This window comes from Polaribacter sp. 20A6 (genome assembly GCF_011378915.1).
Lineage (GTDB): Bacteria > Bacteroidota > Bacteroidia > Flavobacteriales > Flavobacteriaceae > Polaribacter > Polaribacter sejongensis.
This window is the reverse complement of sequence record NZ_WTPZ01000005.1, coordinates 288,358-346,028: the sequence shown is the minus strand read 5'-3', so window position 1 is coordinate 346,028 and position 57,671 is coordinate 288,358. Positions and strand designations below refer to the sequence as shown.

Annotated in this window: 59 protein-coding genes (2 of these 59 only partly in view); 23 read left to right on the top strand and 36 right to left on the bottom strand. The window is 29.8% G+C overall.

The genetic code is table 11. The features are described from left to right. Both GQS57_RS14080 and GQS57_RS14075 read left to right on the top strand, forming a co-directional pair. Nucleotides 1-665 carry the 3' portion of a 3-oxoacyl-ACP synthase III family protein gene (locus GQS57_RS14080; protein WP_165733495.1) on the top strand. The gene continues 343 nt to the left of window position 1, outside the view, so 665 of the gene's 1,008 nt are visible here — the last part of the coding sequence; the start codon falls outside the window, past its left edge; the stop codon is at nt 663-665. Between the two features lie 627 nt (nt 666-1,292). After that, nucleotides 1,293-1,601 (top strand): GIY-YIG nuclease family protein, encoded by a 309-nt coding sequence (locus GQS57_RS14075; protein ID WP_165733494.1) that lies wholly within the window; start codon nt 1,293-1,295, stop codon nt 1,599-1,601. A 437-nt stretch (nt 1,602-2,038) separates the two neighbouring features. On the opposite strand, the gene GQS57_RS14070 is transcribed toward GQS57_RS14075, so the two are convergent. Together GQS57_RS14070 and GQS57_RS14065 are read right to left on the bottom strand one after the other, a co-directional pair. After that, nucleotides 2,039-3,133: an alkene reductase gene (locus tag GQS57_RS14070; protein ID WP_165733493.1), complete on the bottom strand. Its 1,095-nt coding sequence runs from the start codon at nt 3,131-3,133 to the stop codon at nt 2,039-2,041. Nucleotides 3,134-3,220: 87 nt separating this feature from the next. Further along, the gene (locus GQS57_RS14065; RefSeq protein WP_165733492.1) at nt 3,221-3,796 is read right to left on the bottom strand and encodes a Crp/Fnr family transcriptional regulator; all 576 of its coding nucleotides are present in this window, start codon (nt 3,794-3,796) and stop codon (nt 3,221-3,223) included. Between the two features lie 280 nt (nt 3,797-4,076). Here GQS57_RS14065 and GQS57_RS14060 point away from each other — a divergent pair, with 280 nt between their 5' ends. Further along, a complete protein-coding gene (locus GQS57_RS14060) occupies nt 4,077-4,439 on the top strand; it encodes a CoA-binding protein (RefSeq protein ID WP_165733491.1) in 363 nt (120 codons plus the stop codon). A 93-nt stretch (nt 4,440-4,532) separates the two neighbouring features. Here the strand turns inward: GQS57_RS14060 and GQS57_RS14055 are convergent, their stop codons facing one another. The 7 genes from GQS57_RS14055 to pyrR are packed head-to-tail and all read right to left on the bottom strand — an operon-like array spanning nt 4,533 to nt 8,109. Then, entirely contained in the window at nt 4,533-5,447 is a 915-nt protein-coding gene (locus tag GQS57_RS14055; RefSeq protein WP_165733490.1) for a ribonuclease Z, read from the bottom strand. Further along, entirely contained in the window at nt 5,444-5,764 is a 321-nt protein-coding gene (locus GQS57_RS14050; RefSeq protein ID WP_165733489.1) for a T9SS type A sorting domain-containing protein, read from the bottom strand. The genes GQS57_RS14055 and GQS57_RS14050 overlap by 4 nt, the downstream gene beginning before the upstream one ends. Nucleotides 5,765-5,775: 11 nt before the next feature. After that, on the bottom strand, nt 5,776-6,108 hold the full coding sequence (locus GQS57_RS14045) for a hypothetical protein (RefSeq protein WP_165733488.1): 333 nt from the start codon (nt 6,106-6,108) through the stop codon (nt 5,776-5,778). Between the two features lie 4 nt (nt 6,109-6,112). Continuing rightward, a complete protein-coding gene (locus tag GQS57_RS14040) occupies nt 6,113-6,391 on the bottom strand; it encodes a type II toxin-antitoxin system RelE/ParE family toxin (protein ID WP_165733487.1) in 279 nt (92 codons plus the stop codon). Beyond that, complete coding sequence (locus tag GQS57_RS14035; protein WP_165733486.1) at nt 6,384-6,617, bottom strand: hypothetical protein; 234 nt, start codon at nt 6,615-6,617, stop codon at nt 6,384-6,386. Before GQS57_RS14035 ends, GQS57_RS14040 begins: the two co-directional genes overlap by 8 nt. A 20-nt stretch (nt 6,618-6,637) precedes the next feature. Then, nucleotides 6,638-7,567, bottom strand: a complete 930-nt coding sequence (locus GQS57_RS14030) for an aspartate carbamoyltransferase catalytic subunit (protein WP_165733485.1) — start codon at nt 7,565-7,567, stop codon at nt 6,638-6,640. Nucleotides 7,568-7,569: 2 nt separating this feature from the next. Further along, complete coding sequence (gene pyrR, locus GQS57_RS14025; RefSeq protein ID WP_165733484.1) at nt 7,570-8,109, bottom strand: bifunctional pyr operon transcriptional regulator/uracil phosphoribosyltransferase PyrR; 540 nt, start codon at nt 8,107-8,109, stop codon at nt 7,570-7,572. A gap of 217 nt (nt 8,110-8,326) precedes the next feature. On the opposite strand from pyrR, the gene GQS57_RS14020 reads away from it, so the two are divergent. Further along, nucleotides 8,327-9,673, top strand: a complete 1,347-nt coding sequence (locus tag GQS57_RS14020; RefSeq protein ID WP_240915487.1) for a tetratricopeptide repeat protein — start codon at nt 8,327-8,329, stop codon at nt 9,671-9,673. Between the two features lie 65 nt (nt 9,674-9,738). Here GQS57_RS14020 and GQS57_RS14015 read toward each other — a convergent pair whose 3' ends face one another. The 5 genes from GQS57_RS14015 to rlmH all read right to left on the bottom strand — a co-directional run bounded on the left by GQS57_RS14015 (nt 9,739) and on the right by rlmH (nt 14,242). Beyond that, entirely contained in the window at nt 9,739-10,770 is a 1,032-nt protein-coding gene (locus GQS57_RS14015) for a M28 family metallopeptidase (RefSeq protein ID WP_165733482.1), read from the bottom strand. Between the two features lie 47 nt (nt 10,771-10,817). Next, the gene (locus GQS57_RS14010; protein ID WP_165733481.1) at nt 10,818-11,615 is read right to left on the bottom strand and encodes an ABC transporter ATP-binding protein; all 798 of its coding nucleotides are present in this window, start codon (nt 11,613-11,615) and stop codon (nt 10,818-10,820) included. 68 nt (nt 11,616-11,683) lie between these two features. After that, nucleotides 11,684-12,712 carry an iron ABC transporter permease gene (locus tag GQS57_RS14005; protein ID WP_165733480.1) on the bottom strand — a complete coding sequence of 343 codons (1,029 nt, stop codon included), beginning with the start codon at nt 12,710-12,712 and terminating at the stop codon, nt 11,684-11,686. A 114-nt stretch (nt 12,713-12,826) separates the two neighbouring features. Then, nucleotides 12,827-13,408 carry a non-canonical purine NTP diphosphatase gene (locus tag GQS57_RS14000; RefSeq protein WP_165733479.1) on the bottom strand — a complete coding sequence of 194 codons (582 nt, stop codon included), beginning with the start codon at nt 13,406-13,408 and terminating at the stop codon, nt 12,827-12,829. 360 nt (nt 13,409-13,768) lie between these two features. After that, the gene (gene rlmH / locus GQS57_RS13995) at nt 13,769-14,242 is read right to left on the bottom strand and encodes a 23S rRNA (pseudouridine(1915)-N(3))-methyltransferase RlmH (RefSeq protein ID WP_165733478.1); all 474 of its coding nucleotides are present in this window, start codon (nt 14,240-14,242) and stop codon (nt 13,769-13,771) included. Between the two features lie 190 nt (nt 14,243-14,432). Here rlmH and nadC point away from each other — a divergent pair, with 190 nt between their 5' ends. The 8 genes from nadC to folE all read left to right on the top strand — a co-directional run bounded on the left by nadC (nt 14,433) and on the right by folE (nt 22,127). Next, the gene (gene nadC, locus GQS57_RS13990) at nt 14,433-15,290 is read left to right on the top strand and encodes a carboxylating nicotinate-nucleotide diphosphorylase (RefSeq protein ID WP_165733477.1); all 858 of its coding nucleotides are present in this window, start codon (nt 14,433-14,435) and stop codon (nt 15,288-15,290) included. A 66-nt stretch (nt 15,291-15,356) separates the two neighbouring features. Further along, nucleotides 15,357-17,459 carry a M3 family metallopeptidase gene (locus GQS57_RS13985; protein ID WP_165733476.1) on the top strand — a complete coding sequence of 701 codons (2,103 nt, stop codon included), beginning with the start codon at nt 15,357-15,359 and terminating at the stop codon, nt 17,457-17,459. Between the two features lie 8 nt (nt 17,460-17,467). Next, entirely contained in the window at nt 17,468-17,836 is a 369-nt protein-coding gene (locus tag GQS57_RS13980; protein WP_165733475.1) for a copper resistance protein NlpE, read from the top strand. Between the two features lie 6 nt (nt 17,837-17,842). Beyond that, on the top strand, nt 17,843-18,415 hold the full coding sequence (locus tag GQS57_RS13975; protein ID WP_165733474.1) for a pentapeptide repeat-containing protein: 573 nt from the start codon (nt 17,843-17,845) through the stop codon (nt 18,413-18,415). 98 nt (nt 18,416-18,513) lie between these two features. After that, complete coding sequence (locus GQS57_RS13970; protein ID WP_165733473.1) at nt 18,514-18,876, top strand: four helix bundle protein; 363 nt, start codon at nt 18,514-18,516, stop codon at nt 18,874-18,876. A gap of 54 nt (nt 18,877-18,930) precedes the next feature. Then, nucleotides 18,931-19,869, top strand: coding sequence for a YihY/virulence factor BrkB family protein (locus tag GQS57_RS13965; RefSeq protein ID WP_165733472.1), 939 nt, complete (start codon nt 18,931-18,933; stop codon nt 19,867-19,869). Between the two features lie 117 nt (nt 19,870-19,986). Then, the gene (hisS, locus tag GQS57_RS13960; protein ID WP_165733471.1) at nt 19,987-21,354 is read left to right on the top strand and encodes a histidine--tRNA ligase; all 1,368 of its coding nucleotides are present in this window, start codon (nt 19,987-19,989) and stop codon (nt 21,352-21,354) included. A 104-nt stretch (nt 21,355-21,458) separates the two neighbouring features. Next, nucleotides 21,459-22,127 carry a GTP cyclohydrolase I FolE gene (gene folE, locus GQS57_RS13955; RefSeq protein WP_240915486.1) on the top strand — a complete coding sequence of 223 codons (669 nt, stop codon included), beginning with the start codon at nt 21,459-21,461 and terminating at the stop codon, nt 22,125-22,127. Between the two features lie 191 nt (nt 22,128-22,318). On the opposite strand, the gene secA is transcribed toward folE, so the two are convergent. From secA to GQS57_RS13935, 4 genes are all read right to left on the bottom strand, one after another. Next, nucleotides 22,319-25,660, bottom strand: coding sequence for a preprotein translocase subunit SecA (gene secA / locus GQS57_RS13950; protein WP_165733469.1), 3,342 nt, complete (start codon nt 25,658-25,660; stop codon nt 22,319-22,321). Nucleotides 25,661-25,803: 143 nt separating this feature from the next. Beyond that, entirely contained in the window at nt 25,804-26,025 is a 222-nt protein-coding gene (locus GQS57_RS13945) for a DUF2795 domain-containing protein (RefSeq protein WP_065318236.1), read from the bottom strand. 170 nt (nt 26,026-26,195) lie between these two features. Then, nucleotides 26,196-26,768 carry a cob(I)yrinic acid a,c-diamide adenosyltransferase gene (locus tag GQS57_RS13940; protein WP_165733468.1) on the bottom strand — a complete coding sequence of 191 codons (573 nt, stop codon included), beginning with the start codon at nt 26,766-26,768 and terminating at the stop codon, nt 26,196-26,198. Nucleotides 26,769-26,858: 90 nt separating this feature from the next. Then, nucleotides 26,859-27,461 carry an O-methyltransferase gene (locus GQS57_RS13935; RefSeq protein ID WP_306772119.1) on the bottom strand — a complete coding sequence of 201 codons (603 nt, stop codon included), beginning with the start codon at nt 27,459-27,461 and terminating at the stop codon, nt 26,859-26,861. A gap of 245 nt (nt 27,462-27,706) precedes the next feature. On the opposite strand from GQS57_RS13935, the gene GQS57_RS13930 reads away from it, so the two are divergent. Together GQS57_RS13930 and GQS57_RS13925 are read left to right on the top strand one after the other, a co-directional pair. After that, a complete protein-coding gene (locus GQS57_RS13930; protein WP_240915485.1) occupies nt 27,707-28,501 on the top strand; it encodes a polysaccharide biosynthesis/export family protein in 795 nt (264 codons plus the stop codon). A gap of 6 nt (nt 28,502-28,507) precedes the next feature. Then, the gene (locus GQS57_RS13925) at nt 28,508-30,976 is read left to right on the top strand and encodes an exopolysaccharide transport family protein (protein ID WP_165733466.1); all 2,469 of its coding nucleotides are present in this window, start codon (nt 28,508-28,510) and stop codon (nt 30,974-30,976) included. A 60-nt stretch (nt 30,977-31,036) separates the two neighbouring features. Here the strand turns inward: GQS57_RS13925 and GQS57_RS13920 are convergent, their stop codons facing one another. Next, on the bottom strand, nt 31,037-31,510 hold the full coding sequence (locus GQS57_RS13920; RefSeq protein ID WP_165733465.1) for a nucleoside deaminase: 474 nt from the start codon (nt 31,508-31,510) through the stop codon (nt 31,037-31,039). Nucleotides 31,511-31,598: 88 nt separating this feature from the next. Next, a complete protein-coding gene (fumC, locus tag GQS57_RS13915) occupies nt 31,599-32,996 on the bottom strand; it encodes a class II fumarate hydratase (RefSeq protein WP_165733464.1) in 1,398 nt (465 codons plus the stop codon). Nucleotides 32,997-33,155: 159 nt separating this feature from the next. Here fumC and GQS57_RS13910 point away from each other — a divergent pair, with 159 nt between their 5' ends. Continuing rightward, entirely contained in the window at nt 33,156-33,329 is a 174-nt protein-coding gene (locus tag GQS57_RS13910) for a hypothetical protein (protein WP_165733463.1), read from the top strand. Nucleotides 33,330-33,783: 454 nt separating this feature from the next. On the opposite strand, the gene GQS57_RS13905 is transcribed toward GQS57_RS13910, so the two are convergent. From GQS57_RS13905 to prfB, 3 genes are all read right to left on the bottom strand, one after another. Then, nucleotides 33,784-36,246 carry a TonB-dependent receptor gene (locus GQS57_RS13905; RefSeq protein ID WP_165733462.1) on the bottom strand — a complete coding sequence of 821 codons (2,463 nt, stop codon included), beginning with the start codon at nt 36,244-36,246 and terminating at the stop codon, nt 33,784-33,786. Between the two features lie 100 nt (nt 36,247-36,346). Further along, nucleotides 36,347-36,688 (bottom strand): arsenate reductase (glutaredoxin), encoded by a 342-nt coding sequence (arsC, locus tag GQS57_RS13900; RefSeq protein WP_165733461.1) that lies wholly within the window; start codon nt 36,686-36,688, stop codon nt 36,347-36,349. A gap of 177 nt (nt 36,689-36,865) precedes the next feature. Beyond that, a complete protein-coding gene (gene prfB, locus GQS57_RS13895) occupies nt 36,866-37,966 on the bottom strand; it encodes a peptide chain release factor 2 (protein ID WP_165733460.1) in 1,101 nt (366 codons plus the stop codon). A gap of 89 nt (nt 37,967-38,055) precedes the next feature. Here prfB and GQS57_RS13890 point away from each other — a divergent pair, with 89 nt between their 5' ends. Beyond that, nucleotides 38,056-39,075, top strand: coding sequence for a low specificity L-threonine aldolase (locus tag GQS57_RS13890; protein ID WP_165733459.1), 1,020 nt, complete (start codon nt 38,056-38,058; stop codon nt 39,073-39,075). On the opposite strand, the gene GQS57_RS13885 is transcribed toward GQS57_RS13890, so the two are convergent. From GQS57_RS13885 to GQS57_RS13875, 3 genes are read right to left on the bottom strand one after another with little or no spacing between them, the layout of a single operon-like run. Then, nucleotides 39,072-39,554, bottom strand: coding sequence for a hypothetical protein (locus GQS57_RS13885; RefSeq protein ID WP_165733458.1), 483 nt, complete (start codon nt 39,552-39,554; stop codon nt 39,072-39,074). The genes GQS57_RS13890 and GQS57_RS13885 overlap by 4 nt on opposite strands. A gap of 8 nt (nt 39,555-39,562) precedes the next feature. Continuing rightward, nucleotides 39,563-40,177: a hypothetical protein gene (locus GQS57_RS13880; RefSeq protein ID WP_165733457.1), complete on the bottom strand. Its 615-nt coding sequence runs from the start codon at nt 40,175-40,177 to the stop codon at nt 39,563-39,565. Between the two features lie 4 nt (nt 40,178-40,181). Next, nucleotides 40,182-40,676 carry an RNA polymerase sigma factor gene (locus GQS57_RS13875; RefSeq protein ID WP_165733456.1) on the bottom strand — a complete coding sequence of 165 codons (495 nt, stop codon included), beginning with the start codon at nt 40,674-40,676 and terminating at the stop codon, nt 40,182-40,184. Between the two features lie 119 nt (nt 40,677-40,795). Between GQS57_RS13875 and GQS57_RS13870 the strand changes: the two genes are divergently transcribed. Genes GQS57_RS13870 through GQS57_RS13850 form a run of 5 tightly spaced genes read left to right on the top strand, consistent with a single transcriptional unit; the run spans nt 40,796 to nt 45,703 of the window. Continuing rightward, on the top strand, nt 40,796-41,689 hold the full coding sequence (locus tag GQS57_RS13870; RefSeq protein WP_165733455.1) for a MerR family transcriptional regulator: 894 nt from the start codon (nt 40,796-40,798) through the stop codon (nt 41,687-41,689). Between the two features lie 58 nt (nt 41,690-41,747). Beyond that, nucleotides 41,748-43,214, top strand: a complete 1,467-nt coding sequence (locus GQS57_RS13865) for an NAD(P)/FAD-dependent oxidoreductase (protein WP_165733454.1) — start codon at nt 41,748-41,750, stop codon at nt 43,212-43,214. A 2-nt stretch (nt 43,215-43,216) separates the two neighbouring features. Continuing rightward, on the top strand, nt 43,217-44,059 hold the full coding sequence (locus GQS57_RS13860; RefSeq protein ID WP_165733453.1) for a phytoene/squalene synthase family protein: 843 nt from the start codon (nt 43,217-43,219) through the stop codon (nt 44,057-44,059). Next, nucleotides 44,059-44,508, top strand: coding sequence for a sterol desaturase family protein (locus GQS57_RS13855; RefSeq protein ID WP_165733452.1), 450 nt, complete (start codon nt 44,059-44,061; stop codon nt 44,506-44,508). The genes GQS57_RS13860 and GQS57_RS13855 overlap by 1 nt, the downstream gene beginning before the upstream one ends. A gap of 58 nt (nt 44,509-44,566) precedes the next feature. Continuing rightward, on the top strand, nt 44,567-45,703 hold the full coding sequence (locus tag GQS57_RS13850) for a lycopene cyclase family protein (RefSeq protein ID WP_165733451.1): 1,137 nt from the start codon (nt 44,567-44,569) through the stop codon (nt 45,701-45,703). A gap of 8 nt (nt 45,704-45,711) precedes the next feature. Here GQS57_RS13850 and mqo read toward each other — a convergent pair whose 3' ends face one another. The 4 genes from mqo to GQS57_RS13830 all read right to left on the bottom strand — a co-directional run bounded on the left by mqo (nt 45,712) and on the right by GQS57_RS13830 (nt 49,687). Then, nucleotides 45,712-47,070, bottom strand: a complete 1,359-nt coding sequence (gene mqo, locus GQS57_RS13845; RefSeq protein WP_165733450.1) for a malate dehydrogenase (quinone) — start codon at nt 47,068-47,070, stop codon at nt 45,712-45,714. A 315-nt stretch (nt 47,071-47,385) separates the two neighbouring features. Further along, on the bottom strand, nt 47,386-48,297 hold the full coding sequence (locus GQS57_RS13840) for an alpha/beta hydrolase (RefSeq protein WP_165733449.1): 912 nt from the start codon (nt 48,295-48,297) through the stop codon (nt 47,386-47,388). A 10-nt stretch (nt 48,298-48,307) separates the two neighbouring features. Next, the gene (locus tag GQS57_RS13835) at nt 48,308-49,036 is read right to left on the bottom strand and encodes an esterase family protein (protein WP_165733448.1); all 729 of its coding nucleotides are present in this window, start codon (nt 49,034-49,036) and stop codon (nt 48,308-48,310) included. 30 nt (nt 49,037-49,066) lie between these two features. Next, nucleotides 49,067-49,687 carry a GDSL-type esterase/lipase family protein gene (locus GQS57_RS13830; RefSeq protein WP_165733447.1) on the bottom strand — a complete coding sequence of 207 codons (621 nt, stop codon included), beginning with the start codon at nt 49,685-49,687 and terminating at the stop codon, nt 49,067-49,069. 390 nt (nt 49,688-50,077) lie between these two features. Here GQS57_RS13830 and GQS57_RS13825 point away from each other — a divergent pair, with 390 nt between their 5' ends. Continuing rightward, nucleotides 50,078-50,863: a metallophosphoesterase gene (locus tag GQS57_RS13825; protein ID WP_165733446.1), complete on the top strand. Its 786-nt coding sequence runs from the start codon at nt 50,078-50,080 to the stop codon at nt 50,861-50,863. Between the two features lie 5 nt (nt 50,864-50,868). After that, entirely contained in the window at nt 50,869-51,465 is a 597-nt protein-coding gene (locus tag GQS57_RS13820) for a hypothetical protein (protein WP_165733445.1), read from the top strand. 81 nt (nt 51,466-51,546) lie between these two features. On the opposite strand, the gene argH is transcribed toward GQS57_RS13820, so the two are convergent. The 6 genes from argH to GQS57_RS13790 form a co-directional block, all read right to left on the bottom strand. Further along, nucleotides 51,547-52,821: an argininosuccinate lyase gene (argH, locus tag GQS57_RS13815; protein ID WP_165733444.1), complete on the bottom strand. Its 1,275-nt coding sequence runs from the start codon at nt 52,819-52,821 to the stop codon at nt 51,547-51,549. 140 nt (nt 52,822-52,961) lie between these two features. Further along, nucleotides 52,962-54,029 (bottom strand): M20 family metallo-hydrolase, encoded by a 1,068-nt coding sequence (locus GQS57_RS13810; protein WP_165733443.1) that lies wholly within the window; start codon nt 54,027-54,029, stop codon nt 52,962-52,964. Nucleotides 54,030-54,031: 2 nt separating this feature from the next. Beyond that, on the bottom strand, nt 54,032-54,808 hold the full coding sequence (gene argB, locus GQS57_RS13805; RefSeq protein WP_165733442.1) for an acetylglutamate kinase: 777 nt from the start codon (nt 54,806-54,808) through the stop codon (nt 54,032-54,034). 73 nt (nt 54,809-54,881) lie between these two features. Next, a complete protein-coding gene (locus GQS57_RS13800; protein ID WP_165733441.1) occupies nt 54,882-55,820 on the bottom strand; it encodes an acetylornithine carbamoyltransferase in 939 nt (312 codons plus the stop codon). A 45-nt stretch (nt 55,821-55,865) separates the two neighbouring features. Next, nucleotides 55,866-56,630, bottom strand: a complete 765-nt coding sequence (gene proB, locus GQS57_RS13795) for a glutamate 5-kinase (RefSeq protein ID WP_165733440.1) — start codon at nt 56,628-56,630, stop codon at nt 55,866-55,868. A 101-nt stretch (nt 56,631-56,731) separates the two neighbouring features. Next, nucleotides 56,732-57,671: the 3' portion of a glutamate-5-semialdehyde dehydrogenase gene (locus tag GQS57_RS13790; protein ID WP_165733439.1), read on the bottom strand. Its footprint extends 257 nt past the window's final position; only the last 940 of its 1,197 coding nucleotides appear in the window; the start codon falls outside the window, past its right edge; the stop codon is at nt 56,732-56,734.

The following is a 57,671-nucleotide window of genomic DNA, read 5'->3' as shown; positions in this document are numbered from 1 at the left end:
GTTCAGGATTTATTTATGCAATGTCTGTTGCAGATCAATTTATTAAAACAGGAATGTATAAAAATGTTTTGGTAATTGGCGCTGAAAATCATTCTGGAGGATTAGACAAATCTACAAGAGGGAGAAATATTTCAGTGATTTTTGGTGATGGAGCAGGAGCCGCTGTACTTTCTAGAAGTGAAGAAGCAGGAAAAGGAATTTTATCTTCTCATTTACATTCGGAAGGTAAACATGCAAAAGAATTGGTTTTAGAAGGACCGTCTACTGGAAAATGGGTTCCAGGAATTATAGAAAGAAATGATCCGGATGATGTTTCTTATTTCCCGTATATGAATGGTCAGTTTGTTTTTAAACACGCCATAACACGTTTTTCTGAAGCAATTGTAGAAGGTTTAGCAACAAACAAATTAGAGAAAGAAGACATTGATATGTTAATTCCGCATCAAGCTAATTTACGTATCGCACAGTTTATACAAAAGAAGTTTAAATTATCTGATGACAGAGTTTTTAATAATATTCAAAAATACGGAAACACAACTGCTGCTTCTGTAATTATTGCTTTAACCGAAGCTTGGGAAGAAGGTAAAATAAAAGACAACGATTTAGTTGTTTTAGCTGCCTTTGGAAGTGGATTTACTTGGGGAAGTGTAATTATTAGATGGTAAAAGGAAAGGGTTGACATTCGTTTGTTAAATTGTTCTTTTGGAATGATTGGTTAAAAATTTAATTTTAAACTGAAATGTTTTTAATTTAAATATGAAAACTCAATTTAAATTCTAAATGTCACACAGAGCTTGTCGAAGTGTAAGTTAAAAGGTCTTCGACAAGCTCAGACTGACATTCGTTTTCTAAATTGTTATTTTAGAATGATAGGTTAAAAGTCTGATTTTAAACTAAGATATTGTCAAGTTAAATTTGGAAACCCAATTAAAACTCAAAATGTCACACTGAGCTTGTCGAAGTGTTGTTAAATGGTCTTCGACAGGCTCAGACTGACATTTGTTTTATAAATTGTTCTTTTAGATTGGCGAAAAAGGTGATTTTAAACTAAGATTTAGTCAAGTTAAAACGTAAACCCAATTAAACTCTAAATGTCACACAGAGCTTGTCGAAGTGCAGTCTAATGGTTTCCATAGACTCAGACTGACATTTGTTTGTTAAATTGTTCTTTTAGAATGATTGGTTAAAAATGTGATTTTAAACTAAAATATAGTCAAGTTAAAACATAAAACTAATTCAAACTCTAAATGTCACACTGAGCTTGTCGAAGTGTAATACCTAAAAACTAAATTATGAGAATTTATTATGTCTACATTTTACTATGTTCTGATAATTCTTATTACACAGGAATGACAAACAACTTAGAAAGAAGATTGTTTGAACATAAGTCAGGGAAAAGTAAAGACTCCTATACTTTTTCTAGGCTACCAATTGAATTAAAATGGTATTTAGAGTGTTCAGATTCGAGAGATGCAATTCAATATGAAAAGAAAATTAAAGGTTGGTCTCATAGAAAAAAGAAAGCTTTGATTGATGAAAATTGGAGTGATTTAGTAAAGTTTTCTAAAAACTATTCAGAAAACAAGGATTCTAAAATATAGTTAAGTTAAAACGTAAATCCAATTAAAATTCTAAATGTCACACTGAGCTTGTCGAAGTGTTGTTAAATAGTCTTCGACAGGCTCAGACTGACATTCGTTTTCTAAATTGTTCTTTTAGAATGATTGTCGAAAAAGGTGATTTTAAACTAAGATTTAGTCAAGTTAAAACGTAAACCCAATTAAAATTCTAAATGTCACACAGAGCTTGTCGAAGTGCAGCAAAATGGTCTTCGACAGGCTCAGACTGACATTCGTTTTCTAAATTGTTTTTTTAGAATGATTGGTTAAAAAGTTGATTTTAAATTAAAATATTGTCCAGTTAAAATGGAAACCCAATTCAAACTCTAATTGTCACACAGAGCTTGTCGAAGTGCAGCCTAATGGTCTTTATTAGACTAAGACTGCCATACACTTACAAAACACTATTTAAAAACTAATTATTTACTAGCTTTTGGGTAATCTGTATAACCTTTAGCGCCTTGAGTATAAAAAGTATCTTGATCCCACTCAGCTAATTCTAAGTTGTTTTCAAAACGTTCTACTAAATCTGGGTTAGAAATAAAAGGTTTACCATAAGCAACTAAATCTGCATCTCCATCTTCAAGTACTTTATTTCCTTTTTCTTTATCAAACGAAGTGTTAATCATTAGAGTTCCATTATATAACGGACGGAAATGTTTTGCAATTTCTGTTACTGCAAAAGGAACATCAGAAACATCTGTAAAAGGTTCTGAAAGATGAACGTATGCTAAATTGTAGTCGTTTAGTTTTTTAATAATATACTCAAATGTTGGTATGGTTTCTTCGTCTAAATTGATGCCAAACAAACCGTTTAGAGAAGGATTGAAACGTACACCTATTTTTTCTTGAGGAATTACTTCTTTCATTGCATCTAAAACTTCAAAAAAGAAACGCGTTTTGTTTTCAATGCTTCCACCATAATTATCTGTTCTTGTATTAGAACAGCTCGTAAAAAATTGATGAAATAAATAACCGTTAGAAGAGTGAATTTCTATGCCATCAAAACCTGCTTTTACTGCATTTGCAGCTGCATTTTTAAAGTCGTTAACCGTAGTTTTAATATCTTCAAGCGTCATTTCTTTTGGAGTAACCGTATCTTTAAAACCTTCTGGTGTAAAAGATTGTGCATTTGGGTTTATGGCTGATGCTGAAAGTGGTAATTCTCCATGATGAAAATCTGGATGTGATATTCTACCAACATGCCATAATTGAATAAAGATTTTTCCTCCTTTGTCATGTACACGTTTGGTTACTTTTTTCCAACCTTCAACCTGTTCATCAGAATATATTCCTGCAGTATGAATATAACCAACTGCATCTTTAGATACTTGTGCGCCTTCTGTTATAATTAAACCTGCAGATGCGCGTTGTTCGTAATACAAGCCATGTAATTCGTTAGTTGGCACATTACCTTCGTTATTTGCTCTACTACGTGTCATGGGAGCCATTACGACCCTGTTTTTTAAATTAATATTTTTATTATATGGAGTTAATAATTGTTGCTTGCTCATTTAATGTTGACTTTTATATTGTTAAATCTACACAAAATTACAGGAATAGAAAGCTAATATTATTGACTTAGATCAATTAAGAAAGATTTAACCTTTCAGTTGTCGCCTTACACGGCTTAAGTTTTCTGGAGAAACACCTAAATAATTTGCAATGTCGTAATTAGGTACTCTATCTTCTATATTTGGGTAAGAAGAGCAAAATTCTAGATAACGTTCTTGGGTGTTTTTTTCTAATGTAGATAAAATTCTTTTTCGCTGCGCGATGAATGCCTTTGTGGTTAAAATTCTAAAGTAACGTTCAAAAATAGGCGCTTCATCATAAATTTTTTGAAGATTGTCATAGCTTATAGATAATAATTTAGAGTCTTCTATAGCTTCTATATGTAATATGGAAGGTGTTTGATTGTAAAATGCATCAAAATCTCCTACCCACCAATTTTCTATAGCAAATTGTATGATATGTCTATTCCCCTTATCATCCATATAATAAGCTTTTAAACAGCCCTTTATTACAAAGTATTCGTGTTTTACAATGGCGCCTGGTAATAGTAAAAACTGACCTTTAGGTATAGAGGTTTCCGTTAAAATGGCATTAAACAATTGCAAATCAATAGTTGTTGGAGTAATATGATTATTGATATGATTTGTTATAGATTGATACATGTTACAAAGATGCTAAAAATGATTACTTAATTAAAGTGAAACTTTCTCTTTTTATTTTGATATGAAAGTATTTTTTAAGGTGAAATAAAAACCTCATTATAAGTAATGAGAACTCTAGTTATTTTATATTTCTTTTTAATTAAGATTTCATTTACTGTTTTTGTATTTTTAAAAAAATGAAATTAAATAGGTATATTGGATTTCTAATATTACTAGCTTTTATTAATCGATTGGTTTATATTTGTTATGATATTAAATTTGTTTAACGTAAATTAACAGAATGAAAAATGTAACATTAGTTCTTGGCGCATCAACAAATCCTAACAAATATTCTAATATTGCTATAAAAAGACTCGTAGATAAAAAAATACCAGTTGCTGCTTTAGGCATAAGAAAAGGAACCGTTTTAGGTGTTGTCATTGAAACCGAAAAAAAACAGTTTGAAAATATTGATACGGTTACTTTGTATCTAAATCCAAAAAATCAAGAGGAATACTATAACTATATAATTGGATTAAAACCTAGAAGGGTAATTTTTAATCCTGGGTCTGAAAATGGAGAATTTGTAAAACTTTTAGAAGAGAATTCTATAGAAATAGAAGTTGCTTGTACATTAGTAATGTTAAGCATGAATCAATATTAAAAAAGTAAATTGAATTGGTAAAGTTAAACTTCCCTTTTCAAAATATTTTATTTTCTAATAAATTTAGAAAAACCAATTCAATTTACTTATTAATTATACTTTAAATACTTTTCCTGGTTCTGCTAAGTTAGTGTTTTTAAATATTTCTTGTGCTTCCGCTTTAAAAACGTTAATATCTTTATATCTACCAGAATAATGCCCTATTATTAATTGTTTAGCGTTGGCTTGTTTTGCAATTTCAGCAGCCTGTTTTGTTGTTGCGTGTTTTGTCTTTTTTGCCAAATCTTCTCTATCTGCTAAAAAAGTAGCTTCGTGGTATAATAGATCTACATCTTTTATAATTGGCACAATGTCTGGTTTATAGCAAGTATCGCTACAAAAGGCAAAACTTAAAGGTTTGTCTGCCGGAATTGTTAATTCTAAATTAGAAACAACTTCTCCAGAAGGTAAAACAACATCTTTACCTGCTTTTATATTTAAATAATCAGCTTTATCAATATCTGGATATCCGCTAATATTTAACATGTTTAATTTTCTTGGTTTTTGCTTTTCTGTAAACAAATAACCATTTGTATAAACTCTGTGGTTTAAAGGAATTGTAGTTACAGAAACTTTATCATCTTCAAAAATAAGCTCACTTTCTTTTGAGGTTAATTCATGAAAAATCATTTTATATTTTGCGTGAGATTGAGAAACTCTCAATTGTAATAAAGTAACTTCTTTAATACCTTTTGGTCCATAAATATGGAGTTCTTTCTCTCTGTTTAAAATACCGAAAGTAGCTAATAAGCCAACCAAACCATAAAAATGATCGCCATGTAAATGCGTAATAAAAATATGATTGATTTTAGAGAAACCTACTTTATATTTTCTCATTTGACGCTGCGTACCTTCACCACAATCAATCAAAAAATGACTGTTGTTAATTTCTAAATATTGAGAAGTAGGAAAAGCGTTTTTTCTAGGAGTTGCAGAATGGCATCCTAAAATAGTTAGTGCTATACTCATCTAATCACAAATCGTTTAGAGATGGTTCTTTTATTGTCTTGAATACTATAAATGTACATACCTGTAGCTAAATTATCTTTATAAAAAGGAATGTTATTTTTACCAGATTTAATCTGAATACTTTTTCTAAATACTGTTTTTCCTAGAACATTTTTAACCGTAAAATAGATAGTCTTGTTAGCGTCTGAAGAAAAACTAATTTTGGTAGAATTGGTAAATGGATTTGGAGCAGCAGATAAACCATCAATAGAGTTTTCTTGAGAAAAACCAATTGAAGTGTAACATAAAAATAAAATAAAAAGTAGTTTTTTTACCATTTGCTTCTTGTTTAAAATCCTAGTTCTCTTTCCATAGCTTCCATTTCTATTACATCTATTGCTTCTTGTACAGTAGGAGTAATGTTAAAGTTTTCTGGAAAATCGTCTATATTAATACTAGAATTTACTAATACAAATGATGTGCCATTTTCCTTTTTTTGAGCTGCTATTCTCAAAAATAGTAAAAAATCTTTTATTGAAGCGTTAATGTTGTCTGAAATTTGTATAATAATATGCTCTTTAGATCTTTTTTCTTCTTCAATTAAGAAAGAATTGTAGAATTCAGAGAATGACTTTTCATCACTTGAAATAAGTGTATATGTATCTTTTTTTAATATTTTCATTATTTTAATTCGCTTTTGTACAAATAACATTTAAGATGTAAACTATTTCTTTTTCATAAGAATAGATTAGTTTATAATCTCTAACAATTATTCTTCGGTATTCTGATAAAATGTCATCTTTTTGAAATTGTTCAGCAAACTGAATTTCTTTTGAAGCCCTAATAATATCTTTTCTTACAATTTTTCTTGCTGATGGCGATTTAGTATACCTATATTCTAAGATTAAGAGTAAAGATTCTTGAGCTTTTCTTGTCCCAACAACTTTAGTAATCTTATCATTCATTTTCAAGTTCCTCAACAGAAATATAATCTCCCTCTTTTACTTGGTTATTTGCTGTTTCAATATCCGTAATATAATTATTTTTGGTCATTGGTTTTCCGTCAGGATAAAATGCAACGATTTCATCTTGATAATAATTTTCAAAAACGCCGTTAACAATTTTTAATACTTTGTCATCTGCGTTTTCTAAAAAATATTGAATTTTATTTTTTAATTCAGCTGTACTCATCTTTCCCAAATATAAGAAATTTATCGCTTAACTTGTTGTGCTAATAAATAAATAACTGCCATTCTTACGGCAACTCCGTTTTCTACTTGGTTTAGAATAATAGATTGATTAGAGTCGGCAACCTCACTTGTAATTTCTACACCACGATTTATAGGTCCTGGATGCATGATTACAATTTTCTTGTCGAGACTATCTAAAATCTCTTGATTAATCCCAAAAAGTTGCGTATATTCTCTAGTAGAAGGAAAGTACTTAAGATCCATTCTTTCATTTTGAACACGTAAAACATTGGCAACATCACACCATTCTAAAGCTTTTTTTAGATTAGTTTCTACTTCTACACCCAAACTAGAAATGTATTTAGGAATAAGAGTTGTAGGACCACAAACCTTTACTTTAGCACCTTGTAATTGCAGTGCAAAAATATTAGATAATGCAACTCTAGAGTGTAAGATATCTCCTACAATAACAATTTTTTTGCCTTTTACACTACCCAATTTTTCTCTAATAGAATAAGAATCTAATAGAGCCTGAGTCGGGTGTTCATGCGTTCCATCTCCAGCATTAATAATTTTAGCATCTACATGCTTAGATAGAAAAACTCCAGCTCCAACACTTGCATGTCGCATAACAACAATGTCAACTTTCATTGCCAATATATTGTTTACGGTATCAATTAAAGTTTCGCCTTTTTTTACAGATGATTGTCCTGCAGAAAAGTTAATTACATCTGCAGAAAGTCTTTTTTCTGCCAATTCGAAACTTAGTTTTGTACGCGTACTGTTTTCAAAAAACAAGTTAGCAATAGTAATATCTCTAAGAGAAGGAACTTTTTTAATAGGTCTGTTAATTACCTCTTTAAAATGATCTGCAGTTCTAAAAATAAGATCAATATCAGTTTCTTTTAGATACTTTATTCCTAATAAATGTTCTACACTTAATTCTGACATAATTATTTTGATTCTATGTAAACTGCGTCTTTTTTATGCGTTTCTTTCCAGGTAACCAATACCTTTTCATGGTTAATAGCATCTACTTGACGGCCTCTATAATTTGGCTGAATTGGTAAATGTCTACTAAAACGTCTGTCTATTAATACTAATAGCTCAATATTATCTGGTCTGCCGTAGGCTTGCATTGCAGTTAATGCAGCTCTAATGCTTCTACCAGAAAACAAAACATCGTCAATAATTACTACATTTTTACCTTCAATTATAAAGTCCATTTTAGTTGCTGTAGCTGCTAAAGGAGCATCTCTTCTTCTAAAATCATCTCTGTAAAAGGTAATATCTAATAATCCTAATTTTAAGTCTTTAACATTGTAAGTGTTTTTTAATAAATCGGCTAATCTATTAGCCAAAAAACTACCCCTTGGTTGCAAACCAATTAATACGGTATTAGAAAAATCGTTATGATTTTCGATTAACTGACAAGCCAATCGATGTAAAATTATTTCAATATCCTTTGAGTTAAGTAAGTTTTTTTTGCTCATAAGAAAGCTATCAATTTAGCTTGATAGTTATTGAAAATCAAAATTACTGTAAATAAATGTATGTGCAAAATTTATAGCAACTAAAAACGAAATCACTTTAATGTTAACTAAATTGTTAAAAAAAAAATAACCTAAATTAAATGGGAACTCGTAGTTATAGTACCTTTAATATACTAATTCAAAACTAATAGTTATGTCCCTCTTAAAGTTTGAATCCATGCTTAAAACCAACGCAGTTTATTTTTTTGATCTGGTTGAGTTTGAAGAAATAATTGTACATTATTTAGATGCTGGTAAACATGCTTTGGCTAAAAAAGCAGTAAAATTAGGGTTGCAACAACACCCTGCTTCTGTAGATTTAAAATTACTACAAGTAGAAATTTATGTTTTTGAAGATGAGTTAGATAAAGCATCCATCTTACTAAAAATAATTGAGCGTTTAGAGCCTAATAATGATGAAGTTTTTATACAAAAAGCAACCATCAGTTCTAAACAAGGAAACCATAAAGAAGCTATAGAATTATTAAAAAAAGCGTTGACTTTTACAGATGATAAAGTAGATGTTTGGTCTCTTTTAGGAATGGAATATTTGTATTTAGACGACTTTAATAATGCACGTTCTACGTTTGTAAAGTGTGTAGAAGTAGATTTTGAAGATTATTCTGCCTTGTATAATGTAGTGTATTGTTTCGATATGGAAGCTAAACATGAAGAAGCAATAACGTATTTAAATGCTTATGTAGAAAGAAATCCATATTGTGAGGTTGCTTGGCATCAATTAGGAAGGCAATATTTTATTTTAGAAATGTTTGAAAAGGCTTTAATGTCTTTTGAATATGCTGTTTTAATTGATGAATCTTTTATTGGAGGTTATTTAGAAAAAGCAAAAACCTTAGAGCAATTAGGGCGTTATAAAGAAGCGATCGATAATTATTTAATTACGTTAGAATTAGATGATGCAACTGCTTTTGTATGTCTTAGGGTAGGTGAGTGCTATGAAAAATTATTAAATTTAGATGAAGCTATTTCATTTTATAAAAAAGCGGTACATGAAGATCCTTTGTTAGATAAAGGTTGGGTGTCACTCGCTAATTTATATTTTTTAGATGAAAACTATCAGAAAGCTGCTTATTATATTTCTAAGGCGTTAAAAATTGAAGAGGATAATTTTTTGTATTGGAGACGATATGCTGAAATTAATTTAAGACTTAATTTCTATGAAGAAGCGGTGGTTGGTTATGTAAAATGTTTAAGTTTAAATGATACTGACTTAGAGGTTTTTATAGGTTTAACGGATGTATTATCTTTTTTAGGCGAATTTAACGATGCTATGAGTACTCTAGTTAAAGCACAAAAATTTTACAAAGATGCTGCTGAAATAGAATACCGATTAGCAGGCTTATTTTTTATTCTGAATAAAGAAAAATACGGATTTGATCACTTAATTACTGCTTTAAAAATAGATTACGATTATCATATTATTTTAAAAGAATTGTACCCAATTGTCTATGATGATAAAAAAGTGCAAAAGCTTTTAGTTGATTATAAAAAAGCAACGGAATAAGTTCTAAAATTAAAAACCTCACAATTTTGTGAGGTTTTTCTTAATTTTTTATTGACTAAAACGTATTACTTGCCAGCTTTATCAACAACTAACCTTGTTGCTCTATTGGCAACTTCCCATGCTGTATGAAAAACCAAACGAGTTCTTTTTTCTAGTAATTCATATTCAATTTTATCAGGAGTATCAGAAGGTTTATGGTAATCATCATGTGTTCCGTTAAAATAAAAGATTACAGGAATATTGTGTTTAGCAAAGTTATAATGATCAGATCTATAGTAAAAACGATTTGGGTCATTTTCATCATTATAAGTATAATCTAAATTAATATTGGTGTATTTAGTGTTAGCGTTTTCAGAAACTTGGTGAAGCTCTGTGCTCAATTTATCTGCTCCAATTAAATAGATGTAGTTCGTGTCTGTTTTGTGTGCGTCATCAATTCTGCCAATCATATCAATATTTAAATTACAAACAGTATTTGCTAATGGAAATATTGGGTTTTCAGTATAATATTTAGAACCTAATAATCCTTTTTCTTCACCGGTAACATGTAAAAATAATATCGATCTTTTAGGGCCTTTTCCTGCTTTTTCTGCTTCTTTAAAAGCTTTTGCAATTTCTAAAATAGCTACAGAACCAGAACCATCATCATCTGCACCGTTATAAATTTCACCATTTTTTACACCTTCGTGATCTAAATGAGCAGAAATAACTACAATTTCATCTGGTTTTTCTGATCCTTTTATAAATGCTAAAACATTTTCTGAATCTTTATATTTACCACGACGTGTATTTTTATTAATCCATTCAGCAGGTACTTCTTGATAATAATTATCGCCTCCTAAACCAGAAGAGATTCCTTTAGAAACATAGAAGTTTTTTAAAAATTCAATCGCTTTTTTCTGTCCAGGTTCTCCGGTATTTCTACCTTCAAATTCATCCGAAGCAAAAATATATAAATTAGTTTTTAAATCTTCAGCTGTAATTGATGCAGCATATTGAGCAGCATAATCGATGTTTGAATCTTCTTTTGTAGCATTTTTACTAGAGCTACATGCTATTAAAAAAAATAGTCCAAATGTATAAAGGATGTTTTTCATGAATTGTGTTGAATAAAATTATATTGAAAATAAAATAAAGCTCAAACTTAACTTTTGTTAATCACAAATTGTTGTAACGTTTTGTTAAAATTAACAAGTTCTTTAGGGAAAAGTGTGTCAAAAGCATTGATTGTTATTAATTCTGTAGGTGTACCGAAGTGTACTGTGTTTTCTGTTAAAAGCATTACTTCATCTGCTAATTGAATAGATAGGTTTATTTCGTGTGAAGAAATTATAATTGTTTTATTAGTATCTGCAACTAACTTTTTTAATAATGAAAATATCTTAATGGTATGATGCATGTCTAAATGCGCTGTTGGCTCATCTAAAATAATAATTTCTGTGTCTTGCGCTAATGCTCGTGCAATTAAAACTCTTTGCAGCTGACCATCACTTAATTCATAAAAACGGTTGTTTTTAAGGTGTTCTATTTCTGTTTGATTAATAGCTGTATCTACTTTTTCGATGTCTTTGCTAGAGAGTTTATCAATCCAATTGGTGTAAGGCTGTCTGCCTAATGCAATTAATTCGTAAACCGTTAACTGGCTTTCTGGTAAACGTTCTGTTAATACCAAACTTAATTGTGTAGAAAGTTCTTTTTCGGTGAAGTTTTGTAAATTTTTCTGATGAATGAAGATTTCTCCAGAAATAGGTTTTTGAACCTTAGAAAGTGTTCTTAAAAGTGTTGATTTACCGATTCCGTTTTTACCTAAAACTGTAATTAGTTTTCCTTTTTCAATTTCTAAATTGATCTTTGAAGCAATAATTTTTGAGTTCTTTTTTTGCTGATAACCTATGGATAGATCTTCAGTTTTAAGGATGATATGTTTATTTTTTATTTTCAAAGTTTCAAAGTTTCAAAGTTTCAAAGTTGCAGAGTTTAGCTTGTTAGCTTTATCACTTTGCTACTTAATTATACAAACAATTTCTTTTTTCTAATTAGTAGCCAAATAACTATTGGTGCACCAAATAAAGATGTAATTGCATTTATAGGTAATGTAAATTCGCTTGTAGGCATTTGAGCAATAGCATCGCAAATTAATAAAACAATGGCACCAATAATAGCTACTGCGGGTAATAAAATTTTATGATTAGAGCTAGAAAACAACATTCGTGCAATGTGCGGAACTGCCAATCCTACAAATGCAATTGGCCCAGAAAAGGCTGTAATTACTCCAGTTAAAATACTAGTGATTAGTAAAATAATATTTCTACTTTTTTTTACATTAACACCTAAACTCTTAGCATAGTTTTCACCTAATAAAAAACTGTTTAAAGGTTTTATAACGGTGATGGTTCCTAATATTCCGATACAGTAAATAATAACAAAAACGGTAATTTCATTCCAAGTTAAATTACCCAGACTACCAAAGCTCCAAAATAAGTATTGTTGAATTTGAGCAGCTTCACTAAAATAAGCTAAAACACTAATAACTGCAGATGTTAAGGAGCCAAACATCAAACCGATGATTAAAATGGACATGGTATTTCTTACTCTATTTGCTGCAATAATTACAGCAGATAAAACTAAAAAAGCACCCAGACTTGCAGCAATTGGCAAAGACCAGTTTGAGATTGAACTAGCAAGAAAAAAACCTCCAAAAACAGAAGAACCTAAAATTAAAATAGCAACACCTAAACTTGCTCCAGAAGAAATACCCAATACAAAAGGACCTGCTAAAGGATTTCGAAATAAGGTTTGCATTAGTAAACCACAAATAGACAAGCCAGAACCTACTAGAACAGCAGTTATAGCTTTTGGTACTCTAAAATTGATAATAATGGTCTCCCAACTTTCCTTGGTTACATTACCACCAAAAAGGCTATTAAAAATATCTTTAAACGGAATTGAAACAGACCCAAAACTGATGTTCAAAAAGAACAAAACGACTAGTGAAATTGATAAGAAAAAGAAGTGTTTTGTGTATGATTTGTTTTCCATTGATGGTTGTCTGGTTGTGCGCAGTCTAAACTTATTTTTAAACTTCTCTAAAGCTGCGTTATATCTTCAAGTTAAAATCCTTTTAACTTGAAGATAATGTTTTAGAGTTTGATTTTAATAATTATATTTTGATAAAAATTTCACTAATTTCTGAATTGCAATTCCTCTATGAGAAATGGTGTTTTTTTCTTCCGATGTCATTTCTGCAAAAGACTTTTCAAAACCTTTTGGTTTAAAAATCGGATCATATCCAAAACCTTTTTCTCCGTGTTTCTTTTCTAAAATGTCTCCTTTACAAATTCCTTCGAAAAGAAAATTTTCGTCATTTAAGTTTAAAGCAACTGCGGTTCTAAATTGTGCTTTTCTGTTTTCAGCAGGTTTTAAATCTACCAATAATTTTTGCATATTGTTTTCAGAATTAGAAGGCTCTCCAGCAAAACGTGCAGAATATACACCTGGTTTTCCTTCTAAGGTTTCTACTTCTAAACCTGTATCATCTGCAAAACAATTATAACCAAATTTTTTGGTAATATAATCTGCTTTTAATTTAGCGTTTCCCTCTAAAGTGGTTTCTGTTTCTTCTATTTCGTCAAAACAGTTAATATCTTTTAAACTCAATAATTGTATTGAGTCTGGTAACATTTCCTGAACTTCACTAAGTTTGTTAAGGTTGTTTGTTGCAAATACTAATTTCATTAAAAATAAATTGATTTTTAAACAAATGTAATCAATTTATATATGCTACTTTATTTTTTAGTTTACTTAAATAACAAAAAATAAAGGGTAAATTTCAAAATACATAAAACGCTGAATCCTTTACTATTATTGGTTTTTTGTGTAAAAGTTGGATTGAAATCTACAAAAATGAATCTCCATAATAAAATTTAAACGAACATTGTATGGCAAATAAAAAGATACACACAATGAAGCTACCTTAATTAGGCAAACACATTTTAGAACTGCGAAAAAAAATGGATTAACTCAAGAAGAGTTGGTCAATCAATGCAACATTAATGTTAGAATAAGTCTTTACTTTAAGGAAGGATAGAAAGTATTTTATTCATGATGATACGGCTCATTCTTTAAAATAGTAAAACCTCTGTACAGCTGTTCTACAATAAAAAGGCGAATCATTTGGTGAGAAAATGTCATTTTAGATAAAGATATTTTTCCGACAGACTTTTTATAAACCGCATCAGAAAAACCATAAGGTCCGCCAATTACTAAAACTAATTGTTTAATACCAGCATTCATTTTTTTCTGTAAATATTTAGAAAACTCAATAGAGGTAAAGTGTTTGCCTTTATCATCTAGTAAAACTAAATTATCGGTGTTCTGCAGTTTAGATAAAATCAATTCTCCTTCTTTTTCTTTTTGTTGAATTTCGCTTAGATTCTTTACATTTTTAATATCAGGAATTATTTCTAACTCAAACTTTATATAATGTTTTAACCTATTTTGATATTCATCAATTAACAGCATTAATTGTTTATTATCTGTTTTACCTATAGCGAGTAATTTAATTTTCATATTTTTTGTTTGGTCGGGCTTAGGCGAAACCTAAATTTTATGATTAATTCCTTTTTTAAAACTCATACTTACTGTGTAGCAGACAAACTTTAAAAAAAGAAAACAAATTTATAAGATTTAAAACATAAATTGGACAGAACAGACCAAAAGTTGAAAATCATTGTTATTTTTACATCAGAATTAATGAATTATGATATCAAAAGAACAATTTCAAAAAGAATTAGATTTAATTATAAAAAATGCCATTCGAGAAGATATTGGTGATGGAGACCATACTTCACTTTCTTGTATTCCTGCCGATGCACAAGGAAAGGCAAAATTGTTGGTAAAAGAAGACGGAATTATTGCCGGAGTAGAATTTGCAAAACAAGTTTTTTCTTACGTTGATGAAGATTTAGAAATAGAAACATTTATAAACGATGGTGATGATGTAAAATATGGAGATATTGTTTTTCATGTTTCTGGGAAATCTCAATCTATTTTAATGGCAGAACGTTTGGTTTTAAATGCCATGCAAAGAATGTCTGCAATTGCAACCAAGACAGCTTTTTTTGCTAATTTATTAAAAGGAACAAAAACAAAAGTTTTAGATACTAGAAAAACCACACCAGGAATTAGAGCTATTGAAAAATGGGCTGTTAAAATTGGAGGTGGAGAAAATCACCGTTTTGCCTTGTATGATATGGTGATGATTAAAGACAATCACATCGATTTTGCTGGCGGAATTACAGCAGCCATTACCAAAACAAAGAAATATTTAGCAGAAAAGAATATCGATATTAAAATTATTGTGGAAGCTAGAAGTTTAGAAGAAATTAAAGAAATTTTGTCTAACGATGGTGTTTACAGAATTTTAATAGACAACTTTAATTATGAAGATACTAAAAAAGCGGTAGCTCTAATTGGTGATACTTGCTTAACAGAATCTTCTGGAGGGATTAATGAAGAAACGATTAGAAAATATGCAGAATGTGGTGTAGATTTTATTTCTTCTGGTGCATTAACACATTCGGTTTATAATTTAGATTTAAGTTTGAAAGCGTTTTAAGAATGTTAAAAAGTCTGACTTTCTTACTCTGTAACTACTTTTAACTTTGTAACTAAAATAAAAAAAATGAAAAAATATATAACAATTGCAGCTTCTTTAATGTTGGTGATTTCTTGCAACACTAAGGAAACTAAAAAAGAAAACACGATGGATATTTCTAAAAATCCTTTATTGATAAAAAGTACTTTAGAGTATGGAACGCCAGATTTTACTAAAATAAAGTCGAAACATTTTTTACCGGCTATTTTAGAAGGTATGAAATTACAAAACGAGGCAATTGTAAAAATTACAGAGAACACAGATGATCCAACTTTTGAAAACACTATTTTAGCTTTAGAAGAAAGTAGCAAAAAATTAGATGACGTAAATGCAGTTTTTTATGGATTGGCAGGCGCGCATACCAATGATACGATTAAAGAAAATCAAAAAGAATTAGCACCAAAGTTTTCTAAACACAACGATGATATTTTACTAAACACACAATTATTTGCAAAAGTAAAATCGGTTTATGAGAATCTTTCTGAAGCTAATCTAGATGCGGAATCTAAACATTTAGTTGGTGAGTATTTTAAGAATTTTTCTAAAGCAGGCGCAAATTTATCCGAAGAAAAAAAGGAGAAATTAAAAGAAATCAATTCAGAAATAGCGAGTTTGTCTAATGATTTTGGAAAGAAATTATTAGATGCAAGTAAAAAAGGCGGAATTACAGTTACTAATAAAGAAGATTTAAAAGGTTTTTCTGATGAAAAAATAAAGTCTTTAGAAAAAGATGGTGCCTATGAAATTCAGTTAGTAAATACAACGCAACAAGCTTCTTTACAAACCTTAGAAAATAGAGAAGTAAGAAAGGAATTGTTTGAAAAATCGATTCATAGAGCAGATGCTGGTGAATACGATACGAGTGATCTTGTTTTAAAAATGACAAAGTTAAGAGCAGAAAAAGCTCAGATTTTAGGTTTTGACAACTATGCTAGTTGGAGTTTACAAGGAACCATGGCTGCAACACCAGACAAGGTTTTTAATATGTTTGAAAACTTAATTCCTGGCTCATTAGAAAAGGCAGCATCAGAAATAAAAGAGATTCAGGCAGAAATTAATAAAGAAGGAAAAGATTTTAAATTAGCGCCTTATGACTGGAATCATTATGCAGAAAAAGTACGTAAGTCTAAATATAACTTAAACGAAGATGACGTAAAACCTTATTTTGAAATGACAAACGTTTTAGAAAAAGGAGTTTTTTACGCTGCTACAAAGTTATACGGAATTACATTTAAAAAACGTACAGATATTCCTACTTATCACCCAGATGTTGTGGTGTATGAGTTGTTTGAAGAGGACGGTTCTAAATTAGGATTATTCTTTGGAGATTATTTTGCAAGAGATAGCAAACGTGGTGGTGCTTGGATGAGTAATTTTGTAAAACAATCTAAATTACGTAACCAAAAACCGGTAATTTATAATGTTTGTAATTCATCTAAACCAGCAGAAGGAGAACCTGCATTAATCAGTTTTGATGAAGTAGAAACCATGTTTCATGAGTTTGGCCATGCATTACACGGTTTCTTCGGAAATCAACAATATACGTCTATTTCTGGTACAAGTACAGCAAGAGATTTTGTAGAATTTCCTTCTCAGTTTAACGAGAACTGGGCAACGCATCCAGAAATTTTAAATAATTACGCGATACATTATAAAACAGGAGAAGTGATTCCTGTAGAATTATTACAAAAAATTAAAGATGCAGGTACCTTTAATCAAGGATATTCTATGATAGAGAATTTATGTTCTTCTAGTTTAGATATGAAATGGCATACAATTTCTGCAAATGATACTATTGAAGATGTCGCTGATTTTGAAGCAGAAGCTTTAAAAAGTATGAAATTAAATTTGGATGAAATTCCACCAAGATATCGCTCTACTTATTTTGCACACATTTTTAGTGGTGGTTATGCAGCAGGTTATTATTCTTATTTATGGACAGAAATGTTGAGTCATGATGCGTATGATTGGTTTAAAGACAATGGCTTGTTAACTCGTGAAAACGGACAAAAATTCCGTGAGCAAGTTTTATCTAAAGGAAACACAATGGATTATGCAGAAATGTATAAAACATTTGCAGGTAGAGATCCTAAAGCAGCACCAATGTTAGAAGCAAGAGGTTTAAAATAATTAATAAAATGAAACATATTATAAAAGTTATAGCAATAGTTTGTATTCTATTTTCAGCATGTAAAAATAACACACCACAAGATGTCTCTGGTGTTTATATTGGCGAATTTCCATGTGCAAGTTGTACGGGAATCGATAATACAATGACCTTAAATTCAGATGGAACTTTTGTGTTAGAGAGCGTGTATAAAGGACAAGGTGATGATGCTGTTTTTACGAAAACGGGAAATTATTCCGTTGAAAACGGAAAAGTAATTTTAGCCTTAGAAACGAGTCCATTTAAATATGAAATTGGTGACAATTACATTGAAATGCTAGATATTGATGGTAATAAAATTGAAAGTGAGTTAAATTATAAATTAACAAAACAAGAATAAGTTTAGATGACAGATACTTATTTTGATAGTGAGGAATTTACTAAAATTGATTTTAAGAAAACTAAGATAAACAAAGGAGAGTATGACAATTGTACATTCACTAATTGTAATTTTGAGAATGTACATGCATCAAATATTCAGTTTGTAGAATGCGATTTTATAGATTGTAATTTTAGCAATGCAATTGTAGATAATACGGCTTTTAAAGAGGTTACTTTTATCAATTGTAAAATGATAGGTGTAAAATTTAATGAATGCGATTCGTTTTTATTACAATTTAGTTTTAAAGATTGTCAATTAAGTTTTTCGTCTTTTTATCAATTAAAAATTCCGAATACAAAATTTAGTAATTGTAACTTACAAGAAGTAGATTTTACAGAAGCCGTTTTAACCAATTCCATTTTTGATAATTGTGACTTTAATGGAGCCATTTTTGGTGAAACTAATTTAGAAAAGTCAGACTTTAGAACAGCTTTTAACTTTAATATCAGTCCGGAAAAGAATCGTTTAAAAGGAGGGAAGTTTAGTAAAGACAATGTTATTGGGCTTTTATCAGAATATAGAGTTGTAGTTGATTGAAAAGTTACAAAGTAGCAAAGTTACAGAGTTGCAGAGTAACAAGCTAAACTTTGTAACTTTGAAACTATTTTTAACTTTGCCACTAATAAAAAAAAGATATGAAAACATTTAGAGATTTGTTAGTCTGGCAAAAGTCGATGAACTTTGTTACTGAAATTTATAAAGTATCTAAATCATTTCCAAAAGAAGAAACATTTGGCCTAACTTCTCAATTAAGAAGGTCTGCAGTTTCAATACCTAGTAATATTTCTGAAGGTTATGGTAGAGAAGGAGTGAAAGATTATCTTCGTTTTTTAAATATTGCAATGGCATCTCTTTTTGAATTACAGACACAAGTGGAAATTGCTTTTAATTTAGAATATATCAATAAAGGTAAGTTTGAAAATTTATATGAATTATCAAGAGAAATAGAGAGAATGTTATCTAGTTTTATTAGAACTATAAAATCAAAAAGAAACTAATCTTACAGTTATTCAACTTTGTAGCTCTGCAGCTAATTTAAACTTTGCAACTTAATGTCAAGAGAAATAGAAGAAAAACTAGAAAAAATACCAGTTGTAAATTTCTTGGTACTATTTGGAAAAAGAATAAAAATTCCTGGTTTAGAAGGAATGTCTTTGTACGATGTAATAGAAATGTACATTATTGGTATTGTAAAAGGAGCCTTAACAACTAGAGCAGGAGGAATTGCATTCAGTTTTTTTATGGCTGTTTTTCCTTTTTTGCTGTTTATTTTAACGTTAATTCCATACATTCCAATAGAAGGCTTCCAAGAAGGCTTATTTTCATTTATAAAAGAGGTGTTACCGCCACAAACCTTCGAAGCTGTAGATGTTGTGTTAAAGGATATTATTAATAATCAATATGGAGGTTTGCTTTCTTTTGGTTTCTTACTGTCTATCTTTCTAATGACAAATGGTGTGAATGCTATCTTTGGTGGTTTTGAACATTCATACCATATAACTGATGTTAGAAATGTTTTTAGAGCCTATTTTGTCTCTTTAGGAGTCTCTTTATTAATGTCATTCTTTTTAATTATAGTAATAACTTCACTAATTTTATATCAATTTGCATTGTCTAAAATTGATGAAACAGGTTGGCTAGATACATCCGATTTAGATCTGTTTTATTATGGAAGAAGTCTCATTTTTCTAGTGATGATTTTTACCATTGTTTCTTTACTCTTTAGATACGGAACAAAACAAGGAAAAGAAACAAAATTCTTTTCTGCAGGAGCACTTTTAACCACAGTTGTATCTTTATGTACGTTTTATTTATTCGGAATTTATGTAGTGAAATTTGCACAATACAATCAATTATACGGTTCTATTGGTACGCTTTTAATCTTGATGTTATTTGTATGGCTAAATGCAATTATCTTATTGTTAGGGTTTGAGTTAAATGCTGCTATTTACGCTTTAAGGTTCAGAAATAAAATTGATTCTATTTTATAACATTTCTAAGTTTTTCACGATATTTGCGCTCGCTAAAAGCAATTATCATTTAACAATTATCAGTAATCTAATCTGGTTTATTAAAAAATGATAAATGAACATTGATAACTGATTTATATGAAACCAAGTATTCCAAAAGGAACTAGAGATTTTTCGCCAACAGAAGTAGCCAACAGAACGTATATAATGAATACGATAAAAACTGCTTTTGAAACATTCGGATTTCAACCTATAGAAACACCAAGTTTCGAAAATTCATCAACCTTAATGGGGAAATATGGTGAAGAAGGAGATCGTTTGATTTTTAAAATTTTAAATTCTGGGGACTTTTTAAAGAAAGCCGATGAAACTCTTTTATCAGATAAAAACAGTTTAAAAGTAACTTCTCAAATATCAGAAAAAGCTTTGCGTTATGACTTAACAGTACCTTTTGCTCGTTATGTTGTACAACATCAAAATGATATTACGTTTCCTTTCAAAAGATATCAAGTACAACCTGTTTGGAGGGCAGATAGACCACAAAAAGGACGTTTTAGAGAGTTTTTTCAGTGTGATGCAGATGTTGTTGGTAGTAAATCTTTATGGCAAGAAGTAGAGTTTGTACAATTATATGATACCGTTTTTAGTAAACTTGGTCTAGCAGGAACGAATATCAAAATTAATAATAGAAAAATACTTTCTGGAATCGCAGAAGTTATTGGAGCACAAGATAAATTAATCGATTTTACAGTGGCTTTAGATAAGTTAGATAAAATTGGTAAAGACGGTGTTGTTAAAGAAATGTTGTCTAAAGGAATTACGGAGAACGCCATTGAAAAGGTACAACCTTTGTTCGATTTTACTGGATCTAATTTAGATAAATTAGCTTCATTAGAAAGTATGTTATCAACTTCTGAAGAAGGAACAAATGGAGTAGAAGAGTTGCGTTTTGTAATTAATTCTGTGGAAGAATTAGGTTTAGAAACAGCAACTTTAGAAGTAGATGTTACTTTAGCAAGAGGATTAAATTATTACACTGGAGCAATTTTTGAAGTTGCTGCACCAAAAGGTGTAAAAATGGGCTCTATTGGAGGCGGTGGAAGATATGATGACTTAACAGGTATCTTTGGATTAAAAGATGTTTCTGGAGTTGGAATTTCTTTTGGGTTAGACAGAATCTATTTAGTATTAGAAGAATTGGGTTTATTTAAAGCAGTAAATCTACCAAAACCAAAGGTTATTTTCTTAAACTTTGAGTCTAATACAGATGTTCTTAAAATGAAAGCAATTAAGGTCTTAAGAGAAAATAATATAAAAAGTGAATTTTATCCTGATTTAGCAGAAAGTAATAAGGCACAAAAGCGACAATGGAAATATGTTAGTTCTAGAGAAATAGAATTTGTAGTTTCTAATGTTGTAAACGATGTTTTTACTTTAAAGAATATGAATTCTGGAGAGCAAAAAGATGGTAATTTATCAGAAATACTATCCTTACTAAAAGCATAAATTATAGTTTTATAATTTTTATTGATTCGTAAACTAAAATAATACGTTGCAAACACGTAAATTTGCACTATAATAAGAATGAAATGTTTGAATTGAGCAGCAAAATGAATGACGAAAGAATTGAAGAAATAGGAGAGAATCACGTTGGTACATCAGCCAAAACTCCATTAAGAGCAGATGCTTTTGATATAACTGATGAAGAAAAAATTGAAAGAATCCAACAGAGTGTTAAGGATATTTTAACCACTTTAGGTTTGGATTTAACAGACGATAGTTTACAAGGAACTCCTAAAAGAGTTGCTAAATCTTTTGTTAATGAACTTTTTATGGGATTAAACCCTAAAAATTTACCAAAAGCATCAACTTTTGATAATAATTACAATTATGGTGAAATGTTGGTAGAAAGAAATATCGTTGTATATTCTACTTGCGAACATCATTTATTGCCAATTATTGGTAGAGCACATGTTGCTTATATTTCTGATGGGAAAGTAATTGGACTTTCTAAAATGAATAGAATTGTAGAGTATTTTTCTAAGAGACCTCAAGTGCAAGAGCGTTTAACAATGCAAGTTGTACAAGCGATGCAAGAAGCTTTGGGTGTAGAAGATGTTGCTTGTGTTATTGATGCAAAGCACTTATGTGTTAACTCTAGAGGTATTAAAGATATCGAAAGCTCTACTGTTACTGCTGAGTTTGGAGGTAAATTTAAAGAAAAGGAAACTAAAAGAGAATTTTTAGAGTACCTAAAAATGAATACAAGTTTCGAATAAAACTATTATTTCTGCTTAAACAGAATTCTATAAATATTAAAAACCGTTTAGAGATTTTCTAAACGGTTTTTTGTGTTTAATATTTTTTAATTGATTCTAGAAATAATAAAAATGGAGGCTGTATTCTTAAAAATAAAAAAGTCCAGAGCTTTTAACTCTGGACTTCTTATTTATATACTAAAATAAATAGTTTATTTATTTACTACAACCCATTCTCCTTTTTCAATTAAAGGAATAGCTTGTTTAAATTTTACTTCTTTCTCTTCACCGCTCATTACATTTTTAATAGTAACACGCTCGTTTCTTCCAACTTTAGGTTGTTCACGTACTATGGTTTCAACAGGTTCAGATTGTTTTTGACGAGAGCTTTCTATAGCTTGTTCTGTTGAGTTTTGAACATCTGCTTTACTTGTATTTAAACTTTCTCTTTTTTGTTGACGTGCTTCAGAAATTTGATTTGCATCTTGACTAGGAAGCTCCCCTTTAAATAAGAAAGATAATACTTCTCTATTTATTTCATCAACAGTGGTTTTAAACAATTCAAAAGCTTCAAACTTATAGATTAATAAAGGATCTTTTTGTTCATAAGACGCATTCTGAACAGATTGTTTTAAATCATCCATTTTACGTAAATGATCTTTCCAGTTCTCATCTATAATTGCTAACGTAATATTTTTCTCGAAATCTGTAATTAAACTTTTTCCTTCACTTTCATAAGCATCTTTTAAGTTGGTTACAACTTGTAAAGATTTAGTTCCGTCTGTAAAAGGAACTACAATTCTCTCATAACGATCACCTTCATTTTCAAAAACATCTTTAATTACAGGAAATGCTAAAACTGCATTTCTTTCAATTTTGTTTTTGTAATGTTCAGTAACAAGATCATATAATTTGTCTGTGATTTCTTTTTGTGAAAGTTTATCAAATTCTTCTTCTGTAAAAGGAGAAGTCATTGATGAAAATTTAATCAATTCAAATTCAAAATTATGGAAATTCTTAGCTGCTTTATTCGTATTCGTAATAGATTCGCAAGTGTCATAAATCATGTTTGCAATATCTACTTGTAAATGTTTACCATCTAATGCATGACGTCTTCTTTTATAAACAAACTCACGTTGAGCGTTCATAATATCATCATACTCTAACAAACGTTTACGAATACCAAAGTTATTTTCTTCGACTTTCTTTTGTGCTCTTTCAATAGACTTGGTAATCATAGAATGCTGAATTACTTCACCTTCTTTTAAGCCCATTCTATCCATCATTTTGGCAATTCTATCAGAACCAAAAAGACGCATTAAATTGTCATCTAAAGCAACATAAAATTGAGTAGACCCAACATCACCTTGTCTTCCTGCACGTCCACGTAACTGTCTATCTACACGTCTAGAGTCGTGACGTTCTGTACCAATAATAGCTAAACCACCAGCATCTTTAACTTCTTTAGATAATTTAATATCGGTACCACGACCTGCCATGTTTGTTGCAATGGTTACAATACCAGGTTTACCAGCTTGCGCAACAACATCTGCTTCTCTTTTGTGTAATTTTGCATTTAAAATATTATGTGGAATTTTACGCATTTGTAACATTCTACCTAATAATTCTGAAATTTCTACCGAAGTTGTACCTACTAAAACAGGTCTATTTTGTTCAACTAGTTTTACAATATCTTCAATTACTGCATTGTATTTCTCACGTGCAGTTTTGTAGATTAAGTCTTCTTTATCATCTCTTTGAATAGGTCTGTTTGTAGGAATTTCTACAACATCTAATTTGTATATTTCCCATAATTCACCAGCTTCCGTAATTGCTGTACCTGTCATACCAGACAGTTTTCTGTACATTCTAAAGTAGTTCTGTAAAGTTACAGTAGCAAAAGTTTGAGTAGCATCTTCAATTTTTACATTTTCTTTTGCCTCAATTGCTTGGTGTAATCCGTCTGAATAACGACGACCATCCATGATACGACCTGTCTGTTCATCAACAATCATTACTTTGTTTTCCATAACCACATACTCAACATCTTTTTCAAAAACAGTGTATGCTTTTAAAAGTTGATTCATGGTATGGATACGCTCACTTTTGATGCTAAAGTCTTTATATAGTTCTTCTTTTTGAGCAGTTTTTTCTTCTTTACTACTTTCAGAATTATCTATTTCACCAATTTTAACACCAATATCTGGTAATACAAAGAAGTTCTCATTTGCAGTTTTTTCTGATAAATCTGCGATTCCTTTGTCTGTTAAATCAATTTGATTATTTTTTTCTTCAACAACAAACCATAAGTCTTCATCTACTTGTGGCATTAATTTGTTGTTATCTTGCATGTAGTAGTTTTCTGTTTTCTGCAAGATTTGTTTATTTCCTTCTTGAGATAAAAACTTAATTAATGCTTTGTTTTTTGGTAAACCTCTGTAAACTCTTAATAATAAGAATCCTCCATCTTTATCGTTTCCTTCTGCAATTAATTTTTTAGCTTCAGCAAAAACACTTACCAAATGATTTTTTTGTTTAGTGACGATTTCAGAAACTAATGGTTTTAATTCGTTAAATTCATGTCTGTCTCCTTGTGGTACAGGTCCAGAAATAATTAACGGCGTTCTCGCGTCATCAATTAAAACAGAATCTACTTCATCAATAATAGCATAGTTAGGTGCTCTTTGTACTAAATCGTCTTTAGAGCTAGCCATATTATCACGTAAATAATCGAAACCAAATTCGTTATTTGTTCCATACGTAATATCTGCGTTGTAGGCTTTTCTACGTGCATCAGAGTTTGGTTGATGATAATCGATACAATCTGTTGTAAAGCCATGAAACTCAAAAATTGGTCCCATCCACGCTTTATCACGTTTTGCTAAATAATCATTTACGGTTACTAAATGAACTCCGTTACCCGTTAATGCATTTAAATAAACGGGAAGGGTAGAAACTAATGTTTTTCCCTCACCAGTCATCATTTCTGCAACTTTACCTTGGTGTAAAACAGATCCACCAATTAATTGAACATCATAATGAACCATGTCCCAAGTAACAGCTTTACCGGATGCATCCCAAGAATTTGCCCAAAAAGCTTTATCACCTTCTAAAGTAACGTTATCTCTTTCTGCAGATAATTCTCTATCAAAAGGAGATGCTGTAACTTCTACTTGCTCATTTTCTACAAAACGTTTTGCCGTTTCTTTTACAATAGCAAAAGCTTCTGGCATAATTTTAAGTAAAGTTTCTTCAGAAACTTTATATGCTTCATCTTTTAAAGCATCTATTTCAGTATAAATATCTTCTTGACGATCTATATCTGCTGTCTTAGCTTCTTCTTCTAATTCAGTAATTTTAGTATCAAACTCTTTTGTAGCAGTTTTTATTCTTTGCTTAAACTCTATGGTTTTGGCCCTTAAACCATCGTTAGAAAGTTTAGAAAATTCTATTTCGAATTTTTTTACATTTTCAACAACTGGTTGTAAAATTTTTAAATCTTTTTCTTGCTTATCACCAACAAAAAGTTTGATTACTGAATTTAAAATATTCATTTATTATGTTATTTTCAGTTAAATTAATAACTGCATTATAGTTCCGTATCAGGTTTTTTAAAAGCCTGAAAAATAGTTTTCTAGATTAAAAGAAAACAAAAAAAAAAGCCTCTTTAGAGACTTTTTATATTTAATTATTATGTTTAGTATTCATCCTCATTCCAAAGATAATCATCTTCGGTAGGATAATCTGGCCAAATTTCAACAATTGAGTCATACGCATCACCTTCATCTTCTATATCTTGTAGGTTTTCTACTACTTCTAAAGGAGATCCAGTTCTAATAGCGTAATCTATTAATTCGTCTTTGGTTGCTGGCCAAGGCGCATCTGCTAAATAAGATGCTAATTCTAATGTCCAATACATTTCTTAATGTTTAATTTTGTGCAAAAATAATTTTTTTACTGAATTATACAAGTCTTTTTTAAGAAATATATAGAGAAGTTATTCTTTCAATTTGTTAATATCTTAAAATTAATACTTTAAGTGATAAAAAAAATAAAAAAACTTCTTTAAATCGATAAAAAAAGAACGTGTTAATTTTTTGTAGGAATCCATTTGATTTCCTCTACTGATAAGTCTTTGGACAACTTTCGTGCCAACGTAAAAAGGTAGTCAGAAAGTCGGTTTAAGTATTTTAGTATGTCAATATTAATGTTTTCTTGATCATTTAGTTCTACAACTAAGCGTTCTGCTCGTCTGCAAATACATCTTGCAATATGACAAAATGACACAGATTGATGTCCGCCAGGAAGAATAAAATGAGTCATTTGAGGAAGCTCTAAATCCATTTTATCAATTTCTTCTTCTAAAAACAGAATAGAAGCATCATCAATTTTGGGGATATTCAGTCTTTCTTTTCCGTTTTTTAAAGTTTCTTTTTCTGGAGGAGTTGCTAACATAGCACCCAAAGTAAATAATTCATTTTGAATTTTTAATAAAGACTCTTTAATAGAAACACTTATGTCTTGATCCTTTATTAATCCAATATAAGAATTTAGTTCGTCTACATTACCATAACTTTCTATACGTAAATTGTATTTTTTTACTCTAGTACCTCCAAAAAGAGCGGTTGTACCAGCATCACCAGTTTTTGTATATATTTTCATAATATTAGTTGCGATTTTTCATTAAATCAAAGTTACAAAGTTTAAAAGGAGTGCTGTTTAAAATTAACACGATTTAACACTTTTAAAGAATTAGACTCTTATTTTAAAATGTTCTTTTTCCTGTTCTTTTCTGAAGAAAACAATTCCCCAGTAAAAAACATCAACGGTAACGGTTACTTTTTTATGATTTTTAATTTCTGTCCAGACTTCTTTCATTTCGTCACTCCAGTAAATATCATCAAAAATCCATACTGAATTATTAGTAACGGTCTCTAAACAAGTATTAAAATAATGTAAGGTGTCTTTTTTTGTATGATTTCCATCAAAATAAATACAATCGAATTGTTGGTTTTTGACAGCTTTGGGTAAAGTTTCTTTAAAATTACCTGTAATTATTTGAATGTCTTTGTAATTGTTATTAGAGAATAAATGATCTGCAACTTTACTAGTTTCTGGGCAACCTTCTAATGTTGTAATATTTGTTTTATTGTTTCCGATTTTAATTGCTGATGTACCTAAACCTAAAGAAGTACCAATTTCTAGTAAATTATCAGGTTTAAAATATTGAATTAAACGAATTAATAATTTAGCTTTTTTGTTTGATAACCCTGCAATTTTTGCAATTTTAGAAACTTGACGCTGATTATTTTTAAAAATTTTAGAACCTGCGCCAAAATCTGTGACTTTTATCAAACTTTTGTTGTCTAATAATTGTTGCTTCGTTTTATAAAATAATTGGACTAATATTGGGTCTGTTTTTTTGTAAAAACATTTGGTTATTAAATCATACACAAAAGGGGAGTGAACCCCATGTTGATTGGATGATTTTACGAGAAATTTTAAATATTTTGTTATCAAATAAATCAATTTTATATAAAAAACGAAAGTAAAATAAAATTATAGTAAACCACTTTTAAAAAGTATATTTGTGCATATTTATGATTAAAATTACAATGAGAAACCATTTTTTACTGCTCTTATTTATTCCTTTTCTTTTTTCGTGTATACCAGCTAAGGATATAATTTATCTACAAGGAGAGCCAATTGCAAAAAAAGAAATTAAAAGAATTAATAACATTCCTTACAAATTACAGGTTGATGATATCTTAAATATAGACATAAAATCTAATGACGAGACTTTAGTATCCGTTTTTAAGAAACAATCTACTGGAGGTGCAGGAGGTATTAGTGAAGGAGAATCTTATTTTTCTGGTTACAGTATAGATAGCTACGGAAACATTAGGATGCCAACTTTAGGTGAAATTAATGTTTTGGGATATACAGAACTTGAGGTTCGTAAAAAAATAGAAAATGAATTAAAAAAATTCATTAAAACGCAAGAAGAACTTTTTGTTTCAGTAAAATTGGCGGGTATTAAATATACCGCTATTGGAGAGATAGGAAGTCCTGGTCCTAAAGTTATATTTCAAAATAAACTTTCTATTATAGATGCCATTTCTAGTTCTGGAGATATTACTGCAGTTGGTAATAGAAAAAAAGTTGAAATTATTAGAAATACGATTACGGGAACAGAAAAATTTACAATTGATTTAACACAAATAAGCGCTTTTGATTCTGACGTTTTTTATATAAAACCAAATGATATTATAAATGTTATTCCACTGAAACAAAAAACATGGGGAACAGGAACTACTGGTCTTGGAGCACTCACAACAATTGTTTCTTTATTTACATTGATTAGTACCACTTTTATTTTAGCAAGAAATTTATAGCGATTTATGGATAATTTAAATAAACTAAATAATAGTACTATTCAAGCTAATATTGATGTTAAAGGGTATGTTTTTAAGGTTTTATCTTATTGGAAACTCTTTTTTGTAACTATAGTTATTGCATTGATAGTTGCTAAATTTATGAATGATTATAAAACAAAAATTTATAATCTAAATACCGTAATTTCTGTAAAAGAAGAGAATAATCCATTATTTTCTACAGGTACAAATATTGCTTTTAATTGGGGAGGAGCAAGTGATGCAGTAGAAACTATAAAAGTAGTTTTAACTTCTAGAACACATAATGAAAAGGTAGTTAGAAAATTAAATTTCTTTATAAACTATTTAAAAGAAGGTAGATATCGGTTAGAGGATGTTTATGGTTATACTCCGTTTGTTGTTGATTTAGATACTAGCAAACCTCAATTATATGGACAACTTATACAAGTAGAAATTACAGGAGAAGATACTTATAAATTATCTTTTGATCTTAAAGAGAGTACTTCAAATGCTGTAATGATCTATGATACAAATACAACAAGTGTACACAACTTTTCTTCTCCTCTTTTTTCTAAAGAGTATAAAATAGATGAACAGATAAACACTGAGTTTTTAAATTTTTCATTGCAAAAAACTAAAAAATTTACTGTTGGTGAGAAGTTTTATATACAATTTGCAAGTTTTGATGGTACTGTAGGAGGTAATAGGTCTATAAGTGTAGCAGGTATTGCTAATGGAGCATCTATGCTTCGGTTATCTAAAGGAGGCACAAATAAAAATAGGATTGTAGATTATTTAAATGCTACTGTTGTAATTCTTGACGAAGACAAACAAGAACAAAAAATTCTTTATGCTAAAAAGACTAAAGATTATATAGAACTTTTATTTACACAATTAGAAGATAGTTTACAGCGAATAGAAAAAGAGTTAGGAGTTTTTAAAGAGAAAAACAATATCTACAATTTATCTGAAGAAGGTAGTCTCGTTTTTAATGAAACTATAGAAATTGAGCAAAACAAAAAAAATATTTTAGAATTTAATGACTATCTTAATAATTTAAGAAGTTATATACTTTCTCATGATACTTATGGGGAAAATATTCCTGTTCCTGCTTTAATCGCTGTTCAAGATGGTAAGATTTCTGGTGAAATATCAACTCTTATACAATTATCAAGTTTAAGAGAAAAATTAAGAGGTTCTGTAACAGATAACCATCCACAGGTTATAAAGTTGAGTAATGATATTAATATTTCTAAAACTAATTTGTTAGAAAATATATCTACTTTAAAAGTTGTTAATCAAAATAAAATTAACAAATTAAATACTGAACTATCTACTTATAAAAGAAAACTGAAAAAATTACCTAAAACAGAACAAGGTTTATTAAAGTTTGAAAAGAACTATCAAATTTCTGAAGCAAATTATAATTATTTGAAGCAAAAAAGTTACGAAGCAGGTTCTGCAATTGCTGCAAATGTATCTGATGTTAAAATTATAGATACGGCTAAAGACTTAGGTAATGGACCTGTATACCCAATACCAAGTTTTAATTATTTAGTTGGATTAATGTTGGGAATTGTTTTTCCTTTATTTTACATAATTACTAGAGAGGTTTTAGATAATAAAATTCATACTGCAGAAGATATTCAAAATAATTATGCAATTCCTGTTTTAGGAGTTGTAGGTAAAAATCATGGAAATAATAATCTAGCTGTTTTTAATAAGCCAAAATCTTCAGTTTCTGAGTCTTTTAGGGCGCTTAGGTCTAATATTCAATTTTTATTTAAGAATACAGATGCGGATAAATCTAAAACATTGGTTTTAACTTCTTCTGTAAGTGGAGAAGGGAAAACAATGATTTCTATAAATATGGCAACTGTATTTGCTTTAAGCGGAAAGAAAACAGTTTTAGTAGGTTTAGATTTAAGAAAGCCTAAAATTTATGATGATTTTGATTTAACTAATGACGTTGGTGTGGTAAACCACTTAATTAAGCAAAAGACATTAGATGAAATTATAATTAAGACTAAAGTACCAAATTTAGATCTTATTCTATCAGGACCAATACCTCCAAATCCTTCTGAATTATTACTGAATGAAACGGCAGATAAGATGATTAAAGATCTTCAAGAAAGATATGATTATGTTATTATTGATACGCCACCTGTTGGTTTAGTTTCTGATGCATTAGAGTTGTTTAAATATGGAGATGCTATTATTTATGTTATCCGTCAGGATTATTCCGAAAAGGGAATGATGAGAATGATAGATGATAAGTATAAAAATAAAGAAGTAACGAATATTAGTTATGTTTTAAACGACTTTTCTATAAAGAATAAATACGGTTATGGTTACGGCTATGGTTATGGCTACGGTTACGGCTATGGTTACGGAAAATACGGTAATGGTTATCATGAGGATGAAGACAATAAAGGCTTCTTCTCTAGAATATCAAGTTTATTTAAAAAGAAATAAAAATCAAAAAGCATCGTTAATTCGATGCTTTTTTTAGTTATATAGAGAAAAATTAGGAGTTTAATAAGCTGTTTTATCTTGTTTTTCTGCCCATTTATTAAAAGGCTCTAATGCAATTTCTCTTCCTATTTGCTCAAAAGGAATGCTTCTTTTCTCGTAAGGTAAAGGAATTTCTTTGTAGATAAATTCATCGTCAAAACCAATATTTGCAGCATCTTGCTGATTACTTCCGTAAAAAACTTTGTCTGGTCTTGCCCAGTAAATTGCACCTAAGCACATAGGGCAAGGTTCGCAAGAAGTATATATAATACAACCGTCTAACTGAAAAGAACCAATGTTTTTACAAGCATCTCTTATTGCAGTTACTTCTGCGTGTGCTGTTGGGTCGTTTGTAGAAGTAACTTTGTTATTTCCGCGACCAATTACTTCTCCATCTTTTACAACAATACATCCAAAAGGTCCTCCTTCGTTATTATTCATTCCTTTTAAAGCCGCTTTTACAGCTTCGCTCATAAATTCTTCGTGTTTGTTCATCTTCATTTTCTTTTATTATGATTTACTTTGTTTAGCCAAAAAAAGCTGCATAAGTATGCAGCTTTTAGAGAATGTAAAATTAATATTTTTATTTTAAACCGCCAGTCATTTCTTCTGGTTTTACCCATTCGTCATATTGTTCTGGAGTTACATAGCCTAAACGAACAGCTTCTTCTTTTAAAGTTGTTCCGTTAGCGTGTGCTGTATTTGCAATTTCTGCAGATTTATAATACCCGATTTTAGTATTTAAAGCAGTAACTAACATTAAAGAATTATTTACCAATTCTGTAATTCTAGCATGATTTGGTTCTATACCAGCAGCACAATGCTCATCAAAAGATTTACAAACATCACCAATTAATTGAGCTGATTGTAAAACATTAGCAGCCATTACAGGTTTAAAAACATTTAATTCATAATGTCCTTGAGCACCACCAATTGTTACAGCAACGTCATTACCCATAACTTGAGCAGCAACCATTGTCATAGCTTCACACTGTGTTGGGTTTACTTTACCAGGCATAATAGAAGAGCCTGGTTCGTTTGCAGGAATAATAATTTCTCCAATTCCAGATCTTGGTCCAGAAGCCATCATTCTAATATCGTTTGCAATTTTATTTAAAGAAACAGCAATTTGCTTTAAAGCTCCGTGTGTTTCTACTAAAGCATCATGTGCTGCTAAAGCTTCATATTTGTTTTCAGCTGTAATAAAAGGCATTCCTGTAAATTGTGCAATATATTTTGCAACCAGAACATCATAACCTGCAGGTGTATTTAATCCTGTACCTACTGCTGTACCACCTAAAGCTAATTGCGATAAATGCTCTAATGTATTATTTAACGCTTTTAAACCGAAGTTTAATTGTGCTACATATCCAGAAAACTCTTGACCTAAAGTAAGTGGAGTAGCATCCATTAAATGCGTTCTACCAATTTTTACAACATCTTTAAAAGCTTCTGTTTTTGCTTTTAAAGTATCTCTTAATTGTGTAATTCCAGGAATTGTAGTTTCTATAATTTTTTTGTAAGCAGCAATGTGCATACCTGTAGGAAATGTATCGTTAGATGATTGCGATTTGTTTACATCGTCATTTGGTTGAATCACCTTTTCGCCTTCACCAATTACTTTTCCTGCAATTTCTTGCGCTCTGTTAGCAATTACTTCGTTCACATTCATGTTAGATTGTGTACCAGAACCTGTTTGCCAAATAACTAAAGGAAACTGATCATCTAATTTTCCTTCTAAAATTTCATCACAAACTTGTGCGATTAAATCTCTTTTTTCTTCTGTTAAAACACCTAATTCTGCATTTGTATATGCAGCTGCTTTTTTAAGATATGCAAAACCATAAACAATTTCTAATGGCATAGAACCAGAAGCACCTATTTTAAAGTTGTTTCTAGAGCGTTCTGTTTGTGCACCCCAATATTTGTCTGCAGGAACTTCTACGTTTCCCATAGTGTCTTTTTCGATTCTATATTTCATAATTATAATGTAAATTTTAGATACACAAATTTACAAAAAACTATGATTACATAAAGTTGATATTTATCATTTTTAGATAACTAAAAAAAATGTTTTTTTGATGCCTATCTTTTAAAAATAAATATTATTTTTGCAGTAATAATTTTACAAAATATACAAATGTTAGATTTTTCAGAATTTTCAGGATTGGTTTTATTTATGTTTATTTTTACAGCTGGTTTTTGGTTGTTAATATTCTTATTAACATTTGTGGTTCCTTACTGGATTGGTGGAACTATCTGGGAAAACATGAAGTTAAAGAAAGAAGCTAAAAAAGCTGCGGAAGGTAAGTAGTCTTTTTAAAACATATATTATAAAAACTCGTTCATTTATTTGAACGAGTTTTTTTTGGACTTATACCAAATGAATTTTAAATTGATTAATAATAAAATTGAATTATTTTTTTATTAATATGAAATAGAAAATGGAATAAGAGCATTAGTTGTAGTTTTATTATATATTAAAATAGTAAGGGGAAAAAAATAATTAAATCGATTATTTTAATTTTTCTTTGGGCGTTACCACAAGGGTCGGGCTTTCCGTTACAAGTCCTCGTTTTTTACAAAAAAGTAAAAACCTGTGGGCTTTTCACTAGAATCCCTAACGCGGGCAAACTTGCAAAACTTGTTATTAAAACAAATTGTTAGCAAATATGCCCGCGTTAGGGATTGAAGCAATTGTTTGAGCTCTTTTTTCTTTTTTAGAAAAAAAGCGAGTGCGGAAAGCCTGTTAAAACGCCCAAATACTTTTAAAATTCGTCTCCGCCACCATCATCTTCTCTGTTTCCATTGGGTTTTCTATCTTTTTGGTTTTTACTCTGATTAAATCTGTAGGTAAAAGTTAAAGACACCTGGCGCATTCTTCTTTGAAATGTTTGGTCAGTAATATTTGTAGGGTTTTCTTTACTTGGAGCGTACCCAACAACTTGGTACTTTCTAGAGTTAAAAAGATCACTAACATTAAGTACTAAGGTTCCTTTGTCTTTTAAAATATCTTTACTAAGTGCTATGTTTGTAGATAAAATACCTTCTCTCTCGCTTTGTGCATCGTTTTTTGGACCGTAATAAAAAACTCTTGTTTGAGATTGAATATCCCAAGGAAGCGTGATTTTAGCATCGAAACGCGTGAACCATGAGTCGTTTTTTGTATCAAAATTTTGAGTAATTGGTGTTAGGTTGCCAGTATTTGGGTCTGTAACGTTGTAAGTGTATTCTCCTTCTGTTTCGAATTGATAGTAATTAAAGCTACCAGAAAAACGTACTTTTCTACTAGCGTTATAATTTGCTGTAAATTCGAAACCAGATCTGTCTTCTGAAGCTAAATTAATAGGTTGTCTAATAATTACATTGGTTTCTTTTCCGTTTACAAATCGAACATCTTGACTGTTAACTCTCGAAATATTGTTTGTTGAATGTTGGTAATAAATAGAGGAGTTTAAAGTTAATTTACCCCAAGTATTTAAGTAACCTAAATCGAAAGAGTTTGTGTATGTAGGGTCTAAGTCTACGTTTCCTTTAGAAAAAATAACTTCACTTTCTCTACTTTCAAATGGGTTTAAATAGCGATAGCTTGGTCTTCTTAACCTTTTACTATATCCTAAGGTAAAACTTTGATCATCGTTTAATTCATATCCAAAGTTTACTGTTGGAAACAAATCTGTGTAATTTTTATTGTAATTTTCATTGTTATTCAATAACTGAATATCAATGTTTGTAATTTCTGCTCTTAAACCTAATAAATAAGAAAACTTGTTAATTTTACTTCCAAATTGTGTGTAAAAAGCATTTACATTTTGAATGAATTCTAAGTTATTAGAAGGGTTATATGCTGGGTCTAAATTAGGAGCGACAACTAAATAATTTGACGATAAGTCTTGGAAACTACCACGATAACCTGCTTCAAATTGTGAGTTTTCACCAATTGGTAACACGTAATCTGCCTGCACTAAATTGTCTATAGAAAGTTCGTTTGTAGTGTTTGTTTCTGGGTTTACATCTATAATAATTGCATTCTCGTTTTCCTTACTAGCACTATGCTGTAAATCTAGCGTTAATTTATGACCGTCTTCATTAAAATTATTTACATAATTTAAAGAAAACTGTAATGTTTTATCATCTTCACCTTCAGTTTGAATACGTGTAGAATTGTATAAATTGTTATCTAAAGCATCAAAAGAGGTAATGTTATTTTTAGAAATATCATTACCATCAGAGTCTCTTACAAATATAGTACCTGTAATAGAGCTTTTCTTGTTTAAATAATATTCTAAACCAAAATTAGCATTAAAGCCTTTTCTACTTCGGTCATTATCTCTGTTTTCTACTCTAATACTATCTATATTTCCATTAGATAAGTATGTTATATCAGAATTATAAACTCCAGGACCTGCACTATCGTTATACCCTAAATTAGTAAATACATTTATTTTTTCGGTACGTAAATTTAAATTTACACCACCTTGATAATTTTTAGGATCTCCAACAGTAACGTTTACAGAACCATTAAAACCAGAAGATTTTCCTTTTCTTAAAATGATATTTAAAATACCTGCCGTTCCTTCAGAATCGTATCTTGCAGATGGAGATGTAATTACTTCAACTCTTTCAATAGCATCAGAAGGCAATTGTTTTAAAGCATCTGCACCAGATAAACCAACTAAAGCAGATGGTTTTCCGTCTATTAAAATACGTACATTTTCACTACCTCTTAAACTAACAATTCCTTCAGGATCTACATCTACAGAAGGTACATTGTCTAAAACATCAGAAGCGGTACCACCTTTAACCGTCATGTCTTTACCAACATTATAGATTTTTTTATCTAAACGAATGTCTACAGTAGATTTTTCTGCAATAACAACTACTTCATCTAAACTACTAGCATCTTCATATAGTTTAATAGTTCCTAAGTTTTTGTCTGATGAAATTTCTTGAACCGGAAATTTGATGGTTTTAAAAGAAATAAACTCTACACTTATTTCGTACGTTCCTTTTGGGTTTTTAATATTAAAACTACCAGTTTGATCTGTAATTCCACCAGAAACTACTTGCGTTTCAGTGTTTTTTAAAACTACAGTAGCATATTCTAATGGTTGATTGGTATTTGCATCTACAACTTTACCTGTAATAGAAATGGTTGCATTACTCGGCTTTTGAGCCAGCAAATAGGTTGATGTTAATAGGCAAAGTAATAAGAGTGTAATTTTCTTCATAATTGTCTTTGAATCTTGTTATTTTAAGACAGCAAAGTTCTCTCTAAGTTTAATTAGAAGTAGTTAAAGAAAAGTTAAACAAAACACAAAAAAGTTAAGCTTAAATTATGGATTTAATATTTTCTGGAGGTCTACCAATAACTGCTTTGTTATTATTGATAACAATTGGGCGTTCTATTAGCTTTGGATACTCTATCATTGCTTTGATAATCTCCTTGTCAGATAACTCTTTTCCTTTGTAGTTTTCTTTCCATATTTTTTCTGTTTTTCTAACTAACTTAATAGGAGAGATGTTTAACATTTTAATAATTTCTGTTAGTTCTTTTTCTGATGGAATTTCTTCTAAATATTTTACAATTTCGAATTCTTTCTTAGAGTTTTCTAAAATTTCTACCCCTTGTCTAGATTTAGAACAACGTGGGTTGTGGTATATTTTTATCATTATTTTTAAGTTTAAAAGTTTTGCTATTCGTTTGCAAATTAGTTTAGCCCTGATTGAAATGGCATCCTTTTTTTATTTTTCTTAAAAAAAGATATAATCTTTCGACTTAGCTCAAGATAAATTCCTAGCAGGAAATAGCTTTTTATTATTTTTAAACTGCCACTGCCACTGCCACTGCTAACTGCTAACTGATTTCTGTCCATTTAACATTAAATAAGACTTTAAAAACGGATTTATATCGCCATTCATTACATTATCAACATTACCTGTTTCGTGACCAGTTCTTACATCTTTTACCAACTTATAAGGATGCATTACGTAGTTTCTAATTTGGCTTCCCCATTCTGTTTTTAGCTTTCCAGATTCAATTTCATCTCTTGTGGCTTGCTGTTTTTGTAATTCAATTTCGTACAATTGCGACTTTAACATTTTTAGAGCTGTTGCTCTATTATCGTGCTGAGAACGAGAGTTTGAGCAAGAAATCTGAATTCCGGTTGGCTTGTGCGTTAACTGAACTTTGGTTTCTACTTTGTTTACATTTTGTCCGCCAGCACCACTAGAACGCGCGGTTACAATTTCTATATCTGCCGGATTAATTTCTATTTCTATAGAATCATCGGCAACAGGAAAAACATAGACAGAGCCAAAGGTGGTATGACGCTTTCCGTTAGAATCAAAAGGTGAAATACGTACCAATCTGTGTACACCATTTTCTCCTTTTAGCCAACCAAAAGCATAATCACCATCTACTTCTATAGTTATGGTTTTAATACCAGCTACATCACCTGCTTGGTAATTAAGTGTTTTTAATTTATAACCTTGCTTTTCTGCCCACATAGTGTACATTCTAGACAACATTTCTACCCAATCGCAACTTTCTGTTCCACCTGCACCTGCATTAATTTGTATGGTAGCAGATAATACATCTCCTTCGTCGGATAACATATTTTTAAACTCTAAATCCTCTAAAAATGTACTTGCTTTTTCAAATTGTTCTACAACTTCTGCTTCTTCAACTTCGCCTTCTTTGTAAAACTCGTATAAGACATTTACATCTTCACTTAAAGTGATAGTTTTATGATAGTCTTCTACCCAATTTTTCTTTAAACGAAGCTCTTTCATAAAAATCTCTGCTTCTTTAGGATTGTTCCAAAAATCTGGATCTACCGTTTTCTCTTCTTCATTGGCAATTTCAATCAGTTTTTTATCAATCTCTAAATAAGATTTTAACTTTTCAATTCTTTCGGCAATATCTTTAAGTTGTTCTTGTGTAATCATAGGTTGAACAAAAATAAATGAATTTTTAAGAATTCTTGTTTTAAAAGATGATAGTTATTTTATAGATTTATCAAAAATTAGAATAAGTAATGATAATAGACTTAATTTCCGATACTGTTACCAAGCCAACAAAGGGAATGTTGGATGCAATGATGAATGCAAGAGTTGGTGATGATGTTTTTAAAATGGATCCAACAACGAATGCTTTACAAGAAAAAGCAGCTGAAATATTTGGAATGGAAGATGCCTTGTTTTTTCCTTCTGGAACCATGGCAAACCAAACAGCTATAAAATTACATACCCAACCTGGAGATAAATTAATCTGTGATAAATATGCACATGTTTATAATTACGAAGGTGGAGGAGCAGCTTTCAATTCTGGAGTAACTTGTAAGTTAATTGATGGTCAAAGAGGAATGTTTACAGCAGCACAATTACAAGAAGCTATTGCAGAAGGATTTGGTATTCATACGCCATTTGCAAGTTTGGTTTGTATAGAAAATACTACAAATAAAGGAGGAGGAGCTTGTTGGGATTTTTCTGAATTAGAAAAATTACAGAAAATATCGAAAGAAAATAATTTAGCTTTTCATTTAGATGGAGCACGTTTATTTAATGCCATGGTTGCAAAAAATGAAACTCCAAAACAATATGGCGAATTATTTGACACAATTTCTATTTGTTTGTCTAAAGGATTAGGTGCACCGATTGGTTCTATTTTATTAGGCTCTAAAGCACATATAGCAAAAGCTTTGCGCATTAGAAAGTTATTGGGTGGTGCAATGAGACAAGTCGGTTTTTTAGCTGCAGCCGGAATTTATGCTTTAGACAATCATGTAGAAAGATTGGCTGAAGATCATAAAAGAGCAAAAGAAATAGGTGTTGTTTTAGAATCGGTTTCTTATGTTACTAAAGTAGAACCGATAGAAACTAATATTGTAATTTTCTATGTTGATGCAAAAATAGGAGCAGAGAAGTTTATTAAAAAAATGGAGTCAAAAAACATTCTTTTAACGCCAATGGGCGAAGGAAGAATTAGAATTGTTACGCATTTAGATTACACAGCGGAAATGCATGAAATTCTTTTAAGAGAATTGAAAAACTTTTAAAAGTAAAAACGGACAATTGGTGAAAAAGCAGAGGCATAAACGCTTCTGCTGTCGTATAAAACATCATATCTTATACCAACAGCAAAACGACCAGTATTATAAGCTGCACCTAAATATAAGGCAGGAAAACTTGTTGATGTACTATTTGAGTTTTCTGAAATATTTGCAAAAGATTGTTCAAATTCTCCAGAAAGCTGAATACCTATATTAGGTATTTGGTATAAAGAAATAATACTCGCTCCATAAACATTAGTTTTTGTTGTTTCGTATTTACTATATATATAGGTTAAACCAGTTCCTAAAGCAAAACCATTGTCAAAATTATAAATGGCACTCGGAGAAATACCAATGGTAGTTTGCGAACCAAAACTCATACTTACACCACCACCAAACTGTACATTGTCCCAAAAATCAGTGTTTTCTTGAGAAAACATTGTAAAAGAGCAACTTAAAAATAAAAAGAGAACATATTTTTTCATAATACAAATTAATTAGGCTCGTCTAATTTAGCTAATTCTTTGTAATTTCTGTTTAATTTTTTTAATAAAATTCCATATAGCAATTGATAAAAGAGCCATAAGACACCTAATATTACCAATGTAATAACTAGAGTTAAGAGAATTATTAAAAATATTTGCTTGGTTTCTAAATCTTCAAACTTAAAATTTATTTCTGCTACCATTACAATAATCATCATTAATGCCATGTAACCTAAGTTAAATATCACATAGTTTCTTACTGTTTTTCTAGTTTTAAGAATTTTTTTCATCAACTTTTTAGTTGAATCAATGGTAGAAATACTTTTGTAATTCTTATAGAACATTACTAAAAAATAGAACAAAATTACATATGCTAAAACTTGAGAATAATAAACAAAATTCATTAATCCAATTTTTTCATATTCTAAATATGCTTCTTCCATATCTAAGAAAAAGTACATAGAATTTAAAATTACAAATTCTAAAATACCAATAATAAAGATCCACTTTACAATAGATGATGACTTAGATTTAGCCATTTTGTAGATATCAACAGACGAAAATTTATTTCCTTCTTCTGGTTGATTTTCCCACGTTTTTTTATATTTATCTAATAAATCCATGCTGTTATGGCTTTAAAATGTTTTTTAATTTCTCTTTTGCTCTATTCATTTTTACTCTTGCATTTACAGATGAAATCCCCAATGTTTCAGAAATTTCTTTGTAAGGTTTGTCTTCAAGATATAAAAATATCAACGCCTTGTCAATATCATTCAATTGATGAATCGCTTGGTACAGTGCTTTTAATTGTACCTCTTCTGTATCATCATAATCCGTCGCTTTTATTTTATAAGCAAAATCACTAATATCTTGTGTTTTAACTCTTCTTGTAGATTTTCTATACAACGAAATTGCTGTATTTAAAGCTACTCTATACATCCAAGTGCTAAATTTTGAATCTCCTCTAAACTTTGGGTAGTTTTTCCAAAGCTGAATGGTTATCTCTTGAAATAAATCATTATGAGCACTTTGGTTTGTAGTGTAAATTCTACAAATTTTATGAGCAATATTTTGATTTTCTTCAAAGTCCAATAAAAAATTTTTCTCTAAATCTTTTTGCACTTGTGTAAATTAGTTAGTTACCTATTAGTAGGGTAAAAGTATAAATTGTTACATTTTAAATAAAAAATATTTTATTCTTTGTTTTTTCTTTAACTTTGTTGAACTAAAAATAAAATACATTGAACAATATTAAATTGGATTTTACCATTAAAGACCTTGAAAATATTTCAGGAATAAAAGCACATACAATCCGTATATGGGAAAAGAGGTACAATCTTTTAGAGCCAAAAAGAAGCGAAACAAATATTCGTTTTTATTCAAATGAAGATTTACAGAAACTTCTAAATATTGTTTTATTAAATAATAATGATATTAAGATTTCTAAGATTTCAAAAATGTCTGATGAAGAGTTAATTTTGCAAACTAGAGCATTAGCTTTTGAAACATCTTTAAATGACGAATCTATTAATGCTCTAAAACTATCGATGTTTCAGTTTGATAAACGCTTGTTTAACAATGTTTATGAAAAGCTTTTAGAAGAAAAAACTTTTCAAGAAATTTTTCAAGAAGTCTTTATTCCTTTTTTAAATGATGTAGGTTTATTGTGGCAAACGGATACTTTAAAACCAGCTCATGAACATTTTATTTCTAATTTAATTGTTCAGAAAATTCTTATAAATACAGAAAAACTACAGTTCGATATTTCTGAATCAAGTAAAACGTATGTGTTGTTTTTGCCAGAAAATGAAATTCATGAAATTGGACTTTTATATTTAAATTACGAACTTGTTTTAAGAGGAGCTCATACCATTTACTTAGGGCAAAGTTTGCCTTTAAACAATTTGGATTATTTTTTAGAAAGTGATAATGAAATTTGTTTTATTACTTCTTTAACTATTAAACCATATGATGATAAAATAGAAGATTATTTTAAAGAAATAGATGTTATGATACGTAATTCAGGTAAAACATTTGTAGCTATTGGTCAGAAAGTAAATCAGGTTAAACACCTAGATTTAAGTCCACAAATTCACCTACATAACACTATAACTGATTTGTTAAAGGTGATATAATTTTATATTTTCAATTTTATGTTTAATAAAATTGTATATTTGTTAAACAAAATTAAAAATGAAGAAGAAAATTTATATAATAGGATCGGGTTTTTCTGCTTTATCAGCTTCTTGTTATTTAGCAAAAGCAGGTTATGAAGTTATTATTTTAGAGAAAAACGATACTTTAGGAGGAAGAGCAAGACAGTATAAAAAAGATGGTTTTACTTTTGATATTGGGCCATCTTGGTATTGGATGCCAGATGTGTTTGAGCGTTTTTTTGCTGATTTTGATAAAAAACCATCTGATTATTATACGCTGGATAAATTAAATCCTGGTTACGAAGTTTATTTCGGAGAAAATTCATCCGTTAAAATAGCCAGCGAATTAAAAGAAATTTATCAACTTTTTGAAGATGAGGAAAAAGGAAGTGCTAAGCATTTAAAAACTTTTTTAGATTCAGCAAAATCTAATTATGATACTGCCATAAAAGATTTGGTATATCAACCAGGAGTTTCTCCTTTAGAATTGGTAAATACAACAACTATTGCAAGAGTTTCTCAGTTTTTTTCAACCATAAGAAAACAAGTTAGAAAAGATATAAAAAGTGAAAAATTAATTAAGATATTAGAATTTCCTGTTTTGTTTTTAGGAGCAAAGCCTAATAATACACCTGCATTTTATAATTTTATGAATTATGCAGATTTCGGATTAGGAACTTGGCACCCAAGAGGAGGGATGTATACCGTTATAGAAGGTATGGTTTCTTTGGCTAAAAGTTTAGAGGTAACGTTTAAAACGAATGCCAATGTTGAAAAAATTATAACTGATACTTCTAAAAATGTAACTGGTTTATTGGTAAATGGAAAGGAAATTAAAACGGATTTAGTTTTAAGTGGAGCAGATTATCATCATACAGAAACTTTGTTAGATAAAAATGTAAGACAGTATTCAGAGAATTATTGGGAGAAAAAAACCTTTGCTCCATCTTCTTTATTGTTTTATGTTGGGTTTGATAAAAAAATAGAAAATGTAAGTCATCACACGTTGTTTTTTGATACCGATTTTGATGCTCATGCAAAAGAGATTTATGATAATCCACAATGGCCAACAGATCCTCTCTTTTATGCAAATTTCACTTCTATTACAGATAAAACTTCTGCACCAGAAGGTAAAGAAGCTGGTTTTTTCTTAATTCCTTTAGCTCCCGGAATAGAAGATACAGAAGAACTAAGAGAAGAGTATTTCCATAAAATTATGGATAGATTTGAGGCATTAACAAATCAAGAAGTAAAAAAATATGTGTTGTTTAAAAAGTCTTTTTGTGTAAATGATTTTAAAAGTGAATACAACTCTTACAAGGGAAATGCATACGGAATGGCAAATACACTTTTACAAACTGCTTTTTTAAGACCAAAAATAAAAAGTAGTAAAATAAAAAATTTGTATTTTACAGGGCAGTTAACTGTTCCAGGTCCTGGGGTTCCTCCTGCTTTAATATCTGGAAAAATTGCATCAGAATTAATCTTTAAAAATCAACTATAATTATGAAAGAACTATTTGATAGCGTTTCTAGTGAATGCAGTAAGTTGGTTACAAAAAAATACAGCACTTCTTTTTCTTTGGCTGTAAATATGTTATCTCCAAAAATTAGAACAGATATTTATAATATTTATGGTTTTGTCCGTTTTGCAGATGAAATTGTAGATTCTTTTCATGATTATAATAAAGAACTTTTAATGGAACATTTTGAAAGAGATTATTATCTAGCAAAAGGGCTTGGTATTAGTCTAAATCCCATTTTAAATTCTTTTCAGCAAACTGTTCTTAAATATAAAATACCAGATGAAATGGTGCAAGCCTTTTTAAAAAGTATGAAAGCAGATTTGTTTAAAACAGAATATCAAACTAAAGAAGAATATGATGCGTATATTTATGGTTCTGCAGATGTAGTTGGGTTAATGTGTTTAAAGGTTTTTGTTGATGGTGATGATAAAAGATTTGATGAATTAAAGGATGCTGCAATGCGTTTGGGGTCTGCTTTTCAGAAAGTAAATTTTTTACGTGATTTAAAAGATGATTTTGAAGTGTTGAATCGTTCTTATTTTCCGAATATAAATTTAGGAGAATTAGACGCATCTTCTAAACAGTTGATTATTGACGAAATTGAAGCAGATTTTGAATTTGCTTATCAAAACGGAATTCTTAAATTGCCTGTCGAAGCAAAGTTTGGAGTTTATATGGCATATCGATATTATAAAAGACTGCTTAAGAAGTTAAAAGATGTTCCGTCAGAAAAAATTATGGATACTAGAATTCGTATATCGAATCCGATGAAAATAAATTTGTTAGCTAGAAGTTACGTAAAATATAAATTAAACATTATTTAATGATCTTTGTTCTAATTACTTTGGGTGTTTTTCTTTTTATGGAATGCGTTACATGGGTTACGCATAAATTTGTGATGCATGGTTTTGGTTGGTATTTACACGCAGATCATCATCAGCCAAAATACCAAGGTGTATTCGAAAAAAACGATGCTTATTTTATTGTTTTTGCCATACCTAGTATTTTACTTTTTTACTTTGGTACCTATACAGAGTATACGTTTCTGTTTTTTATTGGACTCGGAATTCTGTTTTACGGAATAGCCTACTTTTTAGTGCACGATGTTTTAATTCACCAACGTTTTAAATGGTTTAAACATACTAATAATCGTTATTTAAGAGGCTTGAGAAAAGCTCATAAAATGCACCACAAGCATTTAGGTAAAGAAGAAGGAGAATGTTTTGGAATGTTATTTGTCCCTTTTAAATATTTTAAAAAACCAAAACTTTAAGGTTTTTAAACTAATTAATTACTTCAATTTTTACTAAACACACTATTATATCTCTATTTTGAATTATTACGACTACATAATTGTTGGAGGGGGAGCATCTGGCCTAATGATGGCTTATAGGATGTCTAAAGATTCTTTTTTTGATGACAAATCTATATTGATTGTAGACGAAGTAAAAAAGCAAGTTAATGATAAAACTTGGTGTTATTGGGAAGAACAAGATGGCGAATGGAATGATATTTTAACTACTTCTTGGAAAAAGATTGTATTTAAGAGTGCTATTTATAACAAGATAGAAAGTATTGCTCCTTATCAATATAAAATGATTCGTAGTAAAGATTTTTATCTAAAAATATGGAATCAAATAGCATTAAAAACAAATATTTCCTTTCTTGAAGAAAGTGTTATTAATATTAATCAACTATCCTCCGAGGCAGAGGTAATAACAGAAAATAAGGTTTTAAAAACACCAACTGTACTTAATAGTATTTTGAGTGATGATTATAAAAAACAGTCTAAATACCCTGTTTTAAGACAACATTTTGTTGGTTTTTTTATACAAACAGAAGAAGATTCTTTTGATGATAGTGCAGCAACTTTTATGGATTTTACGGTTGCACAAAAAGGAAATACACGTTTTATGTATATACTTCCTTACAATAAAAAAGAAGCATTGTTTGAGTATACTTTGTTTTCTAAAGATTTATTAGCTTATAATATTTATAAAACAGAAATAGAAAAATATTTACAAAGTAAAAATATTATCAATTATAAAATTATTGAAAAAGAGCAAGGTTTAATACCAATGACCTGTTATAAATTTTGGAATAAAAACTCAAAAAATATTATTAATATTGGTACTGCAGGTGGCTGGTCTAAAGCGAGTACAGGTTTTACTTTTAATAATATCAATAAAAAAACAATCCTTTTAATTGATCATTTAAAACAAAATAAACCATCACCAAAATTTCACAAAATAAATAAATTCTGGTTTTATGATTTATTGTTATTAGATATTTTAAGTGAAAAAAACCATATAGGATCTTTTCTTTTCTCAAATTTATTTAAACGTTCTTCACCTAAAAAAATATTAAAATTTTTAGATGAAGAAACTTCTGTTTTTGAAGATTTACAAGTGATACTTAAAATGCCTCCAAAACATTTTATCATAGCACTTTTTAAAAGAATTTTATAATTTAAGACCTATTTAAAACTTTTGTCAAACACTTCTTTCATTACAGAGTAAGAAGTAGATGCTCCTGGTGAAGCGCCTAAAAGAGCAGCAATTGTTTTATCTTCAGAAATTATTATTTCTGTTCCAAATTCTAATTTACCAAACCCTTTTTTATTTCTTTTTATAATTTGAACACGTTGTCCAGCAATTACAGTTTTCCAATCGTCATTATTTGCTTCAGGATAAAAAGCTCTTAATTCTTCCATTCTATCTTTAAAAGATAATCTTACTTGTTTTATTAAGTATTTTACAAGCGGTAAATTTTGATAACCTGCACCTAACAAACTCATAATATTATCAAACTCTACAGATCTAGGTAAATCGAACATAGAACCGTGTTTTAAGAATCTAGTTGTAAAGCCAGCAAAAGGACCAAATAACAATTCTTTTCTACCGTTAATCATTCTAGAGTCCATATGAGGAACAGACATTGGTGGTGCACCACGTCCTGCTTTACCGTAAGCTTTTGCGTTATGCTTTTCTATAATTTCAGGATTGGTACAACGCAACCATAGACCACTTATAGGAAAACCTCCATAACCTCTTGCTTCTTTTATATTTGCTTTCTCTAATAAAGGCAATGTACCTCCACCAGCTCCAATAAAAAGATATTTAGAGGCAAGCATCCAACTTTTAACAACGTTTTGCCCTTTTATTGTTACTACCCAATTACCTCTTTTAGACTTTTGTATGTTGTTAACGTTACTATGATTTAATAATTCTACGTTGTCTTGTTTTTTTAAGAAACGAAATATTTGTTCTGCAATTTCACCAAAGTTAACATCATATCCTTTTTCAAAAAAGGTAGCAGCAATTTCTTCTTTATCTGCTCTTCCTTCCATCATTAAAGGGAGCCATTTTTTTACTTGTTCTTTATCTTTAGAGAAAAGCATTCCTTTAAATTGAGGGTTATCTTTTATAACCTCATAACGCTTTTCTAAAAAAGCAACGTCTTTTTTTCCTCTAACAAAACTAAGATGTGGAACTTCGCTTATACATTTTGATAAATTGTTGATATAGCCTTTTTCTTCACAGTCTTTCCAAAAATTATAAGTTTCTGTAAATTGCTCCGAAATACTGATGGCTTTTGTAATATCTACAACACCTTTTTTTTCTGGAGTGTAATTCAATTCACAATTCCCAGCATGTCCAGTACCTGCATTATTCCAAGCCTCAGAACTTTCTTGGGCTATTGTAGGTAGCTTTTCTATGATGGTTATTTTCTTCCCAGGAAATTTTTCAAAAAGTAAGATGGCTAATGTTGCAGACATGATACCACCTCCAATAAGTACAAATTCGGAATGTTTTACAGATGAAATTTTTGGCATTTTTTTTATTTTAAGAGCACAAAGATACTTGTTTCTTGAGGTTTTTAAAACTGATTTTTGTTGAGATTTTAGTAATTTTTATATAGTTAAATTATATAATACATAAATAAATCGCTTATATAAAAATATTTTGAAATTTATATTGAAGGTATGGGTTCTTTATAGTCCATTTTAAAGATTTAATAGTACGAAATTGAAAAATAAATGGACGCTCTTTTTTCCAAATAGAATAAAGCATTTAATTTTTCTAAATTATTAAAAAGAAATAATTTTCTTGTTCATTTTTAAAGTTGGAGTTTAAAAAATAATTTAAAGCTACATGGTTTTTAGCCAATCGTCTAATCTATCTAACCAAGTATGTAAATAACCTTTTTGATTTATTGCTAAAGAAAAACCGTGACCTCCATAAGGATAAATATGCATTTCTACTTTTACTTTTTTATCATTTAAAGCTTTGTAAAACTGTATACTGTTTTCTACAGGCACTGCATTGTCATTAGAAGAATGCACTAAAAAAGTAGGAGGTGTATTTTCTGTAACTTGTAACTCATTAGAGTATTGTTCTATTAATTCTTTGGTAGGTGTTTTGCCTATCAATTGATTTCGAGAACCTTTATGTGTATAATCATCCTTCATCGTAATTACGGGGTAAATTAAAGCCATAAAGTCTGGTCTTGCAGAAATGGTGTCTATAGATTCTTCTTTAAAATTATTATCAGTATCAAACTGAGTGCCCAAAGTTGAGGCTAAATGTCCGCCAGCAGAAAAACCGATTACCCCAATTTTATTTGGATTAATACCGAATTTATCAGCATTAAAACGAACCCATCTCATCGCTCTTTGAGCATCTTGCAAAGGAGCTTCATTGGGAGTTTTTTGAGACTTAGAATTTGGTAATCTATACTTTAGAACAAAAGCAGTAATTCCCTTGCTATTAAACCATTTTGCAATTTCAGTGCCTTCCCAATCATAGGCTAACATAGTATAACCTCCACCTGGATAAATAAGAACAGCCTTATCTGTTGCATTTCGTTTGGATGGAGCATAAATTTCTAATGTTGGTTTTTTAACTTTAGATATTTTAATAATATCTCCATGTTCTATAAATTCTTCTTCGCTAGTTTCTATGCTATTTGGGACGATTTTCCAAAGAGAGATAACTTCATTTTGTGCTTGTAATTGACCAAAGGATATTATCATAAATAAAAAAATAAGTCTTAGTTTCATATAGGTTATTTTAAAAATAGAGATTTACCATTGTACGCCAATAACATGCTCTATGGGCTTCTTCTTGCCATTCAAATAAGTGATGTGGAATTCCTTTTTCCTGTAAAATATTACATAGTTTATAGTTGCTTTCTAAAAAAACATCTTCTTTACCGACGGCTAATATAATATTCATTTTACTCAATTGATTAAGTAAATTTTGATCGTCTAAATTTTTTAAATATTGATTAGGCATGTTAAAGTACACAAAATCATTATGAAAACCACTTAACAAGTCTTTAAAGTAACCATTAGATTTCGTTAAATCATAACGTCCACTCATACCAACAACTTTAGAAAACAATGTTGGATGTCGCATGGCTATGTTTACCGCATGGTAAGCACCTAAACTGCAGCCTGCAGATACTATATTTTTATTTGAGTTTTGTAAATTGGCGAAAGGGAGAACTTCTTCTATAACGTAGTTTTCATATTGTATATGTCTATAAATTCTATAACCTGGATCTTTAAAACTGTTGTAAAAAGATTCTAAATCTACACTGTCTACACAATAAACTTGTAATTCTCCTTTTTTAATCTTTTGCTCTACAGAGGCAATAATTTTCCAGTTTTCATAATCATAAAAACGTCCCATTCTCGGTGGGAAAAACAAAACTTTTTCACCTGAAAATCCAAATACAAGGAGTTCCATTTCTTTTTCAAGATTTTGACTATACCATTTATGATATTCTCTTTTCATGAAAAATTAATTTTTCATTAAGATACTATTTTAAAATGTTTTTTCGAGTATTTTTTGAGGGAAAATTTTAGGATGTTTCTGGAGTGTTTTCTCTAATAAGTTGTACCCCTTAGAGTTAAAATGTAATCCATCTTCTTCAAAATACTTGCTATTCGGTTCTCCTTTTTTATCTAATAAGGCATCATAAATATTTACAAAATGAAAATTATCGTCTTTAGACATTAATTTTTGAATGTTTTTATTTGTGTAATTGATGCTTTCTTGCAGATGACTACGTGCAATACTAGGTTTTATAGAAATACAAGTACATTTTATGTTACCGTATTTAGTTCTAATTTTAAATAGTAAGTTTTCTAAAAATAGAATAATTTCTTCTGGATGTCTGCCGTCTCCTAAATCATTGTCTCCTGCATAAATTACAATAGCATCTATATCTTTTATGTTTTCAAAAATACGATCAAAGAACCAAGTACAAGCAGCCAAGGTAGAGCCTCCAAATCCTAAATTTATTGGTTTATGTTCTTTAAAAGTAGTAGTTAAGTTATTCCATAGGGTTAATGTAGAACTTCCGTAAAAAATCGTTTTGGGAGGATATTCTAATTCTTTAATTTGATTTTCTAATCGTTCTAAATCTGGATGATACCAAAACATGTATATTTTTTTAGGGTTAATTTTTCAATATAGAATTAAAAAGTTAAATAGTATTAAAATGGTTATAAAATTAAGCGTTGCCCCTGCGTTTTTAAGGGATATCCCTACTAAAATACACCTAGAATCACTTTTTATGTCTACGAAAGTGGCTTTTTTGAGTTCAATTATCAATTCATAAAAGAAATATGTATTGTTTTTTGGTAGTAAAACGACTAATTATATTATTTATTTAATTCGTGAATTTTGTTATTTATGTTATTTATTTTCAAGCAGTTATGTGTGTTTGTGTTTTTGAAATTATTTTTTATTTTACTTAATGTAAGTTTATGTTTTTAAGTCGTCTATTTATTGAATAAATTTGCATTAATTTATAAAACATAGGTAAAATAAATGAAATATATTAGAATATTAATACTAGGTCTTATACTCGTTTTTACAAGCTGTAAACATCCTTTTGAGTTTAGTGTTTATGAAGCAAACGTTAAAACCGAACAACAAAATACTACTGATAAAAATTTAAAATTATTGGAGAATATTACAGTAGACTCTAAAGAATTTAAATTCGCTTTTTTGTCAGATGTACATTTTTTTTATGATCAACTTAGTACAGTAATTGATGATATTAATAAAAGAGATGACATTAAGTTTGTAATCTTTGGAGGTGATATTGCTGATCAAGCATTATTAAGGGAGTATGAAATTTTTTACGATATCATGTCTAAATTGAAGAAACCTTATCTAACGGTTATTGGAAATCATGATTATAATATCAATGGAGGAATCATCTACAAGAAAATGTTTGGTGATTATAATTATTCTTTTGAATTTAACAATAACAAGTTTGTTCTTTTTGATAATGTAGTTTGGGAAAGTGAAAAGGAGTTAGATTTTGATTGGTTAACATCAGAATTAGAAGACAATACATCTTTTAATCAAGTATTTGTTATTGCTCATATTCCTCCTTATGGAGATCAGTTTGACGATGAATTAAAAGAAAAATACATGTCTACCATGTCAGAATACAATGTTCCATTATCTATTCATGGACATACGCATAGTTATTTATATGAAGAGGGTGATGTAAGTTATCTAACTGCGCCTGCAGTTAAAGAGAAAGCGTATAATATAGTATCTGTGAAGGATAAAGGGTTTAGTGTTGAATTGATCGAATTATAAAATAAATGAAAATTAGAAAAATATTTATAGTATCTATATTGTTGTTATTATTTAACAATGTTTATGCTCAAGAAACAGTTGTAGTTAAAGAGAAATCTTGGTATGTACCAGATTATGTAAAAGCTCAATTTGCAGGAAATATTGGTCTTGTTTCTGTGGGAGCTGGTTATCAATTATTTAATGATGTTTTGTATTCAGAATTATTATATGGTTTTGTGCCTAAATTTGCTTCTAGAGCAGATAATATTCATTTAATTACCATTAAGAATACGTTTCCTATTTATAGAAAAGTAATTGGAGAAAATTTAACAATAACACCTATAGCAGGTTTTACAACAACTTTAGACATAGGAACGAATTCTTTTACTACGCTTCCTAGTTTGTACCCTGATGGATATTATGTGCCTACAGCTGTTCATTTTACTTTTTTTGGAGGAGCTTTATTGCATAAGGATTTTAAAAAGCCAAAAATTTTTAAAGGAGTAGATTTTTATTTAGAGCTTGGAACCGTAGAAACCTATTTATGGTATACAATTACGGCAAAAGATGTTAGTGTATTTGATGTATTTAGTACTGCCGTTGGAGTTAACTTTTATTTATAGCAATGATATTAAATTATTTTATAAATCAAAAAATCCAAATTCATAATGAATTTGGATTTTTTTTTGGGTTTAAAAAATATTTTACTTCGGATATTTCTCAGCAATTTTATCCAAAGATAAATTGTGAATACTTCCTACATGTGTATGCTGTTTTCCTAAATCTGGTTTATATGTTCCGGCTTGTACTTGTCCACCAATTTGTTGATACGCTTCTCTAAAAGACATACCGTCCACCACTAAATTATTGATACTATCTACGGTAAATAAATATTGATACTTTTCATCATTCAAATCAATATCTTTTACAATTACTTGTTGAATAGAATAATTAAAGATGTCTAAAATATCTTTTACGTCTTCAAAAGCTGCAATGATATTTTCTTTTAATAACTGAAAATCTCTGTGATAACCGGTTGGTAAATTATTAGTAATCATCACCATTTCGGTATGCAAAGCCTGTATTTTATTACATTTTCCACGGATTAATTCAAAAACATCAGGGTTTTTCTTGTGTGGCATAATGCTACTTCCTGTTGTTAATTCATCTGGAAAGGTGATAAACCCAAAATTCTGACTCATATACAAACAAACATCCATTGCAAAACGAGACATCGTGTTACACAATCCGCCTAAGGCGGAAGCAATAGAACGCTCACTTTTACCACGGCTTAATTGTGCTGCAACCACATTGTATTTCATGGTAGCAAATTCTAATTCTTTGGTGGTTAATTCTCTATCAATAGGAAAAGAAGAACCGTAACCTGCTGCAGAACCTAAAGGATTTTGGTCTACAACTCTAGAAACAGCATTTAACATATATACATCATCAATTAACAATTCTGCATAGGCAGAAAACCACAACCCGAAAGATGATGGCATGGCAACTTGTAAATGTGTATAACCAGGTAATAAACTTTCCTTATGCGTTTCTGCTAAACCTAAAAGTGTATCGAAAAGTGTTTTTGTTTTATCATTGATAATTGCCAAATTCTCTTTATAATACAATTGAAGTGCCACTAAAACCTGATCGTTTCTAGAACGTGCAGTATGAATTTTCTTACCAACTTCGCCTAATTTATTGGTTAATTCCCATTCAATTTTAGAGTGTACATCTTCAAAAGAAGCTTCTATAACAAAGGTTCCGTTTTCAATATCATCTGCTAATTCTTGCAATCCTCTTTTTAAATCTTTCAATTCATCCGCTGTAATAATGCCTATAGATTCTAGCATTATTGCGTGTGCTAAAGAAGCCTGAACATCATATTTTGCAATATGCATGTCAATTTCTCTATCATTACCAACCGTAAATTTTTCTATTTGTTGATCTATTGAAAATCCTTTATCCCAAAGTTTCATATTTGTAAATTTTATTTTAAAATTTAGAATCAAGATACAAGACCGTTTCACTTTTAGAGTCAAGACTAAATCTATCAGTCCTACTTATTTTCTCTTCTTGCGTCTTGGTTCTTGTCTATATTTTCTACTCTCTTTTTTCTCTATTTAATTACTCTATTCAACAACTCAACATAAATTTGAATTCCTTCTTCAATTTCTGCAAGATAAATAAATTCATTGGCAGAATGAGAACGTGTACTGTCTCCAGGTCCTAATTTTAAAGATTGGCAAGTTAACACAGATTGATCGGATAGCGTAGGAGAACCGTAAGTTTCTCTTCCCATAGCAATTCCTGCTTTTACCAAGTCATGATTTGTAGAAATACAAGAGGAGTTTAATCGTAAACTTCTTGGCGTAATTGTAGTACAAGGTGCTTTTTCTTGTAATATTTCATTAATTTCTTTATTCGAATACGCATCATTTACACGAACATCTACCACTAAATCTACATGCGCTGGAACAACATTGTGTTGAGACCCTGCAGAAATTTGTGTAACGGTCATTTTTACATCACCTAAAGCCACAGAAGGTTTCTCAAACTTAAAATCTTTAAACCACTGTAAAACTTCAATAGTATTGTAAATTGAGTTGTTATTATTTGGATGTGCTGCATGACTAGGAGTTCCTTCTACAATAGCATCAAATACAACTAATCCTTTTTCTGCAACCGCTAAATTCATTAAAGTAGGCTCGCCAACAATTGCCACATCAATATGTGGAATAATAGCTAACATACTATTCAATCCATTAGGACCACTATTTTCTTCTTCTGCAGATGCTACAATTACCAAATTGTATTTAAGGTTTTCTTGTGCGTAAAAATTAGTGAATGTAGCCATTAAAGAAACCAAACAACCACCCGCATCATTAGAACCTAAACCATATAATTTACCATCCTCTACTATGGCTTTTAAAGGATCATTGGTGTATGCCGAATTTGGATGTACGGTATCGTGATGAGAGTTTAACAATAAGGTAGGTTTGCTATCATCAAAATATTTGTTGGTTGCCCAAATATTATTTTTTGTTCTTTTAAAAGGTATTTCATTTTCTACAAACCAACCTTCTATCAATTTTGCTGTATTTTCTTCTTCTTGAGAAAATGATTGCGTTTCAATCAAGTTCTTTAAAAGAGAAATTGCGTTTTCTGTTAATTTTTCAATATTCATTTTTATAATGTTATTGTGGTAAAATTATCGTTTTCTTTAGTCAGCATAGAAGTGTTTCCAATATGTACTTTTGAAACTCCATTATTTAAAGCATCAAAACAGTTGTCTATTTTTGGAATCATTCCGTCTGTAATAATTTTAGCGTCTAATAATTCTTTATACGTATCCGTATCGATTTTTTTTACCACAGAATTTTTATCATTAAAATCTTTTAAAACACCATTTAATTCAAAACAATAATAAATATATGTTTCGTAGATTTCACTCATTCCAACTGCAATAGTACTCGCAATTGTATCTGCATTGGTATTTAATAATTGTCCGTTTCCATCGTGTGTAATTGCACAAAAAACAGGTGTAAAATTGGCTTTAATTAATTTGTCTATAGAATTAGAAGCTACTTGTTTTACATCTCCTACAAAACCAAAATCGACTTCCTTAACAGGTCTTTTTTCTGATTTTATACTGTTAATATCTGCCCCGGTTAAACCAATAGCATCTATTTGTAATGCTTGTAACTTTGCTACTATATTTTTATTAACCAAACCACCATAAACCATGGTAATTACTTCCAAGGTTTCTTCATCTGTGATACGTCTACCATTTACCATTTTAGATTCTATGCCTAATTTTGATGCAATATGCGTGGCACGTTTTCCTCCTCCATGAACCAAAATTTTGTTTCCGTCTAAGTTAGAAAATAATTTTAGAAAAGCATTTAAAGAAGTTTCATCTTCAATAATGTTTCCTCCAATTTTTATGATTGATAGTTTTTCCATTTTTTGTTTCTGTGTTTACTCGATTGCCCTTGAGGTGTTAACAAGTTATCAACTGCGTTCGACCTGACAAATGTTATAAATTTTCTAATATTTTCTTTAATACCAATTGTGCTGCATAGGTTCTGTTGTTTGCTTGCGCTATAACTAAAGAACTATCAGAATCTAAAACAGCATCTTCTACTACAACATTTCTTCTAACCGGTAAACAGTGCATAAATTTTGCTTCACCAATTTTTTCTTTGGTAATCATCCAATCTAAATCTGTTTTTAATATTTTTCCGTAATCATCGTAAGAGCTCCAGTTCTTTGTATAGATAAAATCTGCATCTTTAAAAGCTTCTTCCTGATTGTGATAAATAGGAGTGTCCTTTGTAATTTCTGAACTTAAATTATATCCTTCTGGATTTGCAATTACAAATTCAACATCCATTTTTTGCATTGCTTGTGTAAAGCTGTTAGCAACAGCGTGTGGCAAAGCCTTTACGTGTGGAGCCCAACTTAATACTACTTTTGGTTTCTTTTTTGTAGTATTTTCAGAAATAGTAATTGCGTCTGTTAAACCTTGCAAAGGATGACCAGTAGCACTTTCCATACTTACAACAGGTACAGAAGCAAATTTTACAAAAGATTCTAAAACTTCTTCAGATTCGTCTTTTTCTTTGTCTGTTAATGTAGGAAAAGCTCTTACAGCAATAATATCACAATATTGAGAAATTACAGCAGCACCTTCTTTTATATGTTCTGCAGTGGTACCGTTCATAACCGTTCCATCTCCAAATTCAATTCCCCAAGCATCTCCGGTTACATTCATTACAATAGGATCCATACCTAAGTTTAACGCTGCTTTTTGTGTACTTAAACGCGTACGTAAGCTAGAATTGAAAAACAACAATCCTAAGGTTTTGTTTTTCCCTAAAAGATTGTTATTTAATGGTTTTCTTTTCAATTCTTTGGCTTCTTGAATCCAATTGTCAATATGTTCTATGTCTTTTATGGAGGTGTAATTTTTCATTGTATTTTTTTTTGCAAGAGGTTTAAACCTCTTGTATTGTGTGTATTATTTTATTTTTGTAAACGGTACAATATTATTCATGGCGTTGGTAATAAAATTATCTTCTAATCCATTTACAATCCATGTTTCTATATTTGCATTTTTGGTTAGTTCCGCAGCTTCAATTTTAGAAGCCATTCCACCAGTACCATGAGATGATTTAGAACTCACAACTTCACCTTTTAATTCTTCAAAATTAGCTACTTCCAAAATAGTTTCTGGTGTATTATTTTTAAAGGACTCTTTGGTATAAATTCCGTTTGTGTTTGTTGCAATGATCAATAAATCTACATTAAGCAAGGTAGCTGTTAAAGCTGCTAGTTTATCATTATCACCAAACTGAATTTCGTCGGTTGCAACGGTGTCATTTTCGTTGATAATAGGAATGTAGTTGTTATTTACAAGTACATTAATAGTATTTACAATATTGCTTTTACTTTGTTGTTTTTCAAAATCTGAGTAGGAGAGGAGACATTGAGAACTCAATAATCCATACTCTCTAAATATTTCTTGATAAATTCTTATTAAGTGTGGCTGACCAATAGAAGCCAAAGCTTGTTTTACAAAAACTTCTTCGTGTTTACTTTCTAGTTTTACAAACTGTTTTGCAACGGCAATTGCTCCAGAACTTACAATTATAAACTCGCAAGTATCTTGTAATTTTGCAATCTGATTCGCAATATCTTCAATTTTTCCTCTAGAAATATTATCGGTTTCTTTGGTAAGCGTGTTAGAGCCTATTTTTAATAAAATACGTTTCTTTTTTTGCATTGTGTTTAATTACGAGTTTTACTTCTTAATTTCTCTATTTATATTTTATTGATAGTAGCTAATGGTGATAGTTTTTACTGCCAACTGCCACTGTAAAACTGTTAACTTCTTACTTGTCCATTTCCATGAACATACCATTTATTGGTAACCAAATGTTGTAAACCGATTGGCCCACGTTGGTGTAATTTATCTGTACTAATTGCTAATTCACCACCCAAACCTAATTGACCACCATCTGTAAAACGAGTAGAAGCATTATGATAGACAACTGCGGTATCTACGTTTTCCATAAATACTTTAGCTTTCTCAATTTCTTTGGTGATAATAACAGATGAGTGTCCGCCAGCATATTTGTTTATCATGGCAATTGCATTAGCATTTGAAGCAATTTCTCCAATTACAATTTTGTAATCTAAAAACTCTTCGTACCAAACTTTGTTTGATGAAATTTCTTCTAACTGATGATTTTTAGCAACAGTTACATCACCTAAAACTTCAATTTTAGATTCATTTAATTTTGATATTAATTTATTGATGAATACTTCTTTATTAGTAAGATTAGCATCAATTAAAACTTTATCAACGGCATTACAAGCAGATATTTTTGATTTTCCGTTGATGATCACATCGATTGCAATATCTAAATCAGCATCATTACTTACATACACAAAGTTGTTTCCTCGTCCGCTAATTATAACAGGACAGGTAGCGTGTTTTTTTACAAACGCAATTAAACGTTCGCCACCACGAGGAACAATTAAATCTACCTTTTGTGTTGGTTTTTCTAAAAAAGCCTGTGTTTCTGTTCTGTTGAATTGTAAATATTCTACCCAATCTGTAGCAGCATCGTGCTGTTTTAAAGCTTTGTGCCATAATTCTACAATTTTTAAATTGGAATTTAACGACTCTTTTCCTCCTTTTAATAATATTTTATTTCCGGATTTAAAAGCAATTCCTGCAGCTTCCACAGTAACATCTGGTCTCGATTCATAAATAATCAGAATCGTTCCAAAGGAAGCCGTTTTATTGTAGACTTGCATT

Coding starts and splice junctions, on each gene's coding strand:
- GQS57_RS14075 (WP_165733494.1), top strand. CDS start 1,293: ATGAGAATTTATTATGTCTACATTTTACTATGTTCTGATAATTCTTAT.
- GQS57_RS14070 (WP_165733493.1), bottom strand. CDS start 3,133: ATGAGCAAGCAACAATTATTAACTCCATATAATAAAAATATTAATTTA.
- GQS57_RS14065 (WP_165733492.1), bottom strand. CDS start 3,796: ATGTATCAATCTATAACAAATCATATCAATAATCATATTACTCCAACA.
- GQS57_RS14060 (WP_165733491.1), top strand. CDS start 4,077: ATGAAAAATGTAACATTAGTTCTTGGCGCATCAACAAATCCTAACAAA.
- GQS57_RS14055 (WP_165733490.1), bottom strand. CDS start 5,447: ATGAGTATAGCACTAACTATTTTAGGATGCCATTCTGCAACTCCTAGA.
- GQS57_RS14050 (WP_165733489.1), bottom strand. CDS start 5,764: ATGGTAAAAAAACTACTTTTTATTTTATTTTTATGTTACACTTCAATT.
- GQS57_RS14045 (WP_165733488.1), bottom strand. CDS start 6,108: ATGAAAATATTAAAAAAAGATACATATACACTTATTTCAAGTGATGAA.
- GQS57_RS14040 (WP_165733487.1), bottom strand. CDS start 6,391: ATGAATGATAAGATTACTAAAGTTGTTGGGACAAGAAAAGCTCAAGAA.
- GQS57_RS14035 (WP_165733486.1), bottom strand. CDS start 6,617: ATGAGTACAGCTGAATTAAAAAATAAAATTCAATATTTTTTAGAAAAC.
- GQS57_RS14030 (WP_165733485.1), bottom strand. CDS start 7,567: ATGTCAGAATTAAGTGTAGAACATTTATTAGGAATAAAGTATCTAAAA.
- pyrR (WP_165733484.1), bottom strand. CDS start 8,109: ATGAGCAAAAAAAACTTACTTAACTCAAAGGATATTGAAATAATTTTA.
- GQS57_RS14020 (WP_240915487.1), top strand. CDS start 8,327: ATGCTTAAAACCAACGCAGTTTATTTTTTTGATCTGGTTGAGTTTGAA.
- GQS57_RS14015 (WP_165733482.1), bottom strand. CDS start 10,770: ATGAAAAACATCCTTTATACATTTGGACTATTTTTTTTAATAGCATGT.
- GQS57_RS14005 (WP_165733480.1), bottom strand. CDS start 12,712: ATGGAAAACAAATCATACACAAAACACTTCTTTTTCTTATCAATTTCA.
- GQS57_RS14000 (WP_165733479.1), bottom strand. CDS start 13,408: ATGAAATTAGTATTTGCAACAAACAACCTTAACAAACTTAGTGAAGTT.
- rlmH (WP_165733478.1), bottom strand. CDS start 14,242: ATGAAAATTAAATTACTCGCTATAGGTAAAACAGATAATAAACAATTA.
- nadC (WP_165733477.1), top strand. CDS start 14,433: ATGATATCAAAAGAACAATTTCAAAAAGAATTAGATTTAATTATAAAA.
- GQS57_RS13985 (WP_165733476.1), top strand. CDS start 15,357: ATGAAAAAATATATAACAATTGCAGCTTCTTTAATGTTGGTGATTTCT.
- GQS57_RS13980 (WP_165733475.1), top strand. CDS start 17,468: ATGAAACATATTATAAAAGTTATAGCAATAGTTTGTATTCTATTTTCA.
- GQS57_RS13975 (WP_165733474.1), top strand. CDS start 17,843: ATGACAGATACTTATTTTGATAGTGAGGAATTTACTAAAATTGATTTT.
- GQS57_RS13970 (WP_165733473.1), top strand. CDS start 18,514: ATGAAAACATTTAGAGATTTGTTAGTCTGGCAAAAGTCGATGAACTTT.
- GQS57_RS13965 (WP_165733472.1), top strand. CDS start 18,931: ATGTCAAGAGAAATAGAAGAAAAACTAGAAAAAATACCAGTTGTAAAT.
- hisS (WP_165733471.1), top strand. CDS start 19,987: ATGAAACCAAGTATTCCAAAAGGAACTAGAGATTTTTCGCCAACAGAA.
- folE (WP_240915486.1), top strand. CDS start 21,459: ATGAATGACGAAAGAATTGAAGAAATAGGAGAGAATCACGTTGGTACA.
- secA (WP_165733469.1), bottom strand. CDS start 25,660: ATGAATATTTTAAATTCAGTAATCAAACTTTTTGTTGGTGATAAGCAA.
- GQS57_RS13945 (WP_065318236.1), bottom strand. CDS start 26,025: ATGTATTGGACATTAGAATTAGCATCTTATTTAGCAGATGCGCCTTGG.
- GQS57_RS13940 (WP_165733468.1), bottom strand. CDS start 26,768: ATGAAAATATATACAAAAACTGGTGATGCTGGTACAACCGCTCTTTTT.
- GQS57_RS13930 (WP_240915485.1), top strand. CDS start 27,707: ATGATTAAAATTACAATGAGAAACCATTTTTTACTGCTCTTATTTATT.
- GQS57_RS13925 (WP_165733466.1), top strand. CDS start 28,508: ATGGATAATTTAAATAAACTAAATAATAGTACTATTCAAGCTAATATT.
- GQS57_RS13920 (WP_165733465.1), bottom strand. CDS start 31,510: ATGAACAAACACGAAGAATTTATGAGCGAAGCTGTAAAAGCGGCTTTA.
- fumC (WP_165733464.1), bottom strand. CDS start 32,996: ATGAAATATAGAATCGAAAAAGACACTATGGGAAACGTAGAAGTTCCT.
- GQS57_RS13910 (WP_165733463.1), top strand. CDS start 33,156: ATGTTAGATTTTTCAGAATTTTCAGGATTGGTTTTATTTATGTTTATT.
- GQS57_RS13905 (WP_165733462.1), bottom strand. CDS start 36,246: ATGAAGAAAATTACACTCTTATTACTTTGCCTATTAACATCAACCTAT.
- arsC (WP_165733461.1), bottom strand. CDS start 36,688: ATGATAAAAATATACCACAACCCACGTTGTTCTAAATCTAGACAAGGG.
- prfB (WP_165733460.1), bottom strand. CDS start 37,966: ATGATTACACAAGAACAACTTAAAGATATTGCCGAAAGAATTGAAAAG.
- GQS57_RS13890 (WP_165733459.1), top strand. CDS start 38,056: ATGATAATAGACTTAATTTCCGATACTGTTACCAAGCCAACAAAGGGA.
- GQS57_RS13885 (WP_165733458.1), bottom strand. CDS start 39,554: ATGAAAAAATATGTTCTCTTTTTATTTTTAAGTTGCTCTTTTACAATG.
- GQS57_RS13880 (WP_165733457.1), bottom strand. CDS start 40,177: ATGGATTTATTAGATAAATATAAAAAAACGTGGGAAAATCAACCAGAA.
- GQS57_RS13865 (WP_165733454.1), top strand. CDS start 41,748: ATGAAGAAGAAAATTTATATAATAGGATCGGGTTTTTCTGCTTTATCA.
- GQS57_RS13860 (WP_165733453.1), top strand. CDS start 43,217: ATGAAAGAACTATTTGATAGCGTTTCTAGTGAATGCAGTAAGTTGGTT.
- GQS57_RS13855 (WP_165733452.1), top strand. CDS start 44,059: ATGATCTTTGTTCTAATTACTTTGGGTGTTTTTCTTTTTATGGAATGC.
- mqo (WP_165733450.1), bottom strand. CDS start 47,070: ATGCCAAAAATTTCATCTGTAAAACATTCCGAATTTGTACTTATTGGA.
- GQS57_RS13840 (WP_165733449.1), bottom strand. CDS start 48,297: ATGAAACTAAGACTTATTTTTTTATTTATGATAATATCCTTTGGTCAA.
- GQS57_RS13835 (WP_165733448.1), bottom strand. CDS start 49,036: ATGAAAAGAGAATATCATAAATGGTATAGTCAAAATCTTGAAAAAGAA.
- GQS57_RS13830 (WP_165733447.1), bottom strand. CDS start 49,687: ATGTTTTGGTATCATCCAGATTTAGAACGATTAGAAAATCAAATTAAA.
- GQS57_RS13825 (WP_165733446.1), top strand. CDS start 50,078: ATGAAATATATTAGAATATTAATACTAGGTCTTATACTCGTTTTTACA.
- GQS57_RS13820 (WP_165733445.1), top strand. CDS start 50,869: ATGAAAATTAGAAAAATATTTATAGTATCTATATTGTTGTTATTATTT.
- argH (WP_165733444.1), bottom strand. CDS start 52,821: ATGAAACTTTGGGATAAAGGATTTTCAATAGATCAACAAATAGAAAAA.
- GQS57_RS13810 (WP_165733443.1), bottom strand. CDS start 54,029: ATGAATATTGAAAAATTAACAGAAAACGCAATTTCTCTTTTAAAGAAC.
- argB (WP_165733442.1), bottom strand. CDS start 54,808: ATGGAAAAACTATCAATCATAAAAATTGGAGGAAACATTATTGAAGAT.
- GQS57_RS13800 (WP_165733441.1), bottom strand. CDS start 55,820: ATGAAAAATTACACCTCCATAAAAGACATAGAACATATTGACAATTGG.
- proB (WP_165733440.1), bottom strand. CDS start 56,630: ATGCAAAAAAAGAAACGTATTTTATTAAAAATAGGCTCTAACACGCTT.